Annotated in this window: 53 protein-coding genes (1 of these 53 only partly in view); 34 read left to right on the top strand and 19 right to left on the bottom strand. The window is 71.3% G+C overall.

Going from position 1 to position 57,272, the window contains the following annotated elements; translation table 11 throughout:
* Nucleotides 1–509: the 3' end of a GntP family permease gene (locus tag ACZ499_RS23995; RefSeq protein WP_468677762.1), read on the top strand. 1,006 nt of this gene lie to the left of the window's left edge; 509 of the gene's 1,515 nt are visible here — the last part of the coding sequence; the start codon falls outside the window, past its left edge; it ends in the stop codon at nt 507–509.
* Nucleotides 510–612: 103 nt separating this feature from the next.
* On the opposite strand, the gene ACZ499_RS23990 is transcribed toward ACZ499_RS23995, so the two are convergent.
* Nucleotides 613–852: a hypothetical protein gene (locus ACZ499_RS23990; RefSeq protein ID WP_468410603.1), complete on the bottom strand. Its 240-nt coding sequence runs from the start codon at nt 850–852 to the stop codon at nt 613–615.
* A complete protein-coding gene (locus ACZ499_RS23985; protein ID WP_468677760.1) occupies nt 849–1,073 on the bottom strand; it encodes a hypothetical protein in 225 nt (74 codons plus the stop codon). Before ACZ499_RS23985 ends, ACZ499_RS23990 begins: the two co-directional genes overlap by 4 nt.
* Nucleotides 1,074–1,202: 129 nt before the next feature.
* Here ACZ499_RS23985 and ACZ499_RS23980 point away from each other — a divergent pair, with 129 nt between their 5' ends.
* Nucleotides 1,203–2,156, top strand: a complete 954-nt coding sequence (locus ACZ499_RS23980) for a helix-turn-helix domain-containing protein (RefSeq protein WP_468677758.1) — start codon at nt 1,203–1,205, stop codon at nt 2,154–2,156.
* Nucleotides 2,119–2,253 (top strand): DUF397 domain-containing protein, encoded by a 135-nt coding sequence (locus ACZ499_RS23975; protein WP_468410609.1) that lies wholly within the window; start codon nt 2,119–2,121, stop codon nt 2,251–2,253. Before ACZ499_RS23980 ends, ACZ499_RS23975 begins: the two co-directional genes overlap by 38 nt.
* Nucleotides 2,254–2,361: 108 nt before the next feature.
* On the opposite strand, the gene ACZ499_RS23970 is transcribed toward ACZ499_RS23975, so the two are convergent.
* Entirely contained in the window at nt 2,362–3,720 is a 1,359-nt protein-coding gene (locus tag ACZ499_RS23970) for a M14 family metallopeptidase (RefSeq protein ID WP_468677756.1), read from the bottom strand.
* Nucleotides 3,721–4,166: 446 nt separating this feature from the next.
* On the opposite strand from ACZ499_RS23970, the gene ACZ499_RS23965 reads away from it, so the two are divergent.
* Complete coding sequence (locus ACZ499_RS23965) at nt 4,167–5,009, top strand: S1 family peptidase (protein ID WP_468677754.1); 843 nt, start codon at nt 4,167–4,169, stop codon at nt 5,007–5,009.
* 74 nt (nt 5,010–5,083) lie between these two features.
* Here the strand turns inward: ACZ499_RS23965 and ACZ499_RS23960 are convergent, their stop codons facing one another.
* Entirely contained in the window at nt 5,084–6,748 is a 1,665-nt protein-coding gene (locus tag ACZ499_RS23960) for a chitinase (protein WP_468677848.1), read from the bottom strand.
* 289 nt (nt 6,749–7,037) lie between these two features.
* Between ACZ499_RS23960 and ACZ499_RS23955 the strand changes: the two genes are divergently transcribed.
* The 16 genes from ACZ499_RS23955 (at nt 7,038) to ACZ499_RS23880 (ending at nt 19,395) form a co-directional block, all read left to right on the top strand.
* Nucleotides 7,038–7,889 (top strand): hypothetical protein, encoded by an 852-nt coding sequence (locus ACZ499_RS23955; protein WP_468677752.1) that lies wholly within the window; start codon nt 7,038–7,040, stop codon nt 7,887–7,889.
* Between the two features lie 69 nt (nt 7,890–7,958).
* On the top strand, nt 7,959–8,663 hold the full coding sequence (gene cpaB / locus ACZ499_RS23950) for a Flp pilus assembly protein CpaB (RefSeq protein ID WP_468410621.1): 705 nt from the start codon (nt 7,959–7,961) through the stop codon (nt 8,661–8,663).
* A gap of 7 nt (nt 8,664–8,670) precedes the next feature.
* Nucleotides 8,671–9,906, top strand: coding sequence for an AAA family ATPase (locus ACZ499_RS23945; protein WP_468677751.1), 1,236 nt, complete (start codon nt 8,671–8,673; stop codon nt 9,904–9,906).
* Nucleotides 9,903–10,289: a TadE/TadG family type IV pilus assembly protein gene (locus tag ACZ499_RS23940; RefSeq protein WP_468677749.1), complete on the top strand. Its 387-nt coding sequence runs from the start codon at nt 9,903–9,905 to the stop codon at nt 10,287–10,289. The genes ACZ499_RS23945 and ACZ499_RS23940 overlap by 4 nt, the downstream gene beginning before the upstream one ends.
* Nucleotides 10,286–10,684, top strand: a complete 399-nt coding sequence (locus ACZ499_RS23935; RefSeq protein WP_468677747.1) for a TadE/TadG family type IV pilus assembly protein — start codon at nt 10,286–10,288, stop codon at nt 10,682–10,684. Before ACZ499_RS23940 ends, ACZ499_RS23935 begins: the two co-directional genes overlap by 4 nt.
* Nucleotides 10,681–12,018, top strand: coding sequence for a CpaF family protein (locus ACZ499_RS23930; RefSeq protein WP_385544356.1), 1,338 nt, complete (start codon nt 10,681–10,683; stop codon nt 12,016–12,018). Before ACZ499_RS23935 ends, ACZ499_RS23930 begins: the two co-directional genes overlap by 4 nt.
* 8 nt (nt 12,019–12,026) lie before the next feature.
* Nucleotides 12,027–12,965 (top strand): type II secretion system F family protein, encoded by a 939-nt coding sequence (locus tag ACZ499_RS23925; protein WP_468677745.1) that lies wholly within the window; start codon nt 12,027–12,029, stop codon nt 12,963–12,965.
* A 10-nt stretch (nt 12,966–12,975) separates the two neighbouring features.
* Nucleotides 12,976–13,863, top strand: a complete 888-nt coding sequence (locus ACZ499_RS23920) for a DUF5936 domain-containing protein (RefSeq protein WP_468410633.1) — start codon at nt 12,976–12,978, stop codon at nt 13,861–13,863.
* A 10-nt stretch (nt 13,864–13,873) separates the two neighbouring features.
* Entirely contained in the window at nt 13,874–15,148 is a 1,275-nt protein-coding gene (locus tag ACZ499_RS23915) for a sensor histidine kinase (RefSeq protein ID WP_468677744.1), read from the top strand.
* Entirely contained in the window at nt 15,145–15,909 is a 765-nt protein-coding gene (locus tag ACZ499_RS23910) for a response regulator (RefSeq protein ID WP_468677743.1), read from the top strand. The genes ACZ499_RS23915 and ACZ499_RS23910 overlap by 4 nt, the downstream gene beginning before the upstream one ends.
* 129 nt (nt 15,910–16,038) lie before the next feature.
* Nucleotides 16,039–16,269 (top strand): hypothetical protein, encoded by a 231-nt coding sequence (locus tag ACZ499_RS23905; protein WP_067163534.1) that lies wholly within the window; start codon nt 16,039–16,041, stop codon nt 16,267–16,269.
* Nucleotides 16,266–16,964 carry a pilus assembly protein TadG-related protein gene (locus ACZ499_RS23900; protein WP_468677846.1) on the top strand — a complete coding sequence of 233 codons (699 nt, stop codon included), beginning with the start codon at nt 16,266–16,268 and terminating at the stop codon, nt 16,962–16,964. The genes ACZ499_RS23905 and ACZ499_RS23900 overlap by 4 nt, the downstream gene beginning before the upstream one ends.
* A 43-nt stretch (nt 16,965–17,007) precedes the next feature.
* A complete protein-coding gene (locus tag ACZ499_RS23895) occupies nt 17,008–17,598 on the top strand; it encodes a hypothetical protein (RefSeq protein WP_468677741.1) in 591 nt (196 codons plus the stop codon).
* Between the two features lie 8 nt (nt 17,599–17,606).
* A complete protein-coding gene (locus tag ACZ499_RS23890; RefSeq protein WP_468677739.1) occupies nt 17,607–18,266 on the top strand; it encodes an OmpA family protein in 660 nt (219 codons plus the stop codon).
* 260 nt (nt 18,267–18,526) lie between these two features.
* Nucleotides 18,527–18,967 (top strand): SRPBCC family protein, encoded by a 441-nt coding sequence (locus ACZ499_RS23885; RefSeq protein WP_468677737.1) that lies wholly within the window; start codon nt 18,527–18,529, stop codon nt 18,965–18,967.
* Entirely contained in the window at nt 18,967–19,395 is a 429-nt protein-coding gene (locus ACZ499_RS23880; protein WP_283141801.1) for a MarR family winged helix-turn-helix transcriptional regulator, read from the top strand. Before ACZ499_RS23885 ends, ACZ499_RS23880 begins: the two co-directional genes overlap by 1 nt.
* 6 nt (nt 19,396–19,401) lie before the next feature.
* Here the strand turns inward: ACZ499_RS23880 and ACZ499_RS23875 are convergent, their stop codons facing one another.
* On the bottom strand, nt 19,402–19,797 hold the full coding sequence (locus tag ACZ499_RS23875; RefSeq protein WP_468677735.1) for a VOC family protein: 396 nt from the start codon (nt 19,795–19,797) through the stop codon (nt 19,402–19,404).
* A 124-nt stretch (nt 19,798–19,921) separates the two neighbouring features.
* Nucleotides 19,922–20,287, bottom strand: a complete 366-nt coding sequence (locus ACZ499_RS23870) for a DUF192 domain-containing protein (protein WP_468677733.1) — start codon at nt 20,285–20,287, stop codon at nt 19,922–19,924.
* Between the two features lie 609 nt (nt 20,288–20,896).
* Between ACZ499_RS23870 and ACZ499_RS23865 the strand changes: the two genes are divergently transcribed.
* The 4 genes from ACZ499_RS23865 to ACZ499_RS23850 are packed head-to-tail and all read left to right on the top strand — an operon-like array spanning nt 20,897 to nt 24,373.
* The gene (locus ACZ499_RS23865) at nt 20,897–21,592 is read left to right on the top strand and encodes a prepilin peptidase (RefSeq protein ID WP_468677731.1); all 696 of its coding nucleotides are present in this window, start codon (nt 20,897–20,899) and stop codon (nt 21,590–21,592) included.
* A gap of 48 nt (nt 21,593–21,640) precedes the next feature.
* A complete protein-coding gene (locus ACZ499_RS23860; RefSeq protein WP_468677729.1) occupies nt 21,641–22,435 on the top strand; it encodes a class I SAM-dependent methyltransferase in 795 nt (264 codons plus the stop codon).
* 50 nt (nt 22,436–22,485) lie between these two features.
* Entirely contained in the window at nt 22,486–23,973 is a 1,488-nt protein-coding gene (locus ACZ499_RS23855) for a DUF2079 domain-containing protein (RefSeq protein ID WP_468677727.1), read from the top strand.
* Nucleotides 23,974–24,007: 34 nt separating this feature from the next.
* Nucleotides 24,008–24,373 carry a winged helix-turn-helix transcriptional regulator gene (locus ACZ499_RS23850; protein ID WP_468677725.1) on the top strand — a complete coding sequence of 122 codons (366 nt, stop codon included), beginning with the start codon at nt 24,008–24,010 and terminating at the stop codon, nt 24,371–24,373.
* 276 nt (nt 24,374–24,649) lie between these two features.
* Here the strand turns inward: ACZ499_RS23850 and mgrA are convergent, their stop codons facing one another.
* Nucleotides 24,650–25,693 (bottom strand): L-glyceraldehyde 3-phosphate reductase, encoded by a 1,044-nt coding sequence (mgrA, locus tag ACZ499_RS23845; RefSeq protein ID WP_468677723.1) that lies wholly within the window; start codon nt 25,691–25,693, stop codon nt 24,650–24,652.
* A 161-nt stretch (nt 25,694–25,854) separates the two neighbouring features.
* Here mgrA and ACZ499_RS23840 point away from each other — a divergent pair, with 161 nt between their 5' ends.
* The 4 genes from ACZ499_RS23840 to ACZ499_RS23825 all read left to right on the top strand — a co-directional run bounded on the left by ACZ499_RS23840 (nt 25,855) and on the right by ACZ499_RS23825 (nt 30,899).
* A complete protein-coding gene (locus tag ACZ499_RS23840; RefSeq protein WP_385549795.1) occupies nt 25,855–26,616 on the top strand; it encodes an isoprenyl transferase in 762 nt (253 codons plus the stop codon).
* Nucleotides 26,617–26,922: 306 nt separating this feature from the next.
* Nucleotides 26,923–28,245 carry a PhoH family protein gene (locus tag ACZ499_RS23835; protein WP_468677721.1) on the top strand — a complete coding sequence of 441 codons (1,323 nt, stop codon included), beginning with the start codon at nt 26,923–26,925 and terminating at the stop codon, nt 28,243–28,245.
* A gap of 368 nt (nt 28,246–28,613) precedes the next feature.
* Nucleotides 28,614–29,306: an aggregation-promoting factor C-terminal-like domain-containing protein gene (locus tag ACZ499_RS23830; protein ID WP_468410660.1), complete on the top strand. Its 693-nt coding sequence runs from the start codon at nt 28,614–28,616 to the stop codon at nt 29,304–29,306.
* 150 nt (nt 29,307–29,456) lie between these two features.
* Nucleotides 29,457–30,899, top strand: coding sequence for an AI-2E family transporter (locus ACZ499_RS23825; RefSeq protein ID WP_468677718.1), 1,443 nt, complete (start codon nt 29,457–29,459; stop codon nt 30,897–30,899).
* Between the two features lie 68 nt (nt 30,900–30,967).
* Here the strand turns inward: ACZ499_RS23825 and ACZ499_RS23820 are convergent, their stop codons facing one another.
* Complete coding sequence (locus ACZ499_RS23820) at nt 30,968–31,501, bottom strand: alkyl hydroperoxide reductase (RefSeq protein ID WP_468677717.1); 534 nt, start codon at nt 31,499–31,501, stop codon at nt 30,968–30,970.
* A 15-nt stretch (nt 31,502–31,516) separates the two neighbouring features.
* Nucleotides 31,517–32,071, bottom strand: coding sequence for a peroxiredoxin (locus ACZ499_RS23815; RefSeq protein WP_329159042.1), 555 nt, complete (start codon nt 32,069–32,071; stop codon nt 31,517–31,519).
* Between the two features lie 200 nt (nt 32,072–32,271).
* Between ACZ499_RS23815 and ACZ499_RS23810 the strand changes: the two genes are divergently transcribed.
* On the top strand, nt 32,272–33,222 hold the full coding sequence (locus ACZ499_RS23810; protein ID WP_468410854.1) for a LysR substrate-binding domain-containing protein: 951 nt from the start codon (nt 32,272–32,274) through the stop codon (nt 33,220–33,222).
* A gap of 511 nt (nt 33,223–33,733) precedes the next feature.
* Here the strand turns inward: ACZ499_RS23810 and ACZ499_RS23805 are convergent.
* Genes ACZ499_RS23805 through ACZ499_RS23785 form a run of 5 tightly spaced genes read right to left on the bottom strand, consistent with a single transcriptional unit; the run spans nt 33,734 to nt 40,402 of the window.
* Complete coding sequence (locus ACZ499_RS23805) at nt 33,734–36,067, bottom strand: ABC transporter permease (protein ID WP_468677713.1); 2,334 nt, start codon at nt 36,065–36,067, stop codon at nt 33,734–33,736.
* A gap of 13 nt (nt 36,068–36,080) precedes the next feature.
* Nucleotides 36,081–36,773, bottom strand: coding sequence for an ABC transporter ATP-binding protein (locus ACZ499_RS23800; RefSeq protein WP_385540326.1), 693 nt, complete (start codon nt 36,771–36,773; stop codon nt 36,081–36,083).
* Entirely contained in the window at nt 36,770–37,294 is a 525-nt protein-coding gene (locus ACZ499_RS23795) for a PadR family transcriptional regulator (protein WP_190089936.1), read from the bottom strand. Before ACZ499_RS23795 ends, ACZ499_RS23800 begins: the two co-directional genes overlap by 4 nt.
* A 43-nt stretch (nt 37,295–37,337) precedes the next feature.
* Nucleotides 37,338–39,686, bottom strand: coding sequence for an FtsX-like permease family protein (locus tag ACZ499_RS23790; protein WP_468677709.1), 2,349 nt, complete (start codon nt 39,684–39,686; stop codon nt 37,338–37,340).
* Complete coding sequence (locus ACZ499_RS23785; RefSeq protein WP_468677708.1) at nt 39,683–40,402, bottom strand: ABC transporter ATP-binding protein; 720 nt, start codon at nt 40,400–40,402, stop codon at nt 39,683–39,685. The genes ACZ499_RS23790 and ACZ499_RS23785 overlap by 4 nt, the downstream gene beginning before the upstream one ends.
* 259 nt (nt 40,403–40,661) lie before the next feature.
* Between ACZ499_RS23785 and ACZ499_RS23780 the strand changes: the two genes are divergently transcribed.
* Nucleotides 40,662–43,049, top strand: coding sequence for a transglycosylase domain-containing protein (locus tag ACZ499_RS23780; RefSeq protein ID WP_468677707.1), 2,388 nt, complete (start codon nt 40,662–40,664; stop codon nt 43,047–43,049).
* Between the two features lie 70 nt (nt 43,050–43,119).
* Here the strand turns inward: ACZ499_RS23780 and ACZ499_RS23775 are convergent, their stop codons facing one another.
* From ACZ499_RS23775 to ACZ499_RS23760, 4 genes are all read right to left on the bottom strand, one after another.
* Complete coding sequence (locus tag ACZ499_RS23775; RefSeq protein WP_468677706.1) at nt 43,120–44,571, bottom strand: catalase; 1,452 nt, start codon at nt 44,569–44,571, stop codon at nt 43,120–43,122.
* A gap of 146 nt (nt 44,572–44,717) precedes the next feature.
* Nucleotides 44,718–46,817 carry a SpoIIE family protein phosphatase gene (locus ACZ499_RS23770; protein ID WP_468677704.1) on the bottom strand — a complete coding sequence of 700 codons (2,100 nt, stop codon included), beginning with the start codon at nt 46,815–46,817 and terminating at the stop codon, nt 44,718–44,720.
* Nucleotides 46,818–47,054: 237 nt separating this feature from the next.
* The gene (gene fomD, locus ACZ499_RS23765) at nt 47,055–47,729 is read right to left on the bottom strand and encodes a cytidylyl-2-hydroxypropylphosphonate hydrolase (protein ID WP_468410681.1); all 675 of its coding nucleotides are present in this window, start codon (nt 47,727–47,729) and stop codon (nt 47,055–47,057) included.
* 104 nt (nt 47,730–47,833) lie between these two features.
* Nucleotides 47,834–49,225 (bottom strand): class II fumarate hydratase, encoded by a 1,392-nt coding sequence (locus ACZ499_RS23760; RefSeq protein ID WP_468677702.1) that lies wholly within the window; start codon nt 49,223–49,225, stop codon nt 47,834–47,836.
* Between the two features lie 107 nt (nt 49,226–49,332).
* Here ACZ499_RS23760 and ACZ499_RS23755 point away from each other — a divergent pair, with 107 nt between their 5' ends.
* Together ACZ499_RS23755 and ACZ499_RS23750 are read left to right on the top strand one after the other, a co-directional pair.
* Complete coding sequence (locus ACZ499_RS23755) at nt 49,333–50,847, top strand: ricin-type beta-trefoil lectin domain protein (RefSeq protein WP_468677700.1); 1,515 nt, start codon at nt 49,333–49,335, stop codon at nt 50,845–50,847.
* 70 nt (nt 50,848–50,917) lie between these two features.
* Nucleotides 50,918–53,530 (top strand): GNAT family N-acetyltransferase, encoded by a 2,613-nt coding sequence (locus ACZ499_RS23750; RefSeq protein ID WP_468677699.1) that lies wholly within the window; start codon nt 50,918–50,920, stop codon nt 53,528–53,530.
* A 527-nt stretch (nt 53,531–54,057) separates the two neighbouring features.
* Here ACZ499_RS23750 and ACZ499_RS23745 read toward each other — a convergent pair.
* Nucleotides 54,058–55,749, bottom strand: a complete 1,692-nt coding sequence (locus tag ACZ499_RS23745) for a fumarate hydratase (RefSeq protein WP_468410689.1) — start codon at nt 55,747–55,749, stop codon at nt 54,058–54,060.
* 183 nt (nt 55,750–55,932) lie between these two features.
* On the opposite strand from ACZ499_RS23745, the gene ACZ499_RS23740 reads away from it, so the two are divergent.
* Together ACZ499_RS23740 and ACZ499_RS23735 are read left to right on the top strand one after the other, a co-directional pair.
* On the top strand, nt 55,933–56,640 hold the full coding sequence (locus tag ACZ499_RS23740) for a DUF1707 SHOCT-like domain-containing protein (RefSeq protein ID WP_468677696.1): 708 nt from the start codon (nt 55,933–55,935) through the stop codon (nt 56,638–56,640).
* A gap of 149 nt (nt 56,641–56,789) precedes the next feature.
* A complete protein-coding gene (locus tag ACZ499_RS23735; RefSeq protein ID WP_468677694.1) occupies nt 56,790–57,146 on the top strand; it encodes a WhiB family transcriptional regulator in 357 nt (118 codons plus the stop codon).
* Nucleotides 57,147–57,272 lie beyond the last annotated feature (126 nt).

Here is a 57,272-nt window from a genome sequence, read left to right as displayed (position 1 = left end):
CCTACTACCTGCTCGGCATCCGGCGCGGCTGGTCCCGCAAGTCCCTGGAGACGGTGTCGACGGCCTCCCTCAAGCCGGTCGGCAACATCCTGCTCGTGGTGGGCGCGGGCGGAGTCTTCGGCGCGGTCCTGAAGGCGTCCGGGATCGCGGACGCGCTGGCGAAGACCTTCCACGACGTCGGCCTCCCGGTCATCGTGCTGGCCTGGCTGATCGCGGTGGCCCTGCGGGTCGCCCAGGGCTCGGCGACGGTCGCGATCGTCACGACGGCGGGCATCGTGGTCCCCCTGGTCGAGGGCGCGGCCTACTCCCAGGCCCACCTCGCCCTCATCATCATGGCGATCTCGGCGGGCTCGATCTTCGCGTCCCACGTCAACGACGGGGGCTTCTGGATGGTGTCGAAGTACTTCGGGATCACGGAACGGGACACGTTGAAGTCGTGGACGGTGCTGGAGACGGTGCTGTCTGTTGTGGGGTTCGGGGTGGCGGGGCTGCTGAGCTTGGTGATTTAGCCCCGCCCACCCTTCCCCGCCGCGGTCGTGCTCGGACAGTGCGGTGATGCGGTGCGACCCTTCTTCCCCGCCCCCGAATCGGTCGCCATGGAGGCAAGAACACTCAGCGAAACAGTGGTGAGCGGGGGATACGGCGTCCGGGCGGCACGGCGGCGCGGCTGACTGCGATGGCGGTGGTGTTGCCCACCACGTACACGTTGCCATCGCTGAACTCCAGGCACCGGCGCAGCCCACGCACCTGTCGGATATTCGTCACCTGGTGGCGGATGCCGCCCACCGCGATGAGATCACCGAGCAGGACGCCGTTGCCCAGCACGGTCTGTTCCAGCATCACCGGTCTCATGAACCCTCCTCCAGCAGGAATACGGCGCCTGCGGGAGCTGACTCCAGCCTCCGCAGCAACCCCGTCTCCATCGCCCGCAGCGACTCCAGGGACGGCCGGGCCTCGAAGACCGGCGGCCACCACTCCGGCGCCAGACGCCAGAACTCCCCCGCCGCTATCAGCGACTCCAGTTCCGCCGTCCGACCAGCCGCCGGGACCTGCGGGGTAGTCCGGTCATTCATCGCGCTGCGCCCTTCGCGTACGTCACACGGACCCAATTACCGTCTGTTCCACAAGAGTTGCGCTCAGTGGCGTACGATCACAACGCGTTACGCGTTCCAGTGGAGTTCTGTCACGCGGAGGAACGGCCGATGAGTCGCCGAAACGCAGCCGGAGGGAAGGCCACCACCACGGGGGCCGTATTCGGTGAGCTGCTGAAACACCTACGGGAGTCGGCCGGGCTCACCCAGGAGGGCCTGGCCAAGCGGATTCCCTGTGACCGGTCCCTGGTGGCCCGGATCGAAGCCGGTACCCGGGTCCCGCAAGACACGTTCGCGGACACCTGCGACATCGTGCTGAAGACGGGCGGCACACTCCTGCATCTGTGGGCACGGATCGACTGGTACCCCGAAGTGCAGCATCCGGACTGGTTTCAGCGCCGCGCCGACATGGACGCCAAAGCCGTATCGCTGCACGTCTTCGGTACCCAGGTGATCCCCGGCCTGTTGCAGACCGAAGAGTACGCACGGGCTCTGTTCTCACGTGTCGCAGCGGCCAACGACGAAGGCAGCGTGGAAGAGCGGGTACGGGCCCGGTTGAGTCGGCAACAGCGGTTCCTGAGCCAGGGCGGGCCGCTTCTCATCGCGGTACTGGACGAAAGCGTGGTCCGAAACGTCGTGGGAGGCGACGCGGTCATGTACAGCCAGTGCGCGCACCTGTTGGAGGTGGGGCAGCGCCCGAACGTCCGTATCCAGATCGCCCCGGCACACCGTTCCGGGCTCGTACGACCCAACACGTCCATGTCACTGATCACGCTGCCGGACGGACACGACTGGGTCTACTCGGAGTCGCTGGACCGTGGGCATTTCAACGACGATCCGGCAGTCTTCGCCAAGCATGCCCAGACCTATGATGTGCTCAGGGCGGACGCCCCGTCCGTCCGTGAGTCTGCCGCTCTGCTCAGCGAAGCGATGGAAGGGTACGGACACCATGGACAGGCACGGTCTCAGCGCGGCGACATGGGTCAAGAGCAGCTACAGCGGAGACAATGGCGGCGACTGCGTCGAGGTGGCCCCCGGTATCCCCGACGTCGTCCCTGTGCGTGACAGCAAGCGCCCCACAGGTCCCGCGCTGGTCTTCCCGGTCGCCTCATGGTCCGCGTTCATCACAGGCGTGACCACAGGGAACCTCGCCACCCACTAGTCCCGGCAACACCGAAGCAGCCCCGGACGGACCACCGACCGGGGCTGCGGTACAGCCGGGAGGGGCGGGGTGGGGGAGACCACCCCGCCAGGCGGAGCACTCCGCGTGTCACCCCGTGCAGTACTGCTGCTCCTTGCCGATCGACCGGTACATGCAGTCGGCGTTTTCGAGCAGCTGCAACACCGCGTCCTTGTTCCGCGACGTCTCCCGCTCGATCACCTCGTCCGGCGGGTAGAACCCGCCGCCCGCCCCGGACTCACCCGGATACATCTCGAACGTGAAGTCGAAGATCTTCTGCGTGCCCCAGAGGAAGTCGTCGATCGTGCCGTCCGTGATGTACAGGTCGCTGGACTGCTCCGGCGTATACCCGTTGGACGCCGCCATCTTCCCGCCGACCGCGGCGTACGCGTCGTGGTCGTCCTTCGTCAGGCCCGGCGCCGTGTCGTTGTACGTGTAGCCGAACGGCCACAGCACCAGCTCGCTGTACGTGTGGAAGTCGATCCCCGCCTTGATCTGCTGCTTGCCGCCCACCACCCGGCTGCGGGCGAAGTCGGAGACGACCTTCACCTCGGGCGCGGACTCGGCGGCCGAGCCGCGGTACGTCTCGGAGCCCTTGCTGGAGGAGGAGCCGCCGCAGCAGCCCCACTTGTAGTTCCAGTTGCGGTTCAGGTCCGTACCGACGTACGAGGAACCGGAGTTGGGCTGGCGGTTCTTGCGCCACGAGCGGTAGGAGCCCGTCGCGATGTCGTACTCGCCGCCGTCCGGGTTGAGGTCCGGCACGATCCAGATCTCGCGGTTGTTCACCATGTTGGTGATCCGCGAGTCCGTGCCGTACCCGGCCCCGAACTCGCGCAGCAGGTACAGCGCCATCTCCACCGTCAGGTGCTCACGGGCGTGCTGGTGGAAGGTGAACAGCACCTCCGGCTCGTTCTCGTCCGTCGCCACGTTGTCGCTGACCTTGATCGCGACGATGTCCCGGCCCTGGTACGACTTGCCGATCACGCGCTTGCTCATGATCGAGGGGTACTGGGCGAGGCGCTGGTCGATCTCCGTCGTCGCCTCGGCGTAGTTGTGGTACTTCGAGTCCGCCGGCGGGAAGTCGAAGGGCTGTGCCTTCGCGCCGTTCAAGCGGTTGGGCGGTCCGGGCAGCGCCTTGAGCACGTACCCGAGCGTGCGCAGGTTCTTCGCCTGCGCCGCGTCCGCGCTGACCACGACGGTGTGCTCGTGCACCTCGTCGATGGCGACCCCGGTGGCGGCGATGGCGGTGCGCGCGGCGGGGGTGGCCGGGCCGTGGATCTCGTACTGGGTGGTGGCCTCGTCGGCGGCCACGTCCGCGCGTTCGCGGGGTGACGGCGCCGGGGACGCGGTGGCGTGGGCGGTCAGGGGTGCGGCCAGGGCCATCGCGAGGAGGGCCGCGAGGCCCGCCGAGCGTCTGGCGGTGCCGCGCGTACGCGTACGGAGTCGCATGAATTCTCCTGGGGATTCGGAGGTGGGGGTGTTCATGTCGACGTTGCTGTGGTGCATCGCACCCTGAGCTTCGACTTATGGCATGTCAGCGTCAAGACATGCCGCCGTGCGGCCGGTTCGGGTGGGCGATATCCCGTCAAGGTCGTTCCCGCGCGGTGCGGCTCGTCGCGCCACCGTCCCCCCTCCGTCGAGTGCTCCGTACGCCTCATGGGGCGAATGGTGCCCGGCGAGGCCGCGGATCCGATCGTCCGTCCGGCCCCGATGGGCCATGCGGTCGTACGAGACGCCCCCCGCGGAGCTCCGTCCGGGCGCCGCCGCATCCGTGAGGGGGCGGCTGATCCAACTGGCCCGAACTCGACGGTTGCCCCCGGGGGTTGGCGCACCCAACAATGCTCATGACAACTTCAGGAACCCACACCTGAATCCCTTCAGAGGGGAACCCCCACATGAAGAAGCCTCTCGTCGGCACGGTGCTCGCGCTTCTGCTCGTCGGAGCGGGTGCGGCACCGGTCGTCGCGGCGCCGCACACCCACAGCGGCGCCAAGGCGACGGTCAAGGCGGTCGACTTCGCCGGAACGGTCGCGCTCAGCAACTGTTCCGGGTCGCTGATCCGCACGCCCAACTCCCAGCCGAACGACCCCGCTCTCATCCTCTCGAACGGCCACTGCCTGGAGACCGGATTCCCGGCCGCCGGTGAGGTCATCACCGACCAGCCCTCCACGCGCAGTTTCTCGCTGCTCAACGGCTCGGGCAGCAAGGTCGGCACACTGCGGGCCACCAAGGTCTCGTACGCGACGATGACCGACACCGACATCACGGTCTACGAGCTGGGCAAGACGTACGCGCAGATCCAGAGCCAGTACGGGATCGGCGCGCTCACGCTCAACGACCAGCACCCGGTCGCGGGCACCGCCATCAAGGTGGTCTCCGGCTACTGGAAGCGCACCTACAGCTGCAACATCGACGGGTTCGCCTACCGCCTCAAGGAGGGCGACTGGACCTGGAAGGACTCGGTCCGGTACACCTCCGCCTGCCAGACCATCGGCGGCACCTCGGGCTCCCCGGTCATCGACACGGCCACCGGCAAGGTGGTCGCGGTGAACAACACCGGCAACGAGGACGGTCAGCGCTGCACCGAGAACAACCCGTGCGAGGTGGACCAGAACGGCAAGGTCACCGTCCGCTACAAGATCAACTATGCCCAGGAGACGTACATCATCGTTCCCTGCATAGGTACCGGGAACAAGTTCGACCTCAGTCGGCCTGGTTGCGCGCTGCCCAAGCCGTAACAGCCCCAGCAGCCGTAACAGCGGAGATCCCCGCGTCCCGGAAAAGGGGCGCGGGGAACCTCGACCTCCCCCTGTTACGGAAGCGCGTGGACGTGCGGGCCCACCGCGTTCGACCAGGCGTTGCCCGACCTGGCGTCCCAGTTCGTGGACCAGGCCATCGCGCCCCGCAGGGCCGGCCACGTCGTCGACGGCTTGAAGGAGCCGCAGTTGGTGCCCGACGTCAGGCAGTCCAGCGCCGCGTTCACCACCGACGGCGAGACGTAGCCGCTGCCCGCGCCGCTCGTCGAGGCCGGCAGGCCGAGGCCCACCTGGGACGGGTCCAGGCCGCCCTGGAGCTGGATGCAGGCGAGCGCGGTCAGGAAGTCGACCGTGCCCTGCGAGTAGACCTTGCCGTCGCAGCCGTTCATCGAACCGCTGTTGTAGTACTGCATGTTGACGATGGTCAGGATGTCCTTGATGTTCAGCGCCGTCCTGAAGTACTCGTTCGACGTCGACTGCATGTCGATCGTCTGCGGCGCCATCGTGATGACGAGCTTGCTGCCCGCCTTCGACGCCAGCGAGCGCAGCGCCTGCGTCATGTAGGTGGAGTTGAGGCCGTTCTCCAGGTCGATGTCGACGCCGTCGAAGCCGTACGTCTGCATCATCGAGTAGACCGAGTCGGCGAAGTTCGTCGCGGACGTCGAGTCGTTGATCGACACCGTGCCGTTCTGGCCGCCGATGGAGATGATCACCGACTTGCCCGCCGCGTGCTTGGCGGCGATGTCCGCCTTGAACTGGTCGACGGTGTAGCCGCCGAGCCCGTTGGTGTCGAGGTTGAAGGTCACCCCGCCCGGTGTGCCGGTGGCGTCCGCGAAGGAGACCGCGATGATGTCGTAGTTCGCAGGCACGTCGCTGATCCTCTGGACGGTCGCGCCGTTGTTGAAGTTCTGCCAGTAGCCGGTCACCGCGTGCTTGGGCACGTTGCCGCCGCCGCCCGGATTGCCGGTCGCCGACGTCCTGCCGGTCACCGCCGGCGACTTCGCGGACTCACCGGCCGCGTTGGTCGCGGTCACCTGGAACTGGTACGAGGTCGACGCGCTCAGCCCGGTCACGGTCGCCGAACCGCCGCTCACCGACTGCACCTTGGCGCCGTCGCGGTAGACGTTGTACCCGCTCGCGTGGGAGACCGCGCCCCAGGAGAGGTCCACGGACGAGGACGTCACCGAGCCGACGGCGAGGCCGCCCGGGGCCGCCGGGACCGTCGGGGCCGGGTCGCCGCCCCCGCCGCCGTCCGGGCCGAAGACCGAGATGTCGTCGGCGTAGTACGCGGGCTGGCCGTACCAGCCGTGCGTGAAGATCTGTACGGACGTGGTGGAGGCGCCGGTCTTGAAGGTGGTCGACAGCTGGTTCCAGCCGCCGCCGGTGCCCGGTGTCCAGGTGGAGACGTCGCCGGTGCCGGTCCCGGTGGCGCCGAGGTAGACGTACGAGCCCTGGACCCAGGAGCTCAGTGTGTACGTCGAGTCGGGCTTCACGGCGACGGTCTGGACGCACTGGCCGGTGTCGGAGCCCGACGGGGTCGCCTTGAGGGCGGCGGACCCGCCGTGCACCGGAGAGGAGACGGCGGCGCCGCTCCCGGCCGTACAGCTCCAGTCGGCGAGCCCCGACTCGAAGCCCGCGTTCTTGGCGTTGTTGACGTCCGCCGCGTGTGCGGTGCCGGTGAGTCCGGCTATGGACAGGGCGCCGGCCGCGGCCACGGCCAAGCCGATTCTGCCGCTTGCTCGTTTCACTTGCTGCCTCCGGTGGGGGAGTTGGGAGGTCGGTGGGGAGGTGGGGCGCGCGCTGTGCGTACAAGCTGGTCCAGACCTGCGTACAAACTGGTCCAGACCAATCCGCTTGTCAAGACCTCTGGCGCCCTTCGTGGCATCACAGAAACGAGAAGACTGTTCACCCGCAGCTATCTCCTGGATACAGTGCAGGTTCAGGAGGGAAGTGCGGTGATCACTTACGGCTGAGGGGGCCCGCCGCGGGCCGAGGGAACGGGGACTTGATGTGCCAACTGCGATAGCCGTCACCAGCCCGGACCTGGTGTTACCGGCGGCCGATCCACACACGCCGTCACCGGCGGTCTTCTCGTCCCCGGACGTCCAGCCGCTCGACGCCACACTCGCCCACGCGCACCGCCTGCTCGACCTGCACGGCCATGTCGTCGTCCTGTACCCGGAGTCGCTTTCGGCCGCCCACGAGCAGCGGCTGCACACCGTCCGCTCGATCCTGGAGAGCGACCGGATCGCGCTGATCGGATCGCCGCTGCCGCCGCTCGGCCTGGCCGTGCTCGCGCGCCAGCTGTGCCAGCTGTCGGTGTGCGACTTCAGTCCCGGGGTGCTCGCCTCGGCCGCCCGCCTCCTCGCGCACTACATCCACGCGGGCGCCGTACTGAACTCGGTCACCCGGCTCGACCGCGTCCCGGTCGGACTCAAGACGCACGCCAAGTCCTGGCTGCCCGGCAGCCAGTTCGCGGTGCTCGCCCACCCGGTCCCGCAGCTCGTCAGGATCGGCACCGGCGACCTGGAGGGGCCCGACTACGCCTGCCATCTGCTGGTGGCGAGCGCGGCGGCGCCCTCCGAGTGGGTCACCGCCACGCTCGCCTCCGGCTGGCAGGTCGGCGCGGTGCTGGAAGCTCCGCTGCCGGGGTACTCGCCCTCCTGGTGGGGGACGTCCAAGCTCACCGAGTTCGCCGCCCATCTGTCCGACCTGTCCGTGCTCTACCAGCTCGTGGCGTCCGTGCGACGGGAGTCGTGCCGGTGGTGCGGTATGGAACTCATCGGCGACCGCTGCGGGTTCTGCGCCTCCCCCGTCACCGCCCCCGAGCTCCGGCTGCCCGCGGGAGGCACGTACACCTAGCCGCCGCGCAGCCCGCCCGGTGGCCCTTGTCCGCTCAGTCCCACGTCATCGAACGAGGTCGTACGGTCAATGAACTCCCGTCAGCGCCGTGGCGTCATCCTTCTCCTGGTCTCGGTCCTGTGCGCCGCCGGCGCCTTCGCCGGGGTCCTCTCGGTGATCCACGACGCCAACTCGAAGGTCGGCCCCGAGGTGACGGCGTACCGGGTGAAGGGCGAGATCGAGCCCTACAAGGAGCTGAAGGAGAGCCAGTTCGAGAAGACGTCGATGCCCGAGCGGTGGCTCCCCGGCAACGCGGTCACCGACCTCTCCCGCATCCGCGGAATGATCGCCGTCACCAAGCTCAGGGCCGGTTCGCTGCTCCAGTCCGACATGATCGTGAAGCGGCCCGAACTCCGGCCCGGGGAGCAGGAGATCGCCATCATGATCGACGCGTCCACCGGTGTGGCGGGCAAGATCACGCCGGGCTCCTCGGTGAACATCTTCGCCACCTTCGCCGCCGCCAAGCAGGGCGACACCCCCCAGTCGAAGATCATCGTCTCCGGCGCCAGGGTCATCGACGTGGGCAGCCTGAAGGCCCTCGACCCCGGCCGCGACGACCGCGGCAAGAGCACCGAGGCGGTCCCGATCACCTTCGCCCTGGGCACCGTCGACGCCCAGCGCGTCGCGTACGCGGAGTCCTTCGCCCAGCACGTGCGCCTCGCGCTCGTCGCGCCCGGCAGCGACCCCTCGGTCCCGCCCGGCGACCGTACGTACCGCCTCGAAAAGGACCAGTGAGGTTCGGATGACCACCAGGATCCTCCCGGCCGTCGGGGACGCCGACGCCGCCCGGTCCGTCACCACCCTGCTCAGCCAGCTCCCCGACGCCGAACCCGCCGCGCCGGTCGCGGACTCGACCCAGCTCATGGACACCCTGGCCCGGCTCGCCGGGGAGTCCCTGGACGAGCTGCCCGAGGTCGTCCTCGTCCACGAGCGCATCGGGCCGGTCCCCGCCCTCGACCTGGTCCGCGAAGTCGCCCTGCGCTTCCCCGCCGTCGGCGTCGTCCTGATCACCTCCGACGCGGGCCCCGGGCTCTTCGCCGCCGCCATGGACTCGGGCGCGCGCGGGCTGGTCACCCTGCCACTGCACTACGAGGAGCTGGTCAGCCGGGTGCAGGTGGCCGCCCAGTGGTCGGTCGGGGTCCGCCGCCACCTGGGCGGCGGGGGCGAGGCCTCCAGCGGCCCCGGCGGCACGGTCGTCACCGTCACCGGCGCCAAGGGCGGCGTCGGCGCCACCGTCACCGCCGTCCACCTCGCCCTCGCCGCCCGGGCGTCGGGCCGCACCACGGCCCTGGTCGACATGGACCTCCAGGCCGGGGACGTGGCCTCCTTCCTCGACGTCCAGTTCCGCCGCTCCATCGCGGACCTCGCCACGATCACCGACATCTCGCCCCGGGTCCTCCAGGACGCCCTGTTCACCCACTCCACCGGCGTCGGCCTGCTGCTCGCCCCCGGCGACGGCGAGCGGGCCGAGGAGGTCACCGACCGCGCGGCCCGCCAGATCCTCTCCGCCCTGCGCCACCGCTACGAAGTGGTGATCGTGGACTGCGGCACCCAGATGAACGGCGCCAACGCCGCCGCCGTCGAACTGGCCGACACCGCGCTGCTGGTGACCACCCCGGACGTGGTGTCGGTACGGGCCGCCAAGCGGATCGTACGGATGTGGGACCGCCTCCAGATCCGCAAGGCCGAGGAGACCACCACCGTGGTCAACCGGCACACCCGCGCCACCGAGATCCAGCCCGCGATCGTCCAGAAGGTCACCGGCACCCGGATCACCCGCACCTCCGTCCCCGCCAACTTCAAGGAGCTGCAGGCCGTCGTCGACGCCGGGCGCCTCCACGACCTGGACGCCAAGTCCACGGTCAAGCAGGCGCTGTGGACGCTGGCGGGCGAGCTGGGTCTGGTGAAGGGGGTCGGTCCGGCACCGGAGAAGAGCGGCCGGGGCACCCTCGTACTGCGGCGCCGGGGGCACGGATGAGGGGCATACGGTCGCGGGCCGACCGGGACCGGGGCCAGATCATCGTCGAGTTCACCGGGATGGTGCCGATCATCCTGGTGACCCTCGCCGCGATCTGGCAACTGGTCCTGACCGGCTACACGTACACCGTCGCCGGACATGTGGCGGACGAGGGGGCGCGGGCCGGGGCGGCGAAGGGCGGTGGGTCCGCCGCCTGCGACGCGGCGATGCGGGCGGCCGCCCCGGACGGGTGGGAGGTGGGGCCCGGCTGCGGCGGAGGCGGCGACCCCGACGTCTTCACCGCCACCGTCGCGATCAAGGTCCCGGTGCTCTTCCCGGGGGCGCTGTCCTTCCCGTTCACGGTGCACGGGCAGGCCGGGGCGGCGCGGGAGGAGACGCCGTGAGGCGCCGCGTCCACAGAAGCGACCGTGGTTCCGCCGCCGTCGAATACCTCGGCTTCCTGCCGCTGCTGCTCCTGGTCGCGCTCGCCGGCGTCCAGCTGGGGCTCGCCGCGTACGCCGCCCAGCAGGCGGGCACGGCAGCCCGGGCCGCCGCCCGTACCGGCGCGCAGACGGAACGGGCGGGCGGAGCCGTCCAGGCAGGGAAGGCCGCGGTCAGCGACTGGGTCGGCCGGCGCGCCGACATCGGCGTGGCGGGCTGCCCCGGGGCCACGGTGACCGCCACGGTCACCGTCTCCATCCCGTCCGTCTTCCCCGGCATCGACCACTTCGGCCCGGTCCACAAGAGCGCCACCATGCCCTGCGACGAGAGCAACCAGCCGAGGAGGCACGCCACATGAGCCTGCGGGCCCGTATCACCGCCCCCGAGGAGACCCGGGGCGGCGAGGGCGACGCGCATCTCGTCGCCGCCTACCGGGGCAAGCTCCTGGAGGAGATCGACCTCGCCGAGATGTCCTCGCTCGCCGCCGCCGAGCGCCGGGCGCGGCTCGAACGCGTCCTCGGCCACATCCTCAGCCGCGAGGGCCCGGTCCTGTCCACCGGTGAGCGGGCCCAGCTGATCCGCCGGGTCGTCGACGAGGCGCTGGGCCTGGGCGTACTGGAACCGCTCCTGGAGGACGCCTCCGTCACCGAGATCATGGTCAACGGCCCCGACCAGATCTACGTCGAGCGCGGCGGACGGGTCGAGCGGCTGCCGATGCGGTTCGCCTCGCACGAGCAGCTGATGCAGACCATCGAGCGGATCGTGTCGACCGTCAACCGCCGGGTAGACGAGTCCAACCCGATGGTCGACGCCCGGCTGCCGTCCGGCGAGCGCGTCAACGTGATCATCCCGCCGCTCTCGCTGACCGGCGCGACCCTCACCATCCGCCGCTTCCCGCGCTCCTTCACGCTCCCCGAGCTGATCGCCTTCGGCTCGCTCGACCAGTCCATGCTGATGCTGCTCGCCGGGCTGATCCAGGCGAAGTTCAACGTGATCGTCTCCGGCGCCACCGGCACCGGCAAGACGACCCTGCTCAACGCCCTCTCCGGGCTCATCCCCGAGCATGAGCGCATCATCACCATCGAGGACTCCGCCGAACTCCAGCTCCAGCAGAGCCATGTGATCCGCCTTGAGGCCCGCCCGGCCAACGTCGAGGGCAAGGGCCACGTCTCCATCCGCGACCTGGTCCGCAACTCGCTGCGCATGCGCCCCGACCGGATCGTGGTCGGCGAGGTGCGCGGCGGCGAGTCCCTCGACATGCTCCAGGCGATGTCCACCGGCCACGACGGCTCACTCGCCACGGTCCACGCCAACAGCGCCGAGGATGCCCTGATGCGGCTCCAGACCCTGGCCTCCATGTCCGAGATCAAGATCCCGTTCGAGGCTCTGCACGACCAGATCAACTCGGCCGTCGACGTCCTGGTCCAGCTCACCCGGCACGCCGACGGCTCCCGCCGGATCACCGAGATCGCCCTGCTCGACTCGCACGGCCGCGACCCCTACCGGCTCGCCACCGTCGCCCGGTTCGACCCCCGCCCGATGGCCGCCGACGGGCGCGTCCACGGCGAGTTCCGCCACTTCCCGGTCCCGCGCCGCGTCGCCGAGCGCCTCTACCTCGCGGGCCAGCCCGTCCCGCAGGCGTTCGGCATCGCCTCCTTCGACGAACAGCTCGCCACCCGAGAGGCCAGGTAGCACCGCCCATGTCCGCACTCACCCAGCTGACGATCGGGGTCACGCTGCTCGCCTGCGCGGCGGCGGTCGTCGGTGTGCACGCGTACGCCACGGGGCGCGCCCAGCGCCGGGCCCTGGTCGAACGGCTCTCCACCGCCGGGGAGCTGCCGCCCGCCGGAGGACGGCGGCCCTTCGCCGGGGTGGACCGCAGGCTGCGCCGCACCACGGTCGGCAAGCGCATCGAGCGCAAGCTCGCGGTGACCGGCCTGGACCTCACCCCGGGCGAGTTCTTCGTCTACGTACTCGCCGCGGTCGTCGGGCTGTGGGTGGTCGCCGCCTCGGTGCTCGCCTCGTTCTTCGGCCCGCTCGCGGCCCTCGCCGGGCTGTGGGCCGCCAACACCTTCCTGAACTGGCAGCGCACCCGGCGCACCGAGGCGTTCATCAACCAGCTCCCCGAGATCTCCCGCGTGATCGCCAACGCCACCCAGGCCGGGCTCGCCCTGCGCACCGCGATCGCCATGGCGGCGGACGAGCTGGAGGCCCCGGCGGGCGACGAGCTCAAGGCGGTCGCCGACCAGCTCGCCGTCGGCCGCACCCTCGACGACGCGCTCGACGAGCTGGCCCACCGGCTGCCCTCGCGCGAACTGGTCGTCCTCGTCTCGACGCTGATCCTCTCCAACCGGGCGGGCGGCGCGGTCGTCAACTCGCTGCGCAACCTCACCACCACCCTGGAGGAGCGCAAGGAGACCCGGCGCGAGGTGCGCACCCAGCTGTCCCAGGTGAACACCACGGCGTACGCGGTCCCGGCGATCGGGGTCGGTGCCATGCTGCTGGTCAACCAGATCGCGCCGGGCTCGCTCGCCAAGATGACCGGCTCGTTCCTGGGCCAGGCCGCGGTCGTCGTGGCGCTCGGGCTGTACGCGCTGGGCTTCGTCGCGATCCGCCGCATCTCGAAGATCGACGTCTGAGGGGGCGGGCATGGAACTGATTCTGGGACTCATCGGCGGGCTCAGCGTCCTGGGCGCCTTCCAGGGCGTACGGATGTACCGCGCCGAGGCCAAGCTCCCCGGCGACCTGGCCCTCGCCCTGGAGGTCGGCGCCACCCGCACCACCCGGACCGGCGGCGCCATCGACCGCCTCGGCATCCGCTACGCCCCGCTCGTACTGCGGCTGATGGGCCCCAAGCGCGTCGGCGAGAAACGCCGCAGGATCGACATGGCGGGCAACCCCGGCGGCCTGACCATCGACCGGTACGCGGCGCGGCGCGCGGTGTACGGGGCGCTCGGCGCGGTCGGCGCGGTGGTGATGCTCTCCGGCGGCAACTACCTGCTGGCCCTGCTGATGGTCGCGTTCGCGTACTACTGGGTCGAGGTCGGCATCTGGGCGGCCGTCCGCCGCCGCCGCGACGACATCGAGCGGACCCTGCCGGACTTCCTCGACGTCCTCGCGGTGGTGGTCTCCGCCGGGCTCGGCTTCCGCCAGGCCCTGGAGCGGGTCGCGGAGAAGTACGAGGGCCCCTGGGCCGACGAGGTGCGGATCGCGCTGCGCCAGATGGACATGGGCGTCAGCCGCCGCCAGGCCTTCGACGACCTGCGCCGGCGCAACGACTCCGAGCAGGTCGCCATGTTCGTCACGGCGCTCCAGCAGGGCGAGGAGCTGGGCGCGCCGATCGTGGACACGCTGATAGCGATCGCCACCGACATGCGCCGCACCGACGCCCAGAACGCCCGCCGCAAGGCGGCCAAGGCGGTGCCCAAGGCGACGCTGATGGTCACCACGTTCATGGTGCCCGCCACCATGATCCTGATGGCGTCCGCGATGCTGCTCGGGTCCGAGGCCGACATCGGCTCGCTCACGGGGAAGTGAGGGGACCGCCATGCCGAGGTCGACACAGCAGCACGGCCTGCCCCCCGAGCCCGAGGTCTCCCTCCAGCTCAACGCCCTCCAGGCGCTCTGCCGCCAGGTCTTCCTGTTCCGGCTCGCGATGATAGGGCTCGGCACCCCCTTCGCCCTGGCCAACTCGGCCCGGGGCATCGCTCTTTGGCTGGTCTCCGGAGCCGTGCTGATCACCTTCATGGGCTCGTACGCGCTCTACCGCGACTGGGAGCGCTTCGGCCCGCTGCTTCTGCGCCACCCGTGGCTGCTGGGCGTGGACACCGCGTTCGGCGCGCTGCTGCTGTTCACCGCGACCCCCGACTCCCCGCTCGGCTACGTCGTCGTCTGCACCCCGCTGCTCGCCGGACTGGTGTACGGGTGGCGGGGCGCGGGCGTCTTCGCCGGGCTCCAGTGCGTGATCCTGGCGCTCGCGTACATGGCCCAGCGCCAGCACCACCAGCCGGTCGCCCCGGCCCTGCTGCTGCCGGGCTTCTGCGTCCTCGCGGGCGCGGCCGGGGTCGCGCTGCGGGGTCTGCTGCTGCGGTTCGGGGTGGCCTCGCGGGCGCTCACCGAAGCACGGGCGAGGCTGGCGGTGGAAGAGGAACGGGCGAGGCTGGCAAGGGAGTTGCACGACTCGGTCGCCAAGACCCTGTACGGCGTGGCGCTCGCCGCCGAGGGCCTGGCGGCCTCGGCCGACCGCACCGACCCGGTCACGGTCCGCCGAGGGGCGACCCTGGTGGCCCGCTCGGCCCGCCGCGCCGCCGCCGAGTCCCGCGAACTCCTCGCCGACCTGCGCCGTGAGCCGGGCCCGGACGGGGGAGTGGACGTACTGGCGGAACTGGCGGCGCGGGTAAGGGACTTCGCGGGCCGAGGTGAAGACATGGGCGTGAGCTACCGCACCCTCTCCCGGGACGGGTCCGCGATGCGGGTCCCGCACCCGATCGCCCGCCAGCTCCTCACCATCGCCTCGGAGGCCCTGGAGAACGCCCACCGCCACGCGGGCCCGGCGCGCGTGGACGTGTCGGCGGGCGTGGTCGGGGACCTGCTCCGCATCAGCGTGTACGACGACGGGCGCGGCCTGCCCCCCGGCACCACCCTCGACGGGCTGCGCAGGGCGGGCCACTTCGGCCTGGTCGGCATGGTCGAGCGCGCGGCGGACCTCGGCGCGCGCATCCGCATCGGCCGGGGCGAGGCGGCGAGGGGCACGGAGGTCCGCCTGGACCTGCCGCTGACGGCGCTGGGAGCCGTACGGGCCGTGGAGAGGAGCGGGGTGTGACCCGGGTGCTGGTGGCGGACGACAACCCGGTCGTACGGGCCGGGCTCACCGCGCTGCTCGACGGCCACGCCGGCACGGAGGTCGTGGCCGAGGCGGCGGACGGCCGCGAGGCGTACGAGGCGGCTCTACTGCACCGGCCGGACGTGGTCCTGCTCGATGTGCGGATGCCCGGCGTGGACGGCCTCGCGGCACTGCCCCGCCTGGTGCGGGTGGCGCCGGTGATGATGCTGACGTACAGCGGCGAGGACGAGACCGTACGCGAGGCGCTGCGGCTGGGCGCGCGGGGCTATCTGGTGCACGGCGAGTTCACTGTGGAACAACTGGTCGGCGCGGTACGGGACATCGGGCTCGGCCGCGCGCACTTCTCGGCGACGGCGGCGAGGGCACTGGGTGTCAGGGAGGGGGCGGAGGGCGTTGCTTGCCCCACCCCCCCTCCGAGTGTCGCGCCCCGGTCGATTTCATTAAATCCGAACGAAGAGGCTTCGCGGATGCAACCGGATGTGGGACAGTCGTCACCGGGGCGCCGGAGGGGAACTCCGCTCCTGCGCAAGGGACTTGGAGTACACCGGCTCAGCAGGAGGGAGGTGGAGGTGATGGAGCTGATCACGGCGGGCATGAGCAATCAGCAGATCGCCGCCGCCTGCTTCATCAGCGAGAAGACGGTGAAGAACCACATCAACCGGATCTTCGCGAAGCTACACAGCAACAGCCGCACCCAGGCGGTCGCGACGTGGCTGGGGACGCGGGGAGCGGCGGGATGAGGGGGCATCGGCGTCAACTTCCCTCCCGGGCCGGGAATTGGGCCCAGGGGCCCTGTGCCGGAACCGGAGGGCCCGGGTACGGTGCGGCTGTCGAGCGCGGCACCGCCGTAGACCCCGGAGGGGACCACCATGAACGACAAGCTCCTCAAGCCCGCGACCGCGGCCAGGATCCGGGTCCACGGCTGGCTGAACACCACGGCGACGGCGCTGCGGCGGCGGGGGGACCGGGGGCAGGGCGCGGTCGAGTACATGGGGATCATCATCGTGGTGGTGGCGATCATTCTGGTGCTTACGCAGACGAATTTCGGCACGACGATCGCCGGGAAGATCACGGCGGCGATCAACAAGATCAACCCCTGACCTCACCCGCGTCCCGCCGCCTCACCGGAGACCGGGGGCAGGCCTTCCCCGTCTACATCACCGCGGTGGCCGGCCTGCTCTTCCTCGCGTTCGCGTACTTCGCGGTGGGTCAGGCGGCGATGAAGCGCAACGAGGCCCAGACGGCGGCGGACGCGGCGGCTCTCGCGGCGGCCCAGGACTTCCGGGACCAGCTGAGGAACGGCCTGCTCGACACCTTCGACCTCGCGCGCTGGCAGAAGCTGCTCGACGGCGACCGGGGCGGGCTGATCCCGCATGACTCCTGCCCGGCGGCACGTGATCTCGCCTCGCGCAACGACGCCGCGGCCGACACCTGCGAGCTGTCCTTCCAGCCCGAGCCCACCTACCAAGTGGCCGTGCAGACCAACAAGACGGCGGGCCATTCGGTCATCGCCGCCACACAGGACCACAAGGGCAAGGCGAAGGCCGCCGCCGTGGTCGTACCGCGCTGCCACCTTCAGGAGGCGCCCGGGAGCGGGCCCACCACAGAGCCTTCGGAGCCGGCGCCCGGCCCGGCCCCCGGCGAGTCCCCGGGGCCCGGCGGGCCGGGGGGCGGCGGGCAGAAGGCGTACCGGCTCGTCTGCGACAAGAAGCGGGACTTCGAGATCGACCCCGGCCACCTCGACCTCCTGCCGAAGGCGTCCGACCTGTTCTCCGTCCATCTGGCCGACAAGTAAGCGTATGAAGTGCGCAGCACGAAGGACCGAGGGGGCTTCACTCATGGACAAGGCCAAGATCAGGGCGCGGACGAGAGGCGCGGTGGTCGCGGCGGCTGCCGCCGCCCTGGCGCTCACCCTGACCGCCTGCGGGGGAGACGGCGGGGGCAAGCCGAAGGGCGGCGACAAGGCCTCCACCGCTCCGTCGGCGTCCGGCGGAAAGAACACCCCGTCCGGCGGCCCGTCCACCCAGAGCACCGAGGTCCTTGCGACCATCAGCGGCACCGACGGCGTCGAGGTGGTGATCAACTCGGCGAAGCGGGACGCCGGAGGGTTCGTGACGGTGCAGGGCGTCGTGAAGAACGGGTCCAAGAACCTGTTCTCCGCGCCCGGATGGCAGGGCAGCGAGCAGGAGCTGAGGAGCAACGGCGCGTCCATGGCGGGCGCCGCGCTGGTCGACAAGGCGGGCAAGAAGCGGTACCTGATCCTGCGCGACACGGACGGCCGCTGCCTGTGCTCGCAGTTCACGACGGGCATCCAGGCGGGGGAGAAAGCCCCCTTCTACACCCAGTTCCCCGCCCCCCCCGCCCCCGTAACGGAAGTCGACTTCCAGCTCCCCACCATGCCCACCGCCACCATCAAGATCTCCGGCTGAGGCACCCCATGCAGGCCACCCAGGCACCACCCGCGACCCCGGCACCCGGCCACCCCCGCCGCCGTCATGCCCGCTCCGCGGCCCTCGCCGCCGCGGTGCTGCTGTTCGTCGGGGCGGGGGCGGGCGCGGCCGTCGCCGACGATCCGAATCCCACCGCCGTGCCCGCCGCCGCCCCGCCCGTGAAGGTCGACGCCAACGCGCCCGGGCTCAAGCTCTCAGACGGGGCGACGCTCGCCGCGCCGAGGGTCATCGACATCAAGTCGGTCGTCGAGGACATGGGCGGCGAGGAGCGCCGCGCCGACACCAACGCCGACATCTCCTTCGCCCTGCAGGCCGAAGTCCTCTTCGGCAAGGACAGCGCCGCACTCTCCGCCGAGGCGAGCGGCCGCATCCAGGCGATCGCCGACGAGGTCAAGAAGCAGAAGGCCACGAACGTCCGGGTGTTCGGCTTCACCGACAACCTCGGTACGCACGAGCACGGCGTCGTCCTGTCCAGGCAGCGCGCGGACGCCGTCCAGGGCGCGCTCTCGCAGGCGGTGGGCGGCGCGGTCACCTTCGACATCCGGGGGTACGCGGAGGACTACCCCATCGCGGACAACTCCTCGGAGGACGGCCGCCGCAAGAACCGCCGGGTCGAGGTGTCCTTCCCGCGCGGGGCGACCGGGTAAAGGCGGGCCGGTGCGAGGGCGGGCCCGGCCGGCCGGGTGGAGGTGCGGTCGGCCGGGCCCCGTATGCGCGCGGGCCCCCGTCAACGTCCGTTGGAAGTGACGCTCCCGCGCACCACAGAGGCTGCCAGCCGGGGCGTACCCGGGACTTGGAAAAAAGCGCACGTCGGCGTGAGACGGCTGGGAATCGACGGTGAGGGCAAGGAGTGTGGACAGATAGTCTGTGCGCAGATAATCTACGGGAAGCTTAATTCGCGCACAGGATGAACAGGGGAGCCGACATGTGGGTGTACGAGCACGGAGTCGAGACCGGCGCCGCTCCTGAGGCCGTCTGGCGGCTGTGGGCCGACGTGGAGAACTGGGGCGTCTGGAACGCGGACGTCCAGAAGATCGAGATCCGGGGGCCGTTCGCGGCCGGATCCGAGATCACCATGGGGGCGGACGGTCAGGACCCGATCGAGCTGCGGATCGCCGAAGTGGCCGAGAATGAGCTGTTCGTGGACGAGGCCCGCTTCGACGGCCTGGTCCTGCGCACCGCGCACCGGCTCGACCGGCTGGGCCCGGACCGTACCCGGGTGGTCTACCGGATGGAGATCACCGGCGCGGCGGCCGACGAGGTGGGCCCGGAGATCGGCCCGGCCGTCACCGCCGACTGGCCGGAGACCATGGCCGCGCTCGTCCGGCTCGCGGAGGCGCGGCACTGATGGCGCTCACCCCCGGCGAGAGCCCCGGGTTCCTGCTCTGGCACGCCACGCTGCGCTGGCAGCGCGGGGTGACCGCGGCCCTCACGCCGCTGGGCCTCACACATGTGCAGTTCGTGCTGCTCGCGTGCACCTGGTGGCTCAACGGGCAGGGGGAGCACCCCAACCAGCTGGCGGTCGCCCGCCAGGCCGGTACCGACGTCAAGATGACGTCCCAGGTCGTCCGTACGCTGGAGGGCAAGGGCCTGCTCGTACGCGAGACCGACCCGGCGGACACCCGGGCCAAGCGGCTGCGGGTGACGGAAGCCGGGGCGGAGCTCGCGCCGCGGGCGATCGCGGCGGTCGAGGCGGTGGACGCGGAGTTCTTCCGGCCGGTGCCGGTGGGCGAGGCGGTGGCGCTGCTCGCGGCGCTGGCCCGGCCGGAAGAGTGACCCGCCCTATGAGCCGGTGTTGCCGCTTCCGTACGGCCTGGTGATCATCTCCATGGCGTGGCCGGACGGGTCGAGGAAGTAGACGCCCCGGCCGCCGTCGTTGTGGTTGATCTCGTCGGGGCGCTTCATGTACGGATCGGCGAAGTACCGTACGCCCCACTGCTTGATCTTCTCGAAGCCGGCGTCGAACTCGTCCTCGGAGACGAGGAAGGCGTAGTGCTGCGGCACGATCTTGTCCGGGTCGCCGGTGGCGAAGTCCAGGGTGACGCCGTTGCCGGTCTCGACGGGGATGAACGGTCCCCACTCGTCACCGACCCGCAGCCCCAGGATGTCCGCCAGGAACTCGGCGGAAGCCCGCTTGTCGCGGGAGTGGACGATGGTGTGATTCAACTCGACTGACACGGTGGAATGCCTCCAACAGGCATCTCACGGGCACCTCCACGCTCACCCGGCCGGTGACCAACGCGCGATGCCGTGGTCGTGATCGTAAGCAGGGGCGCGCGGGGCGGGCAAGGCGACTTCCGGCTTACGGGTGCGCCCCATGCGGGTGTACGCGCACCCGCACGCCCGGCCGGATGCCCCACCCCGCCATCGCGCCCGCCTCCGCCTCCAGGACGTGGCGGGCGCGGAGGCGGGGGACGGTGAGGCGGTTCGGGGGGACGGTGTGGAGGGCGACGACGCGGAGGTGGCGGTCGAGGTAGGCGACGTCCAGGGGGAAGCGCATGCGGAAGGTGTGTACGGAGGTGGCTGGGCTGAGGAGGACGGCGCCCTGGACCCCGTCCCGGCCGAGGAGTCCGCGGGTACGGGCCCGATAGGACGCGGCGATTTCGAGGGGGACGAGGTGCCCTCCTTCGACCGCCAACTGGCCTTGCCCGTCCCGCCATCGCGCCATGGGCCCACGTTACAGAGCCCCCACCCCACCCGTTCCCTGAACCCTCCGGGGGTGGGTGGGTGGGGGTGAAGGCTCGCTTCCCGGGGGCTGCGCCCCAGCACCCCCGAGCGGGGCTGCGCCCCTGCACCCGCTGGCGGGCCTCTGCGGCCCCTGCACCCTGCTTCGGGGCTCCGCCCCGGACCCCGCTCCTCAAACTCCCCCAAGGACTTCGTCCAGGGGGGACCCCCAGGGGCTGAATTTGCCCGGGCCCCGCTCCTTGTACGCCGGAGGGGCTGGGGGTGCCTTCAGGGGCGCGGGGAACTGCGCGACCAGCCACCGACACCCGCAGACAAGCACCGGGCCAAGAAGGGGCGCGGGGAACTGCGCGACCAGCCACACTCAGCCCGCAGACGAACGGACCCCGGGGCGAAGCCCCGCCCATTGGTCCGGGGCGGAGCCCCGAAGCGGGGTGCAGGGGTGCAGGCCCCGCGAGGGGTGCAGGGGCGCAGCCCCGCCCCGGGGTCCGGGGGCGCAGCCCACGGAAACCAGCTCCGCCCCCACCCACCCCCGGAGGGTTCAGGGGAGCGGGCGGGGTGGGGAAAACCTCCCGCCGCACCTAGGGTGCACCCCGTGTACCTAGCCCTGCTCGCCGCCACCTGGGGCGCCACCCTCGGGTGGCTGGTGCCGCGCGCCGCCTACCGGCTCTCCGTCCAGCCGGGCGAGCCGTGGCGGGACGTCTGCCCGCAGGGGCACCCCCTCACCCGCTGGCTCGGCCGCCCCGTCTGCCAACAAAGCGGCGCAGCCTGGGGCGCGGCCACGGCCGCCGCCTGCGCCGCCCTGGCCACCACCACCGGCCCCCGCCCCGAACTCGCCGTCTGGCTGCTCCTCCTGCCCCTCGCCGGACTCCTCGCGGCCGTCGACGCCCGCGTGCACCGGCTGCCGGACGTTCTCACGGTCCCCCTCGCCGCCACCGCCGCCGCCCTCCTCGGTGCCGCGGCTCTCGCCCCGCACCACGAGGGGTCCTGGTGGCACGCCCTGCTCGGCGGACTGGCCCTGGGCGGCGCGTACTTCGTGCTCTTCCTCGCCAACCCCGCCGGCCTCGGCTTCGGTGACGTCAAACTCGCCGTCGGCCTCGGCGTGGTGCTCGGCTGGTACGGCTGGGGCATCCTCGTCGCCGGCGCCTTCGCGGGGTTCGCGGCGGGCGGTACGTACGGCCTCGGGCTGATCCTCGCGCGCCGCGCCGGCCGCCGCGCGGCCATCCCGTTCGGCCCCTTCATGATCGGCGGCGCGTACGTCGGTCTGCTCCTCGGCGGCCTCGCCGCGTAGGGCTGCCCCTGCGCCACACACGGCGCGTAGGCGCGTAGGGTCCGCAACATGGCGCAAACCATCCGTAACCACAACACCCGCACCTTCGAAGATCTGATCGCCGAGGCGGCGGCCGCCCCCGTGGACGGCTGGGACTTCTCCTGGCTGGACGGACGGGCCACCGAGGAGCGGCCGTCCTGGGGGTACGCCCATGCCATGGCCGCGCGCTGGGCCCGGGCCACGGCCGCGCTCGACGTGCAGACCGGCGGCGGCGAGGTCCTGGCGGCCGCCCCGCAGCTGCCGCCGCTCGCGGTGGCCACCGAGGGGAGGCCGCCGAACGTCGCCCGGGCCACCGCCCTGCTGCATCCGCGCGGCGTCGCGGTGGTGGCCGACGCCGACGAGCCGCCGCTGCCGTTCGGCGACGGCGCCTTCGACCTGGTGACCAGCCGTCACCCCGTCCAGACCTGGTGGCCGGAGATCGCCCGGGTCCTCACCCCGGGCGGCACCTACTTCTCCCAACAGGTCGGACCCGCCAGTGTGTTCGAGCTCGTCGAGTACTTCCTGGGGCCCCAGTCCGCCGACGTCCGGGGCAGGCGCGATCCGGGCAAGGCGCGCGCCGAGGCCGAGTCCGCCGGGCTCCAGGTGGCCGATCTGCGCCAGGAGAAGCTGCGCACCGAGTTCCACGACATCGGCGCCGTCGTCTACTTCCTGCGCAAGGTGATCTGGATGGTGCCGGGATTCACGGTCGAGGAGTACGAGGAGAAGCTGAAGGCGCTGGACGAGCAGATCCGTACCGACGGGCCCTTCGTCGCGCACACGACACGGTTCCTGATCGAGGCCCGGAAGCCCCTGCGCCAACCCTGAGCCACCTAGCATCCGAGCATATGGAACGGATGTGGGCAATTGGTAATAAAATGTCCTCGCTGCGGGACGGTGTCGCCGCGATTCCCCGCCGCCAGGGCACGCGTACGGCACGGCCCGCCCTCCTCTGGTGGGGGTGGGCCGCCGCGCTCTTCCTGCTCTACGCCGCCGTCGGCGCCCGCCGCCAGGCGCTGATCCGCACCACCGGCTACGACCTCGGCATCTTCGAGCAGGCCGTGAAGGCGTACGCCCAACTGCGCGCCCCCGTGGCCCCGTTGCGCGGCGACGGGTTCAACCTGCTGGGGGATCATTTCCACCCCGTGCTCGTCGTCCTCGCGCCGCTGTACCGGATCGCCCCCTCCCCGTACACCCTGCTCTTCACCCAGGCCGCCCTGCTCGCCCTCGCCGTCGTGCCGCTCGCCCGCCGCGCCCGGCAGGCGCTGGGGCGCCGCGCCGCCCATGTGGTCGCTTTCGCGTACGGGCTGAGCTGGGGCATCGCCTCGGCCGTGGCGTTCGACTTCCACGAGGTGTGCTTCGCCGTCCCGCTCGTCTCGTACGCCCTGGAGGCGCTGGCCCTGCGGCGCTGGCGGGCCGCGGTGGCCTGGGCCGCGCCGCTGCTCCTGGTCAAGGAGGACCTGGGGCTCACGCTGGCCGCGATCGGCGGGTACATCGCCTGGAAGGGGCGGCGCGGGCTCGGCCTGGCGACCGCCGCCGCCGGGCTGCTCGGCAGCGCCCTGGAGTTCAAGGTGCTGATGCCGTTCTTCAGCCCGGCCGGCACCTACGCCCACGCCGCCAACCTCGAACCCGCCCACGGCTCCCTGCTCGCCACCCTCGCCTTCGCCCCGCTCGACGCCGTACGCCCGGAGGTGAAGGCCACCACCCTGGTCCTCGTCTTCGCCCCCGCGGCCCTGATCGCCCTGCGCTCGCCGCTGGCCTGGCTCGCCGCGCCGACGCTCGGCTGGCGGATGCTCTCCCAGAACGCCTTCCACTGGGGCACCTCGTTCCACTACACGGCGGTGCTGATGCCCGTCGTCCTGGCCGCCATGACCGATGCCCTCGCCCCCTACCGGCGCTCCGGCGACGCCCTCGGCCGCCGCCATGTGCGCGCCTCGCTCGCCACCACCGCGGCCGTCACCCTGGCGCTGATCCCGTCCTTCCCGCTCGCCCAGCTCGTCCACCGCTCCACCTGGCGCTCCACCGCGCACATCGCCGCCGCCCGCGACCTGCTGCGCCGCATCCCCGACGGCGCCACCGTCGCCGCCTCCAACCGGCTGGCGCCCCAGCTCACTTCGCGTACGGACGTGGTGCTCTTCCCGACCTACCCGGTCCACTGGCGGCTGTACGACACCGGCGCGCCGGTGCCCCCGCCGGCCGCCCAGTGGATCGTCTACGACCGGGTGCCCGCCGAGTCCTGGCCGTACCCGCCGGGCTACTGGCCGTACCCGAAGGACCGTCAGGAAGCCGAGCTGGTCAAGGCGGAACAGGCCTACGGGTACCGGATCGTCGCCCAGCGGGACGGAATCACCCTGCTCAGACGTTGAGGACGGCGACGGACGTACGGGGCGAGGGAGGGCCATGGCCAGGCACAGCAAGCGCGATGTCAGCCACAACTGCGGACTCGACGCGGCGGTCGACGTGGTGGGCGGAAAGTGGAATCCGCTGCTCCTGTGGGTGCTGCACGACGGGACGTACCGCTTCGGCGAGCTCGGGCGCCGGGGCGACGGCGTCCCCGAGAAGGTCCTCGTCCAGCAGCTGCGCGAGCCGGAGACGGACGGGATCGTCCACCGCGAGGTCTACGGGGAGGTGCCGCCCCGGGTGGAGTACTCACTGGCCCCGCGCGGCCGGGCGCTCAACACGGCGCTCACCCCCTCGGGTGAGTGGGGTGCCGCACACATGGAGTGGATCCTGGATGTGAAGTCGCGCTCGCGCAGTGTGGCCTGAGCCGGTTTGCACCGCTCTGACCTGCACGGTCAAAGAAGCGTTTCGCCGCCGGGTCCCCCTTGGGGGTACCCGGCGGCGGTGTCTCCACCGTGCCCGGGTGGTTTCGGAGCGTAGTTTCGGCACGCCGTTGCACCCAGGACCACTTACGAAGGGTTATGGTGGAAACCCCCCCTCGGGCCGGTCCGTATCCCCCCCACGGACCGGCCCGTTTTTTCTTGGGACCGATCCGGCGCCGGTTCCTGTGAATCCGCTGTCAGTCGGCGATCACCTCGGTGATCAGCCGCGGACGGCCCAGATGTTGGTGCCCGCGGTGTCCACGGCGAAGGCGTCGATCTCCTTCAGCTCCTCGGCCGTCAGCGGCGGTCCGGCGAGCGCCGCCACGTTCTCCTCCAGCTGCTTCACGCTGGACGCGCCGATCAGCGCCGACGTCATCCGCGGGTCGCGCAGCACCCAGCAGATCGCCAGCTGGGCCAGCGACTGGCCGCGCCGGGAGGCGATGTCGTTCAGCCCGCCCAGACGGCGCAGCACCTCGTCGCTGAGCAGCTCCGGGTCGAGCGACTTGCCCTGGGTGGCCCGTGAGCCCTCCGGGATGCCCTTGAGGTACTTGTTGGTGAGCAGCCCCTGCGCCAGCGGCACGAAGGAGATGCAGCCCATCCCCGCCTCTTCGAGCGTGTCGAGCAGCCCGTCGTCCTCGGTCCAGCGGTTGATCATCGAGTACGACGGCTGGTGGATGAGCGCCGGGACGCCCATCTCCTTGAGGATCTGCGCCGCCTCGGCGGTCTGCTCGCTGTTGTACGAGGACACACCCACGTACAGCGCCTTGCCCTGCTGGACGGCGGACGCCAGCGCGCCCATCGTCTCCTCCAGCGGGGTCTCCGGGTCGAAGCGGTGCGAGTAGAAGATGTCGACGTGGTCGAGGCCCATCCGGCCCAGCGAGGCGTCCAGCGAGGACAGCAGGTACTTGCGGGAGCCCCACTCGCCGTAGGGCCCCGGGTGCATCAGATAGCCGGCCTTGGTGGAGATGATCAGCTCGTCCCGGTACGCCCGGAAGTCCTGGCCGAAGATCTTCCCGAAGTTGAGCTCGGCCGAGCCGGGCGGCGGGCCGTAGTTGTTGGCGAGGTCGAAGTGGGTGACGCCCAGGTCGAAGGCGCGGCGCAGGATCGCGCGCTGCGAGCCGAGGGAGCGGTCGTCGCCGAAGTTGTGCCACAGGCCCAGGGAGAGCGCGGGCAGCTTGAGGCCGCTGTGGCCGGTCCGCCGGTACTCCATGGAGTCGTAGCGGCCGTCGGCGGCCAGGTAGTGGAGGGGGAGTGATTCAGTCACGTTTCCCTGCTTATCACGGACTTGTGACAGGCCGAGTTGGGCCGCTGTGACCCGTCCGCAGTACTGTGCCTTCCTCGGGGATGCCCCCAGGCCCGTCAGGCACTGGGCGAGGGCCGTGCGATGCCGCGGCGGCCCCCGGAAGCAACGAGAGGGTGGAATCGGTGAACTTGCGCGACCTGGTGTACGGGCTCTACGCACGCCGGGTGGAGGGTCGCCTCGACCACGACCAGGTGCCCAAGCACATCGGCGTCATCCTGGACGGGAACAGACGCTGGGCCAAGGCCTCCGGCGGCAGCCCCGAACAGGGGCACCAGGCCGGCGCGAGCAAGATCCACGAGCTGCTCGGCTGGTGTGCCGAGACGGACGTCGAGGTCGTGACGCTCTGGATGCTGTCCACGGACAACCTGGACCGGCCCGACAACGAGCTGATCCCGCTCCTGGGCATCATCGAGGGCGTGGTGCGCGACCTGGCGGCGGACGGGCGCTGGCGCGTCCACCACGCCGGCACGATGGACCTGCTGCCCGCACGGACGCAGTCGGTGCTCAAGGAGGCCGAGCAGGCCACCCACGACGTCGGCGGCATACTCGTCAACGTCGCCGTGGGCTACGGCGGCCGCCAGGAGATCGCGGACGCGGTCCGCTCGCTGCTGCTCGACGCGGCGTCCAAGGGGACCAGCTTCGAGGAGCTGGCCGAGACCGTGGACATCGACAGCATCTCGGAGCACCTCTACACGCGCGGCCAGCCCGACCCGGACCTGGTGATCCGCACCAGCGGCGAGCAGCGGCTGTCCGGATTCATGCTGTGGCAGTCGGCCCACTCCGAGTACTACTTCTGCGAAGTGTTCTGGCCCGCCTTCCGCAAGGTGGACTTCCTGCGCGCCCTGCGCGACTACGCGGCACGCCACCGGCGCTACGGGAGCTGATCCGTCCCGTCATGCCCCACCACGTCACGATCCGTCCCCACGGGTCCTGACCGGGAGTCAATCCCGTTGGTCCCCACCAAGCGCATATGCCTGTGCATGGCCGCGCTTGTTCGAGGGAATACCCCCTCCAGTTGAACGGCCAGAAGTGGTCGCTCACCCGGGAGGCCCTTTGCACCAGGACGCACGTGCACAGTGCACGGACGGAGCGGAGGGCCGGCGCTCGGCCCGCGCATCGTGGCCACAGCCCGGCCCCCACCCCCGCGACGCCGTCGCACCCCGACCTCTTCCGAGGGGGTACGTCCTTCCGTGGTGACCAGCACAAAGCGCCGCATGCCCGACCGGCGCACCTACGTCCTCGACACCAGCGTCCTGCTGGCCGACCCCAAAGCCATGGCCCGGTTCGACGAGCACGAAGTGGTGCTCCCGATCGTCGTGGTCACGGAACTGGAGGCCAAGAGGCACCATCCGGAACTCGGCTATTTCGCCCGTCAGGCCCTGCGCCTGCTCGACGACTTCCGGGTCCGGTACGGACGCCTCGACGCTCCCATCCCGCTGGGCGACCTCGGCGGCACGCTCCGCGTCGAGCTCAACCATTCCGATCCCGGCGTGCTGCCCGCCGGCTACAGGTTGGGGGACAACGACTCAAGGATCCTCGCCGTCGCCCGCAATCTCCAGGCCGAGGGGTACGACGTCACCGTCGTCTCCAAGGACCTGCCGCTGCGGATCAAGGCGTCGTCGGTAGGCCTGCTCGCCGAGGAGTACCGGGCGGAACTGGCCATCACCGACTCGGGCTTCACCGGGATGTCCGAACTGTCGCTCTCGGGCGAACAGGTGGACCTTCTCTACGAGGAGGAGACGCTGTACGTGCCGGAGGCCGCGGGCCTGCCGGTGCACAACGGGCTTGTGCTCCAGTCCGAGCGCGGCAAGGCCCTGGGCCGCGTCACGGCCGACGGCAACGTCAAGCTCGTACGGGGCGACCGGGAGGCGTTCGGCCTGCGCGGCCGCAGCGCCGAGCAGCGCATCGCACTCGACCTGCTGCTCGACCCGGACGTCGGCATCGTGTCGATGGGCGGCCGGGCCGGCACCGGCAAGTCCGCGCTGGCCCTCTGCGCGGGCCTGGAGGCGGTCCTGGAGCGCCGCCAGCACAAGAAGGTGATGGTCTTCCGCCCGCTGTACGCGGTGGGCGGGCAGGAGCTCGGCTATCTGCCCGGCTCCGAGGCCGAGAAGATGGGCCCCTGGGCACAGGCGGTCTTCGACACGCTGTCGGCGGTCACCACGCGCGAGGTGATCGAGGAGGTGACGTCGCGCGGCATGCTGGAGGTCCTGCCGCTCACCCACATCCGCGGCCGCTCCCTGCACGACGCGTTCGTGATCGTGGACGAGGCCCAGTCGCTCGAACGGAACGTCCTGCTGACCGTGTTGTCCCGGATCGGGGCGAACTCACGGGTGGTGCTCACCCATGACGTGGCACAGCGGGACAATCTGCGGGTCGGCCGTTACGACGGAGTGGTCGCCGTCGTGGAGAAGCTGAAGGGCCATCCGCTCTTCGCACACGTCACCCTCACCCGCTCCGAGCGGTCGCAGATCGCCGCACTGGTGACCGAAATGCTGGAGGACGGCCAGATCTGATCCTGTACGTCCGAATTGGTGCCGCCCGGGAAGCCGTTGAGCTTAGCCGGGCGGCGCCTCTTTGTATGCCCGATCCGGCAAAACCCCTGGGGCGGAGGGGATGTGAGGTTTCACACCCAGGGAAGAATTGCCTTGCGGTGCCGCTCTCCGGCAGAGTCTTGCATCCGTCAGGCCCCGCATACGGCACACCTGTACCTCGTAACTCAATAACGTCGCCGTATGCCGCCCGAGCACCACGCGGCGCTCCCGCAAGGGAGTTGCCCACCGGGTCAGTTCCTCCCGTGACCTGAGCAGTTGGGAGGGGAGAGCCAGGGGCACGATTGCGTCCGTTCAGGTCACCAGTGCGGGCGCTGCTGGAAGGAAACCGTGTGAGCCGGATCTCGGTCCGGGGGTTCGCGGTGGCGTCAGCCACTGCGGTCACCACCGTCGGTGCTGTCGTGGGCGTTGCCTCTGGCGCGCCGCAGACCACCTCGAACGACGTCGAGGCGACCGCTGCCGACACGACGCTTCTTGCGGACATCCCCGCGGGCCAGCAGGCCCAGGTGCAGACCGCGTCCCTGACGCAGCAGGCGGACGCCCAGTCGGCCCAGGCGAGCGCCGCCGCGAAGAAGTCCGCCGAAGAGAGCGCACGCCTTCAGGCCGCCAAGGACGCCAAGTCCAAGAAGGAGTCGGCGGACGAGAAGGCGAAGGAGCGTGAGCAGGAGAAGGAGCAGGTCGCCAGCCGCTCCGCGACCCGCGACCCGTCTTCGTTCCCGCAGCAGAGTTCGTACACGGTGGAGCAGGTCAAGGCCATCGCCCGGCAGATCGTGCCGGCGGACCAGTTCCAGTGCTTCAGCAACATCGTGAACCACGAGTCGACCTGGAACTACCTCGCGGTCAACTCGGGTTCCGGCGCGTACGGCCTGGTCCAGGCGCTGCCCGGCTCCAAGATGTCCTCGGTGGGCGCCGACTGGCGGACCAACCCGGCGACCCAGATCAAGTGGGGCCTGAACTACATGAACTCCAGCTACCACAGCCCCTGTGGCGCGTGGACGTTCTGGCAGGCGAACACCTGGTACTAGGCCCGTGGGATCTTTACCGGTCCCGGCTGAACCTTTCGAGGCCCCTCACCGTCCTTCGGTGAGGGGCTTTGCCCGTGTACGGTCGGGTGACGACTCCGGGTGGGGGGAGTGGTGGGGACGCGCAGCGGGGGAAAGGGAAACGGCAGCATCATGTCGAAAGTGCCGGGGCTGCTCGGGGCGCTGGGCGCCGGTCTGACCCGTATGGGAGAGCGGCTGGACGAACGCCGCGTCGAGACCGAGGCGCGCGCCGACGCGGACGTGGGCCTGGACGAACCTGGCAACCCCGCGAGCAGTGACGATTCGGCAGCAGTTCCTCCGCAGGCGCCCGCCGCTGAGGACACCGCCTCCGCCAACGGCGCCGCGTCCGCCCCCCAGGTCCCCGACCACGTCCCCGCGCCGCCTGCCTACGCCCCCGCCGTCGCCGCGCGGCCCGACCCCGTGGCCGCCGTGCCGTGGGGGATGCGGGTCGCCGCCGAGATCGGGTGGCGCCTCCTGGTGCTCGCGGGCACGCTCTGGGTGCTGATGCGGGTCATCAGTGCCGTACGGCTCGTGGTCCTCGCGTTCGTCGCCGCGCTGTTCATCACCGCGCTGCTCCAGCCGACCGTCTCCCGCCTCAGGCGGATGGGGCTGCCCAGGGCCCTGGCGACCGCCGTGACCGCGATCTCGGGCTTCATCGTGATGGGCCTGATCGGCTGGTTCGTGGTCTGGCAGGTCATGGACAACCTGGACACGCTCTCCGAAAAGGTCAGGGCGGGCATCGAGGAGCTCAAACGCTGGCTCCTCAACAGCCCGTTCCACGTCACCGAGGACCAGATCAACCAGGTCGCCAAGAACCTCAGCGACACCATCGGCCACAACACCAACGAGATCACCTCGGCGGGCCTCCAGGGCGTGACCGTCCTCGTCGAAATCCTCACCGGCATCCTGCTCGCGATGTTCTCGACGCTCTTCCTCCTCTACGACGGGAAGAACATCTGGCGGTGGGTGCTGCGGCTGGTCCCGGAGCAGGCCCGGCCGGCGATGGAGGGAGCCGGGCCGCGCGCCTGGCGCACGCTCACCGCGTATGTGCGGGGCACGGTGATAGTGGCCCTGATCGACGCGATCTTCATCGGCCTGGGGATCTACTTCTTGCACGTCCCCATGGCCGTACCGCTCGCCGTCTTCATCTTCCTGTTCGCCTTCATCCCGCTGGTGGGCGCGGTGATCTCGGGAGCGCTCGCGGTGGTGGTCGCGCTGGTCACCGAGGGCGTGTTCACGGCGGTGATGGTGCTGGCCGTGGTGCTCCTGGTGCAGCAGATCGAGGGGCATGTGCTCCAGCCGTTCATCCTGGGCCGCGCGGTCCGAGTCCACCCGCTCGCCGTGGTCCTCTCGGTCGCCGCGGGCGGCCTGATCGGCGGCATCGGCGGCTCGGTGGTGGCCGTACCGCTGGTGGCGGTGACCAACACGGTGGTCGGCTATCTGCGCGCGACCGCCAAGGAGAACGCCCTGCGGGCGGCGGTCGAGCCGGAGAAGACCGCCGGGGCCGCGCCGGAGCCGGTCGCCCCGCCGGGGCCGCCCGAGCCCGCGGCCGCGTCCGCGGCCGTGGAGAAGTAGCGCACGCGAGAGGGGCCCCGCCGACGGTGTGTCGGCGGGGCCCCTCTCGCGTACGGCTGTACGGGGTACTACTCGGCCAGCACGGCCTCGGCGTCCAGCGTGACGCCCACGGCCTGGATCACCGAAGCGATCTTGAAGGCCTCCTGGACCGTCTCGCGGTCGACACCGGCCTTGCGCAGGACCTGCTCGTGCGAGTCCAGGCACTGGCCGCAGCCGTTGACCGCGGAGACGGCCAGCGACCACAGCTCGAAGTCGACCTTCTCCACACCCGGGTTGCCGATGACGTTCATCCGCAGACCGGCCCGCAGCGTGCCGTACTCCGGGTCGGAGAGCAGGTGGCGGGTGCGGTAGAAGACGTTGTTCATCGCCATGACCGCGGCAGCGGCCTTGGCGGCGGTGTACGCCTCGGGGGAGAGGTTGGCCTTCGCCTCGGGCTCCAGCTCGCGCAGGACCTTCGGCGAGCGCGAGGCGATGGCGCAGGCGAGGACGGTGCCCCACAGCTGCTGGGCCGGGAGCTCGCTGTTGCCGATGACCGAGCCGAGGTTCAGCTTCAGGTCCTTGGCGTAGTCCGGGAGAGCGGACTTCAGTTCGTCGAGAGCCATGTCAGATCAGTCCGTTCACTCGCCGGAGAGCAGCGCGACCGGGTCCAGGGTGTTCTCGCCCTTGGTCCAGTTGCACGGGCACAGCTCGTCGGTCTGCAGGGCGTCGAGGACCCGCAGGACCTCCTTGGGGTTACGGCCCACGGAACCGGCGGTCACCATCGTGAACTGGATCTCGTTGTTCTGGTCGACGATGAAGACGGCGCGCTGCGCGAAGCCGTCTTCGCCCTCGATGCCGAGGTCACGCATGAGCTCGTGCTTCGAGTCGGCCAGCATCGGGAAGGGCAGGTCGGTCAGGTCCGGGTGGTCCTTGCGCCAGGCGTGGTGCACGAACTCGGAGTCGCCGGAGAAGCCGAGGACCTGGGCGTCACGGTCGGCGAACTCGTCGTTCAGCTTGCCGAAAGCGGCGATCTCGGTCGGGCACACGAAGGTGAAGTCCTTGGGCCACGCGAAGACGATCTTCCACTTGCCCTCGTAGGTCTTGTGGTTGATCTGCTCGAACTCCTTGCCGCTTTCCAGCGACACGCAGGCGGTCAGGTCGAACTCGGGGAACTTGTCACCGACAGTGAGCACGCGCTCTCCTTGCGATCGGGAAGGGTCCTTTTTGGGGGCTTCCCTGGGGGTTGGACGGATTACGGATGGTGCCACAGGAGTCATTGATCAGGGAAATAGCTAGACTCGGTCATCGTGATCGGAGGTGCTTATCAGTGGCTATAAGTAATGGTGCGGGCGGGGCGGGCGCGGCGCCCGGGAATCAGCGGGGCCGGACGGCTGTGAAGTCCGTCAAACAGCCGAGCCTGGCGCAGCTGCGGGCGTTCGCGGCGGTGGCCGAGCATCTGCACTTCCGGGACGCGGCGGCGGCGATCGGAATGAGCCAGCCCGCGCTGTCCGGGGCGGTCTCCGCGCTGGAGGAGGCGCTGGGGGTGCAGCTCCTGGAGCGCACCACGCGCCGGGTGCTCCTGTCGCCCGCCGGGGAACGCCTCGCGGTGCGGGCGAAGGCGGTCCTGGACGCGGTGGGGTCGCTCCTGGAGGAGGCCGAGGCGGTACGGGCACCGTTCACCGGGGTGCTGCGGCTCGGGGTGATCCCGACGGTGGCGCCGTATCTGCTGCCGACGGTGCTGCGGCTGGTCCACGACCGGTACCCGGAGCTGGACCTCCAGGTCCACGAGGAGCAGACGTCGTCGCTGCTCGACGGGCTGGCGGCGGGGCGCCTGGACGTCCTGCTCCTGGCGGTCCCGCTGGGCGTGCCCGGGGTGACCGAACTCCCGCTCTTCGACGAGGACTTCGTGCTGGTCATGCCGCAGGAGCACTGGCTGGGCGGGCGTACGGACGTGCCGCGCGAGGCCCTGCGCGAGCTGGACCTCCTGCTGCTGGACGAGGGCCACTGCCTGCGCGACCAGGCGCTCGACATCTGCCGGGAGGCGGGGCGGGAGGAGGGGGCGGCCGTGACCACGACCGCCGCGGGCCTGTCCACGCTGGTGCAGCTGGTGGCGGGCGGGCTGGGGGTGACGTTGCTGCCGCGTACGGCTCTGCGGGTGGAGACGTCCCGTAACGACCGCCTGGTCACCGGGTACTTCGCGGATCCGGCTCCCTCGCGGCGGGTGGCTCTGGCGATCCGCTCGGGTGCGGCGCGGCAGGGGGAGTTCGAGGAGTTCGCGGGGGCGTTGAGGGGGGCGCTGGGGGTGTTGCCGGTGCGGTTGTGCCCCTCCCCGCCCGTTCCCTAAACCCTCCGGGGGCGGGGGTGGGTGGGGGTGGGTTTCCCGGGGTCCACGCCCCCGGCCCCCTGGCGGGCTGCACCCCGCTTCGAGGCTCCGCCCCGTATCCCGTTCGTCTGCAAGCCGGTGGGGGCTGATCGCGCAGTTCCCCGCGCCCCTGGGGGGTTGGGGGTATCCGGTGCCGATACCCCGTCCCCTCAGGGGCGCGGGGAACTGCGCCACCGGCCAGCCATGGTCCGCAGGCGAACAACGCCCCCGAACAACGCCCCCCGGGGCCTCGTGGAGCCGCGCCCCCGTCCCCTCAAGGGGCGCGGGGAACTGCGCGCCCAGCCAGCCACGGTCCGCAGACAAACCCCGGGCCAAAAGGGGCCGCGGGGAACTGCGCGCCCAGCCACAGCCAGCCCGCAGGCGAAACGCACCGCCCCCCCCCGGAGGGGCCCCCTCCGGGGGCACGCGAAACGCACCGCCCCCCCGGAGGGGCCCCCACCGGCCCGCACGCGAAACCGCGCCCCGCAGTGCCTTACTCCGTTCGCAACCCGTCCGGCCGCATCAACCTCCACAGCGGTGGCAACGACAGAGCCGTCACCAGGAGCACCACGGCCCCGCCGATCCCCACCATCCCCGCCACCGACGGCCAGTCGATGTGGATCGGGTGGCCGACCATGCGGAGCAGGACCGCTCCCAGGCCCAGGCCCACGCCCGCCGCCAGGGTGAGGCCCAGGGCCACCGGGACGGCTGTCTGCCACAGGACCGACCAGCTCAGGGTCGTGCGGCGGGTGCCGAAGGCGACCAGGGACGAGAGCAGGCGCTTGCGTTCGCGCAGTTGCTCCAGCATGGAGACCAGCAGGCTGGTGCCGATCAGCAGCAGGACCGCGGCGGCGCCGATGTACAGACCGCGCCGCGCCCCCGCGAACCTCGCCGCCGTCTTGAGGTCGTTGAGCTGCCGCGCCTGCGTGAACGGGTCCGCCGCCCAGGCCGCGTTCAGGACCCGGTCGGCCACCAGCGCGTCGCCCGGCCGCGTCGTCACGTACGTCGTGTAGTACACCCGTGCCTTCGTGAGCTTGCGTATCGCTCCCGGCGTGGCCAGCAGGCCGCCGCGCTTGAAGCCCATCGGGTCCGTCCGGGCCGGGACCGTGCGCGCGTCGCGCGGCACCGTGTACGCGATCTCCGTCTCCTTGCGGTCTGCGCCGTCCGCCGGGGAGAAGTACAGCTTCGCGCCCGCCGCCGCACCCTGGCCGAACGTGCCGCCGGTCGCCACGAACACGTCGCCGTCCTTGCACGAGGTCAGCTCGCCCACCTCGCGCAGGGCCCGGCAGTCGCCCACCGCCATCTCGACGTACTGCTGACTGTCCGGGTCCGGCGTCCTCGTGTGCAGGCCGATGTTCCCCAGCGTCGTCGTGCCCGTCACGCCCGGTACCGCCCTCAAGTTCTCCTCTCGGCGCGCCTGTTCGGCCTTGGACAGGTTCGAGGACACCGGGACGACCATCTGGGCCCGGGCCGTGTCCTCGCCGCTGGACGTCACGTAGTCGCCCTCGATGCCGCTGAAGAGCATCTGCAGCGCGATCGCCCCGGCCACCGCCACCGCGATGCCGTTCACCAGGCGGGCCGCGGTGCCCGAGTTCAACTGGAGTCGGCGGACGGCCAGTTGCCAGCCGACCCCGCCGCCGCCGAGCCGCCGCACCACCGTCTCGATCAGCCACGGCAGCAGCGCCGACACGCCGATGAGCAGCAGGACCGTACCGCTGATCACCTGGGTCTGGTTGTAGAAGCCGGTGTCGCGGCCCTTGTCGAACATCGGCACGAGGAGGCCGAGTCCGACCACCGGCAGCAGCAGACGCCACCACAGGCGCCGCGGGCGCGGCACCGACGTCCGTACGACACCGAGCGGTTCGATGACCACACCGCGCAGCGCGAACAGCGTCACTCCGACCGCCGCCGCCGGCACCGCCACTCCCACCAGGAGCGCCAGGCCCGCGCTGGGGTTCAGGTCGGAGGGGAAGACGTTGAGCCGGGCGATCGTGACCTCGCCCACGTACTGGCGGGCGATCAGGAAGAACACCGTGCCGAGGGCGAGTCCCAGGAGCGAGCCCGCCAGTGCCTCGCCCGCCGCGATCCAGCGGGTCATCCGGCTGTCCGCGCCGACCAGGCGCAGCGCCGCGAGGCGCTTGTCGCGCCGGTCGCCGCCGAAGCGGACGGCCGCCGCGATGAAGACCGCGACCGGCAGCAGCAGCACCACGAAGATGATCACGATGAGCAGGGCCAGGATCGGGTCGATCGGCTCGCCCGCCTTCTTGTCCGGGAAGGTCTTGATCCGCTCGACGTCGGCCTGGTCGGAGGACAGCGCCTTGTGGCCCTTGAGGGCGTCGCTGCCCGCGTAGTAGGCGAGTTCGTGCGGGCCCAGCAGGCCCGCGTTCCCGATCGTGCCGGTGATCTTGTACGGGACGCGCTCGCGCAGCAGTGTGCCGCCGGGCGACGCCAGCAGGTCGCGCAGCTCGGGCGAGACCACCATCGTGCCGGGCGCGGGCAGCGCGGACAGACCCGGCGGCACCGGCGCCCGGTCGCCCTCGGGCTGCAGCAGCCGGCCGCGGATGTCGTCACCGCCGAAGACCGTGTCGGTACGGGCGATCAGCATGGTGTCGGCGGCCGCGGGCGTCTGCTGCCCGGCGCCGTAGTCGTTGCGCGCGTTGTCGCGGGCGTCCCGCGCCGAGAGCGCGCCCGGCAGGGCGGTGGTGGCGAGCAGGAGCGCCACGCCGAGGCCGACGCCGATCGCCGTCATCAGCGTGCGCGTCCACCCCTCGCGGCCGCCGGTGAGCGCGAACTTGGCACCCAGGGAGAGATCGCGGAGCCTGTTCATATGGCGTGCCTGTTCATACGGAGTGCTCCAGCATCATGTCGCGGGACTTTCCGTCGCGTACGACGATCTCCCGATCGGAGTAGGCGGCGACCCGGGCCTCGTGGGTGACCAGGACGACCGCCGCGTTGGCGGACCGGGCCGCCTCGGTGAGCAGCTGCATCACGCGCTCGCCGTTGAGCGAGTCGAGGGCGCCGGTCGGCTCGTCCGCGAAGATCACCCGGGGTGAGGTGACCAGCGAGCGGGCCACCGCGACGCGCTGGCCCTGGCCGCCGGAGACCTCGCCGGGCCGCTTGTTCCCGAGGTCGTCGACCTCCAGGCGTTCCATCCACGACAGCGCCGTGCGCTCGGCCTCCTTGCGGCGTACCCCGGTCAGCCGCAGCGGCAGGGCCACGTTCTCCGTACAGGTCAGCTCGGGGACGAGCTGGCCGAACTGGAAGACGAAGCCGAACTCGCTGCGGCGCAGCGCGCTGCGCTCCGCGTCCTTCATCGACGACAGCTCACGGCCGTTGTAGAGGATCGTCCCCGAGTCGGGCGTGACGATCCCGGCCAGGCAGTGCAGCAGCGTCGACTTGCCCGAGCCGGACGGGCCCATGACGGCGACGACCTCGCCGGGGTGGATGGAGAACTCCGCGCCGTCGAGGGCGGGCGTGGACCCGTACGACTTGCGCAGGTCCTTGGCGAGGAGCAGGGAGCCGGCGGGCGTCATGCGCGTACCTCCGTGGCGAGCTGGTCGAGGCGGGCGGCGGTCAGCTCCAGCCAGCGCAGGTCCGCCTCCAGGTGGAACAGGGCGTGGTCGCAGATCAGCTGGTCGGAGAGGTCGCCGCGGCGCTTGCGGTCGGTGAGGATGCGCATCAGCCGCAGGTGCTCGGCGCGCTGGGTGTCGAGCAGGTCCCCGGCGCTGCGGCCGGTGAGCAGGGCGAGGACGACCTTGGTGTAGAGCGTCGACTGGAGGTACGGCTCGGGCTTCTCCGGCTGCTTGAGCCAGGCCTCGACGTCGGTGATGCCGGCCTCGGTGATCGCGTACCGCTTGCGCTCGGGGCCGCCGCCGGCCTCCACGCCGTCGACCTCCACGAGGCCGTTCTTCAGTAGGCGCGACATGGTCGAGTAGACCTGCCCGTAGTGCAGCGGGCGGTCGTGCCCGAACTTCTCGTCGAAGGCGCGCTTGAGGTCGTACCCATGGCGCGGGCCCGACTCAAGGAGTCCGAGGAGGGTGTGGCCGATGGACATGCTCAGATGCCTTTCTGCTGTACGTCTGCGGAGGGTGGTCGGGTCACTCGGTACGGAGGCCGTCGGGGCGCATCAGGCGCCACAGCGGGGGCAGGCTGAGCAGCGTCACCACCAGGACGGCGACGGTACCGGTGCCCGCCAGCGGCAGGAAAAGCCACCAGTCGGTGACCTCCTTGCCGACCATGTCGAGCAGGGCCACGCCCAGCGCGGTGCCGCCCGCGACCGCGAGCACGACCCCGAGGACGACCGGCACGGCGGTCTGCCACAGCACGGACAGGGCGAGCGAGGAGCGCCGGGTGCCGAACGCGACCAGGACCGAGAGCAGCCTGCGGCGCTCGCGCAGCTGCTCGATCTGCGAGACGAGCAGGCTCAGCGCGATCAGCAGCATGGTGGCGATCGCCCCGGTCCGCAGCCCGCGCTGGACACTGGCGTACTGCTTGTCGCGCTCGATGTTGTCGATGGTGCGCACGGTCATGGCCGGGTCGATGGCGGCGGCCGTGTTGCGTACGTACTCGGCGGCGTCCGGCACCGCACGGTCCACCCTGATCATGGCTCTGGTCTCGGCCGACGGGAGCTTGGTGACGTCGACGGCGCCGGGGGTGGCGAAGATGCCGTACCGGTGCTCGCCCATCGGGTCGGGCCGGGAGACGACCGGGCGGGCCGACTTGGGCAGCGTCCACAGGTACGGCTTCACCGAGGAGTCGTAGTCGGAGGTGGTGTCGAGGTTGACCGCCTCGCCGGGCCGCGCGGTCTCGTCCACCCATGCGCTGAGCCGCTTGTCGTCCGCGGGGTGGACGACGAAGGTGTCGCCGTCCCGGCAGGAGCCGATGCGGGCGAGCTCCGCGAGCGTGGCGCAGTCGCCCACGGCCAGGGTGGTGGTGGGCCGGATCTGGCTCCCGGTGTAGTGGCCCGGCCGCGTCGCATAGGTCTCGACCGTGCCGATCACCGCCTCGACGCCCGTGGTGGCGCGGAAGTCGTGGATCATCCGCTGGGCGCGCTCGCCGCTCGGGAAGTTCGCCGTGACGTCGACCTGGGCGCGGCTGGGGTCCTGGTCGGTGGTGCGGACGAAGTCGGCGTGGATGCCGGTGGTCATCATCTGGAGCGAGATGGCGCCCGCCACCGCCACGGTGATCCCGGCGACGGCCCGGCTCGCGGTGCCGCCGCCGAGCTGGAGCCTGCGTACGGCCAGCTGCCAGGCGACCGGGCCGCCGCGCAGCCGGGCGACCGCCGCCTCCACCAGCCACGGCAGCAGCGTCGCGAGACCGGTCAGGGTGAGGATCGCGCCCAGGGCGACCAGGTTCGGGGCGGTGACGCTGACGCCCCCGTCCACGCCCGCCTTGGGGGAGAGGGCGAGGACGGTGACCCCGGCCACGGGCAGCAGCAGCCGCCACCACAGCCTGCGCCCGCGGGGCTTGGCGGCCCGGACGACGCCCAGCGGCTCGACGGCCACCGAGCGCATCGTGAAGAGGGTGACCACGACGGCCGCGAGCGGCACGGCGAGCAGCACGAGCACGGCGAGCGCGGGGTCCGGGGTGAAGTCGGCGGGGAAGGCGGCGAAGTTCCAGAAGCGGAAGCCGCCGATGAGTTCGCGGCCGAAGAGGAAGAGGACCGCTCCGAGCAGCAGGCCGAGTGCCGAGCCCGCGAGCGCCTCACCGGCCGCGATCCAGCGGGTCATCCCGGTGTCGGCGCCGACCAGGCGCAGCGCCGCGAGCCGCTTGTCGCGGCGCTCGCCGCCGAACCGTACGGCGGTGGCGATGAAGATGATCACCGGCAGCAGCAGCACCACGCAGGCCACCGCGGTGAGCGCCATCAGGACCGGGTTGAGCGGCAGCTTCACGACCTCGCCGCCGAACGCGTTGGTGCGAAGGGCGCCGCCCGCCTGGCTGAGGGTGGAGCTGCCCGCGTAGAAGAAGAGCTCGGTGGGGTCGAGGAGCCCGGCGTCGCCGATGCTCGCGGTGACCTTGTACGGGAGCCGCCGGCGCAGCAGCTCGCCCTTCGGCGAGTCGAGCAGCTCGCGCAGGGCGGGCGAGGCGGCCATCTCGCCGGGGCCGGGCAGGGCGCCCAGACCGGGCGGCACGGCGGGGTGCCTGCCCTCGGGGCGCAGCAGGAGTCCGCCGAGGGACTCGCCGCGGTACTGGGTGCCCACCATGTCGAAGAGCACCGAGCTGTCGGAGAGCTCGAACGGCTTCTTGCTGCCGGAGGCGGCGGGCGTCCGGGCGTCGCCGCGCGCGCTGCTCGCCTGGTTGACGTGCGGGATCGACGCCGCCGCGAAGAGCAGCGCGACCCCGAGCCCGACGCCGAGCGCGGTCAGCAGCGTACGGACCCAGCCCTCGCGGCCGCCGGTGAAGGCGAACTTGGCGCCGAGCGCCAGCTCGCGGACGCGGCGGCTCACCGCGTACCGGCCGGGGCGGGCGTGAGGGCGCGGGAGCGGCCGTCGCGGACGGTGATCTCACGGTCCGAGTAGGCGGCGACCCGGGTGTCGTGGGTGACCAGGACCACGGCCGCGCCGGTGTCCCGGGCGGCCTCGGTGAACAGCCGCATCACCAGCTCGCCGCTGAGCGAGTCCAGGGCGCCGGTCGGCTCGTCCGCGAAGACCACGCGGGGCGCGGTGACCAGGGCGCGGGCGACGGCGGCGCGCTGGCCCTGGCCGCCGGATATCCGGTCGGGCCGCCGCCGGGCGACCGAGTCGACCTCCAGGCGCTCCAGCCAGTGCATCGCCGCGCGGTCGGCGTCCTTGCGGCGCACCCCGTCGAGCCGCAGCGGCAGCGCCACGTTCTCGGCGCAGGTGAGCTCGGGCACGAGCTGGCCGAACTGGAACACGAACCCGAAGTCGCGGCGGCGCAGGGCCGAGCGCCGGGTGTCGTTCATCGCGGTCACATCGCGCCCGTCGTACGTGATGGTCCCCGCGTCGGGCCGGACGATCCCGGCGAGACAGTGCAGCAGTGTGGACTTCCCGGACCCCGAGGGCCCCATGACGGCGACGATCTCACCGGGGGAGAGAGAGAAGTCCGCGCCGTCGAGGGCGGGCGTGGAGCCGAAGGCCTTGCGCAGCCCGCTCGCGCTGAGCAGGGGGCCGGACGACGGGCCGGATGACGAGCCGAGTGACATGAGGAGGACTATACGCACTAGGTATACGCGATGTGTATACCCCTGGTGCATAGCACCGAGGGGAACATGACATTCCCATGCAAAAAAGGGCAGGATCCTGGGTTCTGGCAACCCTCAGGGCCATTTGTCAGTCGGTTCCCATGGGCCGGGTGCTGATTCTCACGTACGGAAAAGACGTGATGGGCTCCTCTTTGTCCACACGTGCGGTGTTAGTTTTCTGAGCTGATCTGGCGAGTCAAGAAGGCGAGCGACTGAGGTTATGGGCCGAGCGGAAGAGCGGCGGGCCCGGCAGCGCGGTGCGCGCCGGACCACGCAGAAGAAGGGCGGGCGGATACGCAGGCTCTTCACCTGGAAGAAGATGCTCGGCACCTTCTTCGGTCTCGTCCTGCTCGCGATGGGCGGCTTCTACATCATCTATCTGATGACGCCGATCCCGGAGGCGAACGCCCAGGCGCAGCTGCAGAGCAACGTCTACAAGCTCTCCAACGGCAAGATCATCGCCCGTACCGGACAGCTCAACCGTGAGGTCGTCGGGCTCGACAAGATCCCCGAGAAGGTCCAGCTGGACTTCGTCGCCGCCGAGAACATGTCCTTCTACAAGGACTCCGGCGTCGACTTCAAGGGCACCGCCCGAGGCCTGCTGAACACCCTCTCCGGCAAGGGCAAGCAGGGTGGCTCGACCATCACCCAGCAGTACGTCAAGAACTTCTACCTGAGCCAGGACCAGACGGTCACCCGCAAGCTCAAGGAGCTGGTGATCTCCCTCAAGGTCGACCAGAAGTACGACAAGAAGGAGATCCTGGCCGGGTACATCAACACCAGCTTCTACGGCCGCAACTCCTACGGCATCCAGGCCGCGGCGCAGGCGTACTACGGGGTGGACTCCACCAAGCTGACCATCGAGCAGGGCGCCTATCTGGCGGCGCTGCTCCAGGCGCCCAGCCAGTACGACTGGGCGGTGGCCACGGAGACCGGCAAGAAGCTGGTGACCAACCGCTGGAACTACGTCCTCGACAACATGGTCAAGATGAAGGAACTGGACGCGGCCCAGCGGGCGGCGATGAAGTTCCCGGTGCCGATCGAGCCCAAGCCCGACCCCGGCATGGAGGGCCAGACCGGCTACATGGTCCGGGCCGCCAAGGACGAGCTCGTCCACAACGGCATCAGCGAAGCGGATCTGGCCAAGGGCGGCTGGACCATCACGCTCAACATCGACCCCAAGAAGCAGCAGCTTCTTGAGGGTGCGGTGAAGCAGGAGCTGACCAGCAAGCTGGACAAGAAGAAGAAGAAGGTCGACCAGGACGTCCAGGCGGGCGCCGTCTCGGTGGACCCGAAGACCGGTTCGGTCGTCGCGCTGTACGGCGGCGAGGACTATATGAAGCACCAGATCAGCAACGCGAAGACGGCCACCTACCAGCCCGCCTCAACCTTCAAGCCGCTGATCCTCGCCGCCGCGCTCAACGACAAGGCCGAGACGCAGGACGGCAAGGAGATCCGGGCCGACACCATCTACAACGGCGACAACAAGCGTCCGGTGAAGGGCGAAGGCGGCGACAGCTACGCGCCGCCCAACGAGGACGACCAGAGCTACGGCCCCATCACCGTCCAGACGGCGATGAACAAGTCCGTCAACAGCGTCTTCGCGCAGATGGGCGTGGACGTGGGGCTGACGAAGCTGCGGGACACGGCCGTCGCGCTCGGCCTCAACCACATGAAGGGCGTCGGTGCCCATCCCGCCATGACCCTGGGCTCGTACGGCGCGAGCCCGATGGAGATGGCCGGCGCGTACGCCACGCTCGACAACCACGGCAAGAAGGTCACGCCGTCCATCGTCAAGTCGGCCCAGCACAAGACGGCCAAGTACAACAGGCCGGACCCGATCGGCGACCAGGTGGTCAGCCGTGACGCGGCCGACGCCGTCACCTCGGTGCTCACCGGCGTGGTCGACGACGGTACGGCCAAGAAGTCGGTGCGGGACGCGTCCAACCGCGACGGTCAGGCGGTCGCGGGCAAGACCGGCACCTCCGACGACAACAAGTCGGCCTGGTTCACCGGCTACACGCCCTCGCTGGTGACCTCCGTCGGCCTGTGGGGCGAGGCCGCCGGGCCGCGTACGGTGAAGATCGACGGCAAGGAGACCACGGTCGGCAAGGGCGGCCAGGTCTCCCTCAAGGACGTCGCCGACATCGACGGCCGGGTCGCCGGTGGCTCCATCCCGGCCCGGATCTGGGCCGCGTACACCTTCGACGCGGTCGGCAGCGGTGACGCCGAGTTCGACCTGGACACCGACCAGGGCGCGGCCAAGCAGCCGGACGAGCCCCCGGTGACCACGCCGTCCAACACTCCGTCCAACACGCCCTCGCACACCCCGTCGCACCCCCCGACCCGGACGCCGTCGCACCCCCCGACCCACACCCCGACGCGCACGCCGACGACCGGCGGCACCAACGGCACCCCCACCAACGGGGGCACCACCACCGGCACGGCCAACGGCGGTACGACGACCGGCACGGCCAACGGCGGTACGACGACCGGCACGGCCAACGGCGGTACGACGACCGGCACGGCCAACGGCGGTACGACCACCGGCACGGCCGACGGCGGTACGACCCAGGGCACCGTCCAGGGCGGCGGCAACACGCCGTAGCCCACGCCTGTGACACGCACGTCGGCCCCCCACCCGTCAGGGCGGGGGGCCGACGCGTTGGCGGGGCGGCTCAGCCGCCCTCTACCGCCTTGGCGACCCGGTCGCCGATGCCCTTGTCGACATTGCGCCAGTACTGGAGCGCGCGCTCCAGGACGGGCCTGCTCACGCCGTCCTTCAGATGGCCCGCGATGTTGGAGACGAGCCGCTCGCGCGCGGCGTCGTCGAGTACCTGGCGCACCTGGGTGCCCGCCTGGCCCCAGTCGTCGTCCTCGCGGTGCAGCCTGTAGGCCTCGCGGACCATCTCACCGGCCGTCTGCCATCCGGCGGGGTCCCCGAAGCTCTCCACGGCCGCCGCCGGGCCTCCGTGGGAGTTGGGTGCGTACGGCGCCCCGGCGCGGGACGGCTCGTAGCGCATCGGCCCGTCCTTCGCGTACGAGTTGACCTGCGAGCGGGCCCGGTTGGGCGGCAGCTGCGCGTAGTTGGGGCCGATCCGGTAGCGGTGGGTGTCGGGGTACGAGAAGAGCCGGCCGAGCAGCATCTTGTCGGGGGAGGGGCCGATGCCCGGCACCATGTTGGACGGCTCGAACGCGGCCTGCTCGATGTGGATGAAGTAGTCGTCCGGGTTCCGGTTGAGCGTCATCCGCCCGACCTCGATCAGCGGGTAGTCGCCGTGCGGCCACACCTTGGTGAGGTCGAACGGGTTGAACCGGTAGTCGGGGGCGTCCTCGAACGGCATGACCTGGATCTTCATCGTCCAGCTCGGCGCGTTCCCGGACCTGACCGCGTCGAACAGGTCGCGGCGGTGGACGTCGGTGTCCCGGCCCGCGAGGTCGTCGGCCTCGGCCTGGGTGAGGTACTCGATGCCCTGGTCGGTCTTCAGGTGGTACTTGATCCAGAACTTGTCGCCGCCGCCGTTGATCCACAGATAGGTGTGCGAGGAGTAGCCGTTCATGTGGCGGTAGGTCTTCGGGATGCCCCGGTCGCCCATCAGCCAGGTCACCATGTGCGCCGACTCGGGGGACAGCGTCCAGAAGTCCCACTGCATGTCGTGGTCGCGCAGCCCGTTGTCCGGGCGGCGCTTCTGCGAGCGGATGAAGTCCTGGAACTTCATCGGGTCGCGTACGAAGAAGATGGGGGTGTTGTTGCCGACCAGGTCATAATTGCCGTGTTCGGTGTAGAACTTGAGCGCGAAGCCGCGCGGGTCGCGCCAGGTGTCGGGCGAGCCCAGCTCCCCGGCGACCGTCGAGAAACGGGCCAGCATCTCGGTGCGCCGCCCCGGCTGGAAGAGGTCGGCCTTGGTGAACTGGCTGACGTCATTGGTCACTTCGAACGTGCCGTACGCGCCCGAGCCCTTGGCGTGGACCACGCGCTCGGGGACCCGCTCCCGGTTGAACTGGGCCATCTTCTCGATGAGGTAGTGGTCCTGGAGCAGGATCGGGCCGTCGGAGCCGACGGTGAGCGAGTGCTCGTCGCTCTCCACCGGGACTCCGGCGTTGTTCGTCGTGTAGGGCTGAGTGCTCACGAGCGTCCTCCCTCAGCGGGGGATGACCCCCATCGGGAATGGGTGGGGTCGCTTCGTCCATGAGCCAGTCAACTCCGCCGACGGGGTGTCGGCAACATCTGGATCCCGTCCAGTCCTGGGCCGGGTATCGGGCCGGCCGCCCCGCCTCAGGGGCGGGTCGCCAGCTCGAACCAGACCACCTTGCCGCCGGAGAGCCGGGTCGCGCCCCACCGTCTGGCCAGCCGGTTCACCAGGAACAGACCGCGCCCGCCCTCGTCGGTGTCCCGCGCCCGCCGCTGCCGGGGCAGCTGCGGCGAGTCGTCGCCGACCTCGCAGCGCAGGACGTCCGTCTTGAGCAGCCGCAGGGTCACCGGGCGCTCCGCGTACCGCACGGCGTTGGTGACCACCTCGCTGACCAGCAGCTCCACCGAGTCCGTGAGCTCCTCAAGGCCCCAGCGGTGCAGGGCGCGCCGGGCCAGGCGGCGGGCCCGGCCGGGCGCCGAGTCCTCCGGGTCCAGGAACCAGTACGCCACGTCGCTCGGCGCGATCCCGTCGAAGCGGGCCGCGAGCAGCGCGATGTCGTCGTCCCGGTCGCCGGGGCCCAGCATGTCCAGGACGTCGTCGCAGAGCGCCTCAAGGGGCGGCGGGTGGTCCGGGCCGGTCAGTTGGGCGGTGGCGGCGAGGCGCTCGCGCAGCTGCTCGATGCCGGTCCACACGTCCCGCAGCCGGGACTCCACCAGGCCGTCCGTGTACAGGAGCAGGGTGGCGCCCGCCGGGGCGTCCAGCTCGACCGCCTCGAAGTCGACCCCGCCCACGCCGATCGGCGCGCCCGGCGGCACCCGCAGCACCTCGGCGCGCCCGCCCAGGTGCAGCAGGACCGGCGGCGGATGTCCGGCGTTGGCGATGGTGATCCGGTGGGCGACCGGGTCGTACACCGCGTACAGGCAGGTCGCCATCCGGTCGGTGCCGAGCCGCTGGGCCTGCTCGTCGAGGTGGTGCAGCACCTCCTGGGGCGGCAGGTCGAGCCCGGCCAGGGTCTGCGCGGTGGTGCGCAGCTGGCCCATGATCGCGGCCGAGGTCATCGAGTGGCCCATGACGTCGCCGACGACGAGGGCGACCCGGCTGCCGGGCAGCGGGATCGCGTCGTACCAGTCGCCGCCGACCCGGGCGGTCTCGGCGGCCGGCAGATAGCGCGAGGCCAGCCGCACGCCGGTCGGCTGGGGCAGCGAGTCCGGCAGCATGGTCCGCTGGAGCTCGTCCGCGATGTACGCCTCGCGTCCGTACAGCACGGCCTTGTCGATGCCGAGCGCGGTGTGGGTGGCCAGCTGGGCCGCCACCAGCAGGTCGTTCGCCTCGAAGGCGGGCCGCTCCAGGCCGCGTACGAACACGGCGGCGCCGATCACTCGGCGCCGGCCCCGGAGCGGGGCGAGTATCGTCCGGTGGCCGCCCGGGACCGGGCGGTCGGGGCCGAGCAGCTCGGCCAGGGCGAGGCGGGCGGGCACGGAGTCGCCGAAGACCGGCCGCACCCCGCGCAGCACCTCGGCGAGGGCGCCGCCGGTGCGGACCTCGCAGAGCTCGGCGGCCGGCGTCAGATCGGTCTGGGCGTTCAGCAGGGACAGGGCGTCGATCGCCTCCGGCTCCTGCAGGGACTCATCGACTAAACGCAGCCGGTCGGTTCGGCGCAGCCGCAGCACGAAGGGGCTGGCGGGCCGCTCGTCCCCGACCGGAAGCGGGTCGCGCAGATGCACGAGTATCGCGTCCGAGAAGGTGGGGACGGTGGCCCGGCACAGCCCGAGCACGATCTCGTCGAGGTCTATGCCGCGCGCGATCCTGCGGGTCGCGGCGCCCACGAACCGCAGCCGGTCGCCCTCGCGGCGGGCCACGGCCGCACTGTCCCCGCCGCCGGGGACCTCGCCGCCGCTGCCGGCCCCGGGAGCGCCGGAGGCCGGCCCGCCGGGCACGCCGGCGCCCGGGGACTCCGAGGGGCCCCGTCCGGGCGGCACCCCCATCGCGCTCGCGGTCGCCGCCGCGCCCAGATCCCGGGCGAGGTCGCGCGAGCCCGGCTCGGGCTGGCCGGGCACGGACGCGGTGGCCGCGCGGGCCTGGCCCCGCCGGGCGGCCGGAGCCGTGGCCTGGGGGGCGGGCGCGGGGGAGTGCGCGGCGGAGCCCGCGCCCGGCTCGTCCGGGCGCGGCCGGGCCGCCTCAGGAGGCCGGGCCAGCTGCTCCTGGTGCCGGCTCTCGTGCGAAGTGGGCTGATGCTCCGTCACGCGTCGGGTTCCGTCCGTCCGGAGTGAGACATCCACCGTGCTGAAAGCAGGGCGAGGATGCGCGAGGCAGTCGCTTCGTGCGGTATACCCGCTCCACGGGCGGCCGCGACACCCCTCACGTCCCGACCCCCCTTGAGGTGACATACGGTCAATTTGCGCCCTGGGTTCCCTCGTTGTCGATGCGCAGCCTTGCGGAGGACGATCCTACGTTTGAACCCCGGGGGCGCATCAAGGGTCTCACGACGGCATATGCGCCGGGGTGCGATCCCAGTCCGCCGGGAGCGCGGGAACCGGCCACCGCGGATCGGGCCGCCACTCCTCCCACCCGTCCGAGAACGGCCTGCCCCACGCCCGGATCACCTCGACCGCCGCCGTCCCGGCCGCCCGGACCCGCCGGGCCTGGGCCGCGTCCATCAGCCCCACCCGCTGGGCCTGCGCGAACTCGTCCTCGTCCCGCCACTGCCAGGTGCGGTCCGGGTAGACGGAGATGTCGAGAAAGTGGTCCTCGGAGTCGATCCCACCCGACCACCGCGTGCGCGGCTCCTCCAGGTTCACGTACCAGCTCCTGAAGCGCCAGCCCCGCTCCCAGAACAGCCAGACCGACCAGGGGTCGCCGGGGCGCGCGAGCTTGAGCACGCCGGTGCCGAACCAGCGCGCGCGCTCCGTGGTGCGCGGGGCGGTGTAGCGGGTGGCCAGCGGCTCCTCGTGGACGGGGGTGCCGTCCACGAGCACCGGCTTGACGCACTCGGTGCCCGGCGCCATCCACACGGCGAGCAGCTCGTCTGTGTCCTGGACGACGGTCACCGGGCGGCAGATGTGGACGCGGCTCTTCGGGCCGGGGGCATTGCCGCGGTAGCGCCAGAGGATCTGGTCCCCCGGCGCCCAGTGGTTCATGCCTCCGGTACCTGTCATGCGCAGATCCTAGGAGCACGGTCAAGACCGCGCTGCGACCCGCGTCACGGCCGCGGTCACCGCCCGGTCGTCGCGCGGGCACCGGCACCGCCCGCGCCCGCGCCTCAGGGCCGGGTCATCCGCAGCACGTCCAGCGCCTCGTCCAGTTGCGCCTCGGTGAGGTCGCCGCGCTCCACGTACCCGCCCTCCAGGACCACTTCGCGGATCGTCCTGCGCTCGGCCAGCGACTTCTTGGCGACCTTCGCCGCCTCCTCGTACCCGATGTACTTGTTGAGCGGGGTGACGACCGACGGCGAGGACTCCGCGTACTCCCGCGCCCGCTCGCGGTTCGCGGTGATCCCGTCGACGGTACGGTCGGCGAGCAGCCGGGAGACGCCCGCGAGCAGCCGGATCGACTCCAGCAGGTTCTTGGCCATGACGGGGAGCATCACGTTCAGCTCGAAGTTGCCGGCCGCGCCCGCCGCCGCCACCGTCGCGTCGTTGCCGGTCACCTGCGCCGCGACCATCAGTACGGCCTCCGGGATGACCGGGTTGACCTTGCCGGGCATGATCGAGGAGCCCGGCTGGAGGTCGGGCAGGCTGATCTCGGCCAGTCCGGTGCGCGGACCCGACGCCATCCAGCGCAGATCGTTGGAGATCTTGGTGAGCGAGACGCCGACCGTGCGGAGCTGGCCGGACGTCTCCACCAGACCGTCCCGCGCCCCCTGCGCCTCGAAGTGGTCGCGGGCCTCGGTGAGCGGTAGCCCGGTCGCCCGCGCCACCTCCGCGATCACGGCCGCCGAGAACCCGGGCGGGGTGTTGATGCCGGTGCCGACGGCGGTGCCGCCCAGGGGGAGTTCGGCGAGCCGGGGCAGCGAGGCCCGCAGCCGCTCCACGCCGTACCGCATCGCCGCCGCGTAGCCGCCGAACTCCTGGCCGAGGGTGACCGGGGTGGCGTCCATCAGATGCGTACGCCCGGACTTCACCACGTCCGCGAACTCGGCGGCCTTGCGCTCCAGCGCCTCGGCGAGGTGCTCCAGGGCCGGGACGAGATCGCCGGTGACGGCGGCCGTGGCGGCGACGTGGATGGAGGAGGGGAAGACGTCGTTGGACGACTGCGAGGCGTTGACGTGGTCGTTGGGGTGGACGTCCCGGCCGAGCCGCTCGCTCGCCAGGGTCGCCACGACCTCGTTCATGTTCATGTTGGACGAGGTGCCCGAGCCGGTCTGGAAGACGTCGACCGGGAAGTGCTCGTCCCAGCGCCCCTCGGCGACCTCCGCGGCCGCCTCCTGGACCGCCCCCGCGATGTCCTTGTCGAGCACGCCCAGTTCGGCGTTGACCTTGGCCGCGGCCGCCTTGATCATGGCCAGCGCCTCGATGTGGGCGCGCTCCAGACGCTGCCCGGAGACGGGGAAGTTCTCCACCGCCCGCTGCGTCTGGGCCCGCCACTTGGCGTGCGCGGGGACCCGCACCTCGCCCATGGAGTCGTGCTCGATCCGGTACTCGCTGTCGTTCATATCTCTGAACCTCCTGAAAAAGTTGAGCAGTTGTCTGGTTCTACCTATTCCCATGGAGCCCTACCGGCCAGTAAATACCGGTGGTAACTCATCACCGGGGAGGCGCAATGAGGCGCACCAGGCACAGAATTCGCTGTACGTTCGCGGCCGCCGTGGCCGCGGCGGCCGCGTTCGGGGGCATGACGGCAACAGCCACGGCCGCACCCGCGGCGACGGTACAGTCCACCCCCCTTCCGCCCGAGCTGGAGAAGATCCGCGCCGCCGAGGCGCTCAAGCTGTACGGGGATTCCGCCGAGCGGCCCATGGACCAGCGCAGGACCGGGCTCATCTCGCTCGGCGACAGCGAGATCTCCGGCGAGGGCGTCGGCACCTACGAGGCCGGCACCAACGGCCCCGACAACTGGTGCCACCGGGCGCCCGACTCCGCGATCCACCGCACCGGGATCCCCGCCGACGAGACGTACAACGTGGCTTGTTCGGGCGCGTACACCGGCAACATCCGGATAGGCGGCTCGAAGCAGTACGCGGACGAGCTCGTGCAGAGCGACAGCCTGGCCATCAAGGCCCGCAACACCCGCATCAAGATGGTGCTGCTGGTCGCCGGGGCCAACGACGACCTCCAGTTCGGCCCGGTGATGACCGACTGCGTGGAGCGGTACCTGCTGCTCCAGGGCCCGTGCGAGTCGAAGTACGCGCCCGGCTGGCAGGCGCGGGTCGACGGCCTGGTGCCCAAGGTCGAGCAGACGGTCACCGATCTGAAGGCCGTGATGCGCGACGCCGGGTACGCCGAGGGCGACTACAAGCTGGTCGTGATGGGCTACCCGAGCCCGATCGGCCCCGACTTCCACGACAACCCCGGCTTTCCGGGCAAGCTCGTCTGCGGCGGCCTCGGCTACGACTCCGACACCGTCTGGGGCCGCAACACCGCCGTCCCGGCCTTCGAGCGCGGGATGCGCAAGGCGGCCGCCGACACCGGCGCCGTCTACCTCGACAACTCGCGGCTCTTCAACGGCCACGAGGTGTGCATGGAGGACACCTGGGCGCGCGGCCTCTACATCGATCTGTCCAAGCCCGGCCTGCCGGACTCCAACTCGGTCCGCCAGTCCTTCCACCCCAACTACCGGGGCCACGGCGCCTTCGCGTCCTGCCTCACCCAGATCTACAACTCGGGGCAGCGCGAGGCAAGTTGCGCCGACCCGGCGTCCACCGGTTCGCCGGTGCTCTATCCGCTCGCCTGGGACGACGCGTACCAGCCGCTGAAGAACGCCTCGACCGGCAGCTGCCTGGACGTGAGCGGCGCGTCCAGCGCCGACAACACCGCCGTCATCGGCTGGGACTGCCACGGCGGCCGCAACCAGAACTGGTGGTACGACGGCGCCCGCAAGTCGGTCCACACCCAGCTCACCCAGGACCGCTGCCTGGACGTGCCGGGAGCGAACTACTCGGCCGGGGCCAGGCTGATCATCTGGAACTGCCACGGCGGCGCCAACCAGGAGTTCGTCAGGGACGGCTCCACCCTGCGCCCGGCGGCGGCCGGCGGCCTGTGCGCCACGCTGGCGGCGGCCAAGGACCCGCTGACGCTGCGCCCGTGCGACGGCTCCCCGTCGCAGCGCTTCGCGTAACGACGGCCACCGCATAACCGTCCCCTCCCTTTAGGTTAGGCTGTCCTAACTTACAGGGAGGGGATCGGGCGTGAGCGCCGAGGTCTATCGAGACACCTGGGGCGTCCCGCACCTGCGGGCGGCCGACGCCCGCGAGCTGGCGTACGCACAGGGACGGGTCACCGCCGTGGACCGGGCCTGGCAGCTGGAGGTCGAACGGCACCGGGTGCAGGGCACCACGGCCGCCTTCCTCGGCCCCGACGCGGCCGGCTGGGACGTCTTCGCCCGCCGCGCCCGCCTGGCCGACACCGCCCGCCGGTGCTTCGAGGCGCTGGACGCGGAGACGGCGGACTGGGTCACGGCGTACGTGGCGGGGGTCAACGACGGACTCGCGGAGGGGGCGGGGCCCGCCCGGCAGCCCGGCTTCGCGGAGACGGGCCTGGCGCCCGGCCGCTGGGAGCCCTGGACGCCGCTGGGCGTCTGGCTCTCCACCCACATCCTCTTCGCCGGGTTCCCCACCAAGCTCTGGCGCGAGCGCGCGGTCGCGGCGCTCGGCGCGGGCGCGGTGGAACTCTTCGCCACCGACGGCCCCGGCACCTCCGGCTCCAACGGCTGGCTGGTCACCGGCGAGCACACCGCCACCGGCGCCGCGATCATCGCGGGTGACCCGCACCGCTTCATCGAAGACCCCGGCGTCTACCAGCAGATCCGCCTCTCCTGCCCGGAGTTCGACGTCGTGGGCCTCGCCGTCCCCGGCGTCCCCGGCATCGCCCACTTCGGCCACACCGGCTCGGTCGCCTGGGCCATCACCAACGCCATGGCCGACTACCAGGACCTCTACCGCGAACGCCTGCGCCGCGACGGTCAGGGCGTGGCCGCGCTCGGCCCCGACGGCTGGGGCCCGGCAGCCGTCCACACGGAGAAGGTGGAAGTGGCGGGCGCGGCGCCCGTGACGGTCGAGGTGATCGAGACGGACCGGGGCCCGGTGATCATCGGCGGCCCCGACGCGCCGGATGCCATCAGCCTGCGCCACCCGCCCCGCGTCACCGCCGCCCTCGGCTTCGCCGCGCTCCCGGCGCTGCTGCGCGCACGGACCGCCGACGACGTCGACCGCGCCTTCGACGAATGGGTCGAGCCGGTCAACGTGGTCCAGGCCGCCGACACCCGGGGCGGCCATCTGCACCGCGTGGCGGGCCGCGTACCGCTGCGCCACGGCACCAACCGCGTACGGGTCGTACCTGCGTGGGAGGCGGCCCACGCGTGGAAGGGCTGGGCCCCGATGCCGCGCGCGGAGGTGTCCGGGACGGCCGTGATGGCCAATCAGCGGGGCCTGGCGGCGCCGCTGGGCGTGGAGTTCGCGCCCCCGTACCGCGCGGACCGCATAGCGAGCCTGCTGTCCGGCTCGCACGCGTGGACGCCGCAGCGGATGTCGGCGATCCACACGGACACGGACCTGGCGTCGGCCCGCCCGCTGCTGGGGCTCCTGGCGCGTCTGAAGGACCTCACCGCACAGGCCGACGCTCTCCGGGACGGGCTGACGACGCGCTGGGACCGCCGCATGGAGGCGGATTCGAAGGACGCGATGGCGTACGCGACGGTGCGGGAGCGGGTGGTACGCCACTTGGCCAGGCACCCGTCCTTCGCCGACCTGGCCGAACTCCCGCCCCTGCCCGACCTGTTCCTGCCCTGGCTGGCGCTGACGCCGAGGATCGCGTTCGCGCTGGAGACGATCCTGACGACCTCGATGCTGCCCGAACTCGACCGGGCGGCCCTGGTACGGGCGGCGCTGGAGGAAGTGGCGGCGGAGGGTGTGGAGTTCGGGCCGTGGGGCGAGGCGCACCGGCTCGCGCCGTGGCAGGCGGCGCCGGCGCCGCAGGAGTGGCCGGGTCTGGCGGGCGACCACGACTGCGTCCTGTCCACGAGCAGCGTCCCCGGTCTCACCCACCGCAGCGCCCGGGGCCCGGCCGCGCGGTTCGTCTGGGACCTGGCCCGCCGCGAGGACAGCCTCTGGGTGGTCCCGTTCGGCGCGTCGGGCGCACCGGACAGCCCCCACCACCGCGACCAGCTCCGGCTGTGGGCGGCGGGGGAGCTGGCGCCGGTGGTGACCGACTGGAGCAACCTGAGGAGAGAGACGTCGTACGAGCGCGGTGCCTACGCGTACGAGGAGAAGGTCGCCGGCTTCGGAACGGTCCGGCTGCGCCCGCTGGACCCGTCGGGGGACGCGGACCTGATCCACTCGTGGGTCACCCAGGAGCGGGCCCGGTTCTGGGGGATGCTGGACGCGGACCGCGCGTACGTGGAGGAGACCTACGCGTACGTGGACTCCCTCCCCACGCACCACGCGTTCCTGCTCCTGCTGGACGACGAGCCGGTGGGGCTGTTCCAGACGTACGAGCCGGCGGCGGATCCGCTGGGGGAGTGCTACGAGGTGCGCCCGGGCGACGTGGGCGTCCACATCCTGGTGGCCCCGGCGCTGGGCCCGGCACGCCCCGGCTTCACGGGCGCCCTGATGAGATCCCTGATCAACTACGTCCTCTCCGACCCCGCCCGCCAGCGGATCGTGGTGGAACCGGACGTACGGAACGAGAAGTCGATCGAGCGGATGGTGCGGGCGGGGTTCGTGCTGGGGGAGGAGGTGGAGAAGCCGGAGAAGCGGGCGCGCCTGGCGTTCTTGGAGAGGCCCCCCACCCCGCCCGTTCCCTGAAGCCCTGGGCGGGCGGCCGGGTGGTGGGCCGGGCCGGGCTGCTGGGGGCTACGCCCCCGGACCCCATTGCGGGACTGCGCCCCGGGCCCCTGGTTTGCCCGCGGGCCGGTGGGGGCTGGTCGCGCAGTTCCCCGCGCACCTCAAGGCAGAACGGGGCCCGGCCACACTTCAGCCCCTCCGGCGTACGAGGAGCGGGGGGCAGGGAGCGGAGCTCCCGCCCCTTCAGGGGCGCGGGGCTGTGACATGAGCGGCTCCGCCGCGTGGGCGCGACCAGCCACAGACGGCCCGCAGACGAACGGAGCCAGGGGCGAAGCCCCGCCCAGAGGTCCGGGGCGGAGCCGGAAGCGGGGTCCCAGAGGTCCGGGGCGGAGCCCGGAAGCGGGGTGCAGGGGCCGCAGGCCCCGCGAGGGGGTGCAGGGGCGCAGCCCCGCTCGGGGGTCCGGGGGCGTAGCCCCCGGGAACCCCACCTCCACCCCCACCCACCCCCGGAGGGTCCAGGTGAAGGGGCGGGGTGGGGCCAAGAACCGCTACTGCTGCGCCGCACCCCGTACCGGAATGTTCAAGAACGTGGGCGGCTCAGCCGGCGCCTGGAAGAAGTCGTTGCCCTTGTCGTCGACGACGACGAACGCCGGGAAGTCCTCGACCTCGATCTTCCACACCGCCTCCATCCCCAGCTCCTCGTACTCGACGACCTCGACCTTCTTGATGCAGTCCTGGGCGAGCCGGGCGGCCGGCCCACCGATGGACCCCAGGTAGAACCCGCCGTGCGCCTCGCACGCCCGCGTCACCTGCCCCGACCGGTTCCCCTTCGCCAGCATCACCTTGGAGCCCCCGGCCGCCTGGAACTGCTCGACGTAGGAGTCCATGCGCCCGGCCGTCGTCGGCCCGAAGGACCCGGACGCGTACCCCTCGGGGGTCTTGGCCGGCCCGGCGTAGTACACCGGGTGGTCCTTCAGGTACTGCGGCATCTCCTCACCCGCGTCGAGCCGCTCCTTGATCTTGGCGTGCGCGATGTCGCGCGCCACGACGAGGGGCCCGGTGAGCGAAAGACGGGTCTTCACCGGGTACTTGGTGAGCTCCGCGAGGATGTCGTCCATCGGCTGGTTGAGGTCGATCTTCACCACATCGCCGGACTCGTCGAGGTGCTCGTCCGTCGTCTCCGGCAGGAACCGCGCCGGGTCCTTCTCCAGCTCCTCCAGGAACACGCCCTCGGCCGTGATCTTCGCGACCGCCTGGCGGTCCGCCGAGCACGACACGGCGATGGCCACCGGGAGGGAGGCGCCGTGGCGCGGCAGGCGCACCACGCGCACGTCGTGGCAGAAGTACTTGCCGCCGAACTGCGCCCCGATCCCGATCTTCTGCGTCAGCTCGAAGACCTTCTGCTCCAGCTCCTGGTCACGGAAGCCGTGCCCGGTGGCCGAGCCCTCGGTCGGCAGCTCGTCGAGGTAGTGCGCCGAGGCGTACTTCGCGGTCTTGAGCGCGAACTCGGCCGACGTGCCGCCCACCACGATCGCCAGGTGGTACGGCGGACAGGCGGCCGTCCCCAGCGAGCGGATCTTCTCCTCCAGGAACTTCATCATGGAGGCCTCGTTCAGGACGGCCTTCGTCTCCTGGTAGAGGAACGACTTGTTGGCCGAGCCGCCGCCCTTCGCCATGAAGAGGAACTTGTACGCGCCGCCGTCCGTCGCGTACAGCTCGATCTGCGCGGGCAGGTTCGAGCCGGTGTTCTTCTCCTCCCACATGGTGAGCGGAGCCATCTGCGAGTAGCGCAGGTTGAGCTGCGTGTACGCGTCGTAGATGCCGCGCGAGAGGGCTTCCTCGTCGCCGCCCGACGTCAGCACGTTCTGGCCGCGCTTGCCCATCACGATCGCCGTGCCGGTGTCCTGGCACATCGGCAGCACGCCCGCCGCCGCGATGTTCGCGTTCTTGAGAAGGTCGAGGGCCACGAACTTGTCGTTGGACGACGCCTCGGGGTCGTCGATGATCTTCCGCAGCTGGGCGAGGTGCGCCGGGCGGAGGTAGTGCTGGATGTCGTGGATCGCCTCGGCGGCCAACTTGCGCAGCGCCTCCGGGTCGACCTTGAGGAACGTACGGCCGTCGGCCTCGAAGGTGGAGACACCCTCGGCGGTCACCAGTCGGTAGGGCGTGTGGTCCTCTCCCAGGGGGAGCAGATCGGAGTACGCGAACGCAGGGCTGGCAGGGCGGGAGACGGGGGGCATGTGTACGGCCATTCCTCACTCGGCAGACAGCGGCTGACCTCCATTGGCACAGCGCCCTCAAGCGTATGCCGCCGCCACGCCCCCGCTTCTGTGAGGTAAGGCTCAGTTGCGCCCGGACCCGGCGGCGCGCCCACCCTCGCGTACCCCTAGTCGCGATCTATCGCGTTTCGGTACGCTGACTCCGTGGACCTCGAAAAGCACGACGCCAAGCCGCAGCCCGTGGAGCCCGCCCAGCCCGCGCCCCTGCGCGCCTCCGACGCCGACCGCGACCGGGTCGCCGACATCCTCCGCGAGGCCCTCGCGGAGGGGCGCCTCGACGCGGAGGAGCACGCCGAGCGCATCGACGGCGTCTACCGCGCCAAGACGATGGGCGAACTGGAGCCGCTGGTACGGGACCTGCCCGCGGCGGCCGACGGCGTGCACCGGTTCGGCGCGCCCGCGTCCGCGTCGTCCACGCCCGCGTATGCCACCGCACACGCTCCGGACGAGGCCGTGGGGCCGGTCGCCGCCGAGAGTCTGGTCGCCGTCTTCTCCAGCTCGACCCGCAAGGGCCGCTGGCGCATCGGCCGCCGTACGAACGCGTTCGCGCTCTTCGGCAGCGTCGAGATCGATCTCACCGAGGCCTATTTCGAACAGCGGCTTTCCGTCATCAACGCCACCTCGATCTTCGGCAACGTGGAGGTCCGGGTCCCCGAGAACCTCACCCTGCGGGGCAGCGGCACCGGCATCTTCGGCAACTTCGAAGTGGACACGCTGGAGGCCGAACACCCCGAGGCGCCCGTGGTCGTCGTCAACGGATACTCGGTATTCGGCAACATCGAGGCCAAGCCCAAGCGCGGCAAGCGGATCGCCGACCTCCACGGCCGCCTGCGCAAACACCTCGACTCCTGACGCGTCGCGTCCGCACACTTCCAGTCATCGGCGCACGATCGGAATTCCGGACATCGGAACTCAGTGCATAGGCACGCGCACAGCGGGTAGGGACTGTCGCATCGTCGCTCGCTCGCGAAGCCGTCGTCAGCCGTCGTCAGGAGTTGGCCGTGCTGCATCCGCCGCATCAGTCCCTGCAGGTCGCCGTCGCAGTCCCGCCGCAGTTCGGCCCAGCTCGGGAGGACCAGGCGGGCCCGTGGCACACGGAGGCGGTCTGCCGCCGGGACGAGGCGGGGCTGTTCTTCGCCCCTTCCAAGGAGCCGACGGCCGCGCGCCTGTCGCGCGAGGAGGCCGCCAAGCGCGTCTGCGCCCGCTGCCCCGTCATGGTCGAGTGCCGCGAGCACGCCCTGCTGATGCCCGAGCCCTACGGGGTGTGGGGCGGTCTGACGGCGGCGGAGCGGCGTGTGGTGCTGGCTCGTCGGCGCCGGCGCGAGGTCGAGCTGAAGAAGTCCGCGTCCGCCGCCTGAGGCGCGCGTACGTACGTGAAGGGGCGCCCCCGTCCGCACAACGGGGGGGATCCCTCCCGGGCGCACCAGGTCGGGGGCATCGCCTTGCGGTGGGGGAGGCGGGCCGGGTGTCCGAGGGAAAGGCGG

Source organism: Streptomyces sp. NPDC031265 (assembly GCF_055570295.1).
The sequence above is the reverse complement of the archived record's forward strand: the minus strand, read 5'-3'. Positions and strand labels throughout refer to the sequence as shown.

Coding starts and splice junctions, on each gene's coding strand:
- ACZ499_RS23990 (WP_468410603.1), bottom strand. CDS start 852: ATGAGACCGGTGATGCTGGAACAGACCGTGCTGGGCAACGGCGTCCTG.
- ACZ499_RS23985 (WP_468677760.1), bottom strand. CDS start 1,073: ATGAATGACCGGACTACCCCGCAGGTCCCGGCGGCTGGTCGGACGGCG.
- ACZ499_RS23980 (WP_468677758.1), top strand. CDS start 1,203: ATGAGTCGCCGAAACGCAGCCGGAGGGAAGGCCACCACCACGGGGGCC.
- ACZ499_RS23970 (WP_468677756.1), bottom strand. CDS start 3,720: ATGCGACTCCGTACGCGTACGCGCGGCACCGCCAGACGCTCGGCGGGC.
- ACZ499_RS23965 (WP_468677754.1), top strand. CDS start 4,167: ATGAAGAAGCCTCTCGTCGGCACGGTGCTCGCGCTTCTGCTCGTCGGA.
- cpaB (WP_468410621.1), top strand. CDS start 7,959: ATGAACTCCCGTCAGCGCCGTGGCGTCATCCTTCTCCTGGTCTCGGTC.
- ACZ499_RS23945 (WP_468677751.1), top strand. CDS start 8,671: ATGACCACCAGGATCCTCCCGGCCGTCGGGGACGCCGACGCCGCCCGG.
- ACZ499_RS23940 (WP_468677749.1), top strand. CDS start 9,903: ATGAGGGGCATACGGTCGCGGGCCGACCGGGACCGGGGCCAGATCATC.
- ACZ499_RS23930 (WP_385544356.1), top strand. CDS start 10,681: ATGAGCCTGCGGGCCCGTATCACCGCCCCCGAGGAGACCCGGGGCGGC.
- ACZ499_RS23925 (WP_468677745.1), top strand. CDS start 12,027: ATGTCCGCACTCACCCAGCTGACGATCGGGGTCACGCTGCTCGCCTGC.
- ACZ499_RS23920 (WP_468410633.1), top strand. CDS start 12,976: ATGGAACTGATTCTGGGACTCATCGGCGGGCTCAGCGTCCTGGGCGCC.
- ACZ499_RS23915 (WP_468677744.1), top strand. CDS start 13,874: ATGCCGAGGTCGACACAGCAGCACGGCCTGCCCCCCGAGCCCGAGGTC.
- ACZ499_RS23905 (WP_067163534.1), top strand. CDS start 16,039: ATGAACGACAAGCTCCTCAAGCCCGCGACCGCGGCCAGGATCCGGGTC.
- ACZ499_RS23895 (WP_468677741.1), top strand. CDS start 17,008: ATGGACAAGGCCAAGATCAGGGCGCGGACGAGAGGCGCGGTGGTCGCG.
- ACZ499_RS23890 (WP_468677739.1), top strand. CDS start 17,607: ATGCAGGCCACCCAGGCACCACCCGCGACCCCGGCACCCGGCCACCCC.
- ACZ499_RS23885 (WP_468677737.1), top strand. CDS start 18,527: ATGAACAGGGGAGCCGACATGTGGGTGTACGAGCACGGAGTCGAGACC.
- ACZ499_RS23880 (WP_283141801.1), top strand. CDS start 18,967: ATGGCGCTCACCCCCGGCGAGAGCCCCGGGTTCCTGCTCTGGCACGCC.
- ACZ499_RS23870 (WP_468677733.1), bottom strand. CDS start 20,287: ATGGCGCGATGGCGGGACGGGCAAGGCCAGTTGGCGGTCGAAGGAGGG.
- ACZ499_RS23860 (WP_468677729.1), top strand. CDS start 21,641: ATGGCGCAAACCATCCGTAACCACAACACCCGCACCTTCGAAGATCTG.
- ACZ499_RS23855 (WP_468677727.1), top strand. CDS start 22,486: ATGTCCTCGCTGCGGGACGGTGTCGCCGCGATTCCCCGCCGCCAGGGC.
- ACZ499_RS23850 (WP_468677725.1), top strand. CDS start 24,008: ATGGCCAGGCACAGCAAGCGCGATGTCAGCCACAACTGCGGACTCGAC.
- ACZ499_RS23825 (WP_468677718.1), top strand. CDS start 29,457: ATGTCGAAAGTGCCGGGGCTGCTCGGGGCGCTGGGCGCCGGTCTGACC.
- ACZ499_RS23820 (WP_468677717.1), bottom strand. CDS start 31,501: ATGGCTCTCGACGAACTGAAGTCCGCTCTCCCGGACTACGCCAAGGAC.
- ACZ499_RS23805 (WP_468677713.1), bottom strand. CDS start 36,067: ATGAACAGGCTCCGCGATCTCTCCCTGGGTGCCAAGTTCGCGCTCACC.
- ACZ499_RS23800 (WP_385540326.1), bottom strand. CDS start 36,773: ATGACGCCCGCCGGCTCCCTGCTCCTCGCCAAGGACCTGCGCAAGTCG.
- ACZ499_RS23795 (WP_190089936.1), bottom strand. CDS start 37,294: ATGTCCATCGGCCACACCCTCCTCGGACTCCTTGAGTCGGGCCCGCGC.
- ACZ499_RS23785 (WP_468677708.1), bottom strand. CDS start 40,402: ATGTCACTCGGCTCGTCATCCGGCCCGTCGTCCGGCCCCCTGCTCAGC.
- ACZ499_RS23780 (WP_468677707.1), top strand. CDS start 40,662: ATGGGCCGAGCGGAAGAGCGGCGGGCCCGGCAGCGCGGTGCGCGCCGG.
- fomD (WP_468410681.1), bottom strand. CDS start 47,729: ATGACAGGTACCGGAGGCATGAACCACTGGGCGCCGGGGGACCAGATC.
- ACZ499_RS23760 (WP_468677702.1), bottom strand. CDS start 49,225: ATGAACGACAGCGAGTACCGGATCGAGCACGACTCCATGGGCGAGGTG.
- ACZ499_RS23755 (WP_468677700.1), top strand. CDS start 49,333: ATGAGGCGCACCAGGCACAGAATTCGCTGTACGTTCGCGGCCGCCGTG.
- ACZ499_RS23745 (WP_468410689.1), bottom strand. CDS start 55,749: ATGCCCCCCGTCTCCCGCCCTGCCAGCCCTGCGTTCGCGTACTCCGAT.